Genomic DNA, 55039 nt, shown 5'->3' with positions numbered 1-55039 from the left:
ACGCTGTACGAGTTCTTCGACTTCAACTGCCCCTACTGCCGCAAGGCCGCCGCCGACGTGATCGCGCTGCACGCCGCCGACCCGGCGCTTCGGATCGGCCTGGTGCAGAACCCGATCCTGTCGCCGCAATCGGCGCAGGCCGCCAAGGTGGCGCTGGCCGTCCAGCGCAAGCTCGGCTCCGAGGCCGCCTGGGCCTTCTACGGCCAGCTGCTCGGCAAGCCCGGCAAGATCGACGGCCCCGGCGCGCTCGCCGCCGGCACCGCGCTCGGCATCGCCGGCCCGGATCTGGAGACGATCGCCGACAGCGACGAGGTCCGCGAGGCGCTCAAGAGCCAGATGCGGATCGCGGCCGATCTCGGCCTCTACGCGACCCCGTCCTACGTGCTCGGCAATGCCGGCATCCTCGGCCATCCGGGCGCGCGCGCGATGGCGAAGATGATCGCCGCCACGCGCCGGTGCGATCGCCTCGCCTGCTGATCGACACCTGCGGATCGCGGCTTTCGCGCAAGCTCGGCCGGAGCGCCGCCGCCGGCCGATCGCCTTGCGCGGCTCCGGTTGCCATGCTAGGCGGTCGCCGCGCCGGCCGAGGGATCTTCATGGTCCCCGACCGCCCGGCACAATCCCATTTCCCGACGGTCTCCGGCCCGGCGCCCTCAGTACGGCGCGGCCCGGTCGGAACCGAAGGGCCAAGGAACAAGAGAGAGCGACGGGTGGCGCAGAACGGTTCCGAGGGTTCCCTGGTCGGCGGCGTGTCGGGTCGATACGCCTCCGCCCTGTTCGATCTCGCCCGTGACGAGCGTCAGGTCGATGCGACGGCCGAGGGCCTGGAGCGCTTCGACGCCCTGCTCAAGGAGAGCGCCGATCTCCGCCGCCTCGTGCGCAGCCCGGTCTTCTCCGGCGAGGAGCAGGCCGCCGCGATCGGCGCGATCCTCGAGAAGGCCGGCATCACCGGCCTGGCCGCCAACTTCATCCGCCTCTCGGCCGCCAACCGCCGCCTGTTCGCGCTGCCCGGCATGATCTCCGCGTTCCGCAGCCTGGTGCGCGAGTCGAAGGGCATCGTCCGCGCCGAGGTCCGGGTGGCGGAGCGTCCCTCCGACGCGGTGCTGGAAGAGATCAAGGCGAGCTTGCGCGACGTCGCCAAGTCCGAGATCGACCTCGACCTGCACGTTGACCCCAGCCTGATCGGCGGCCTCATCGTCAAGATGGGCTCGCGCATGGTCGACGCCTCGCTCCGGACCAAGCTCAACGGCATCCGTCTCGCGATGCGGGAAGCGCGCTAGGCCGTCCGAGAGGACGCTCCGGCTCACGCCATCACACGTAAACACCTGATTCGAACGAACTGAAGGGCCCGACGATGGACATCCGCGCCGCCGAGATCTCCGCGATCCTGAAAGACCAGATCAAGAACTTCGGCGAGGAAGCCGAAGTCTCCGAGGTCGGCCAGGTCCTGTCCGTCGGCGACGGCATCGCCCGCGCCTACGGCCTCGACAACGTCCAGGCCGGCGAGATGGTCGAGTTCGAGTCGGGCGTGCGCGGCATGGCGCTCAACCTCGAGCAGGACAACGTCGGCATCGTGATCTTCGGCTCCGATCGCGACATCAAGGAAGGCCAGACCGTCAAGCGCACCGGCGCGATCGTGGACGTGCCGGTCGGCAAGGCCCTGCTCGGCCGCGTCGTGGACGGCCTCGGCAACCCGATCGACGGCAAGGGCCCGATCCAGTCGACCGAGCGTCGCCGCGTCGACGTGAAGGCGCCGGGCATCATCCCGCGCAAGTCGGTGCACGAGCCGATGGCGACCGGCCTCAAGGCCGTCGACGCCCTGATCCCGGTCGGCCGCGGCCAGCGCGAGCTGATCATCGGCGATCGCCAGACCGGCAAGACCGCGATCGTGCTCGACACGATCCTGAACCAGAAGCCCGGCCACGCCGCGGGCGGCGACGAGACCTCGAAGCTCTACTGCATCTACGTCGCGATCGGCCAGAAGCGCTCCACCGTCGCCCAGTTCGTGAAGGTCCTCGAGGACCAGGGCGCGATGGAGTACTCGATCGTCATCGCCGCCACCGCCTCGGACGCCGCGCCGATGCAGTTCATCGCGCCGTTCGCCGGCTGCGCCATGGGCGAGTACTTCCGCGACAACGGCATGCACGCCGTGATCTCGTACGACGATCTCTCCAAGCAGGCCGTGGCCTACCGCCAGATGTCGCTGCTGCTGCGCCGCCCGCCGGGCCGCGAGGCCTATCCCGGCGACGTGTTCTACCTGCACTCGCGCCTGCTCGAGCGCGCCGCCAAGATGGGCGATGCCGCCGGCAACGGCTCGCTGACCGCCCTTCCGGTCATCGAGACCCAGGCCAACGACGTCTCGGCCTACATCCCGACCAACGTGATCTCGATCACCGACGGCCAGATCTTCCTGGAGACCGACCTGTTCTACCAGGGCATCCGCCCGGCGGTGAACGTCGGCCTCTCGGTCTCGCGCGTCGGCTCCTCGGCCCAGACCAAGGCGATGAAGAAGGTCGCCGGCAAGATCAAGGGCGAGCTGGCGCAGTACCGCGAGATGGCGGCCTTCGCCCAGTTCGGCTCGGATCTCGACGCCTCGACCCAGCAGCTGCTCAACCGCGGCTCGCGCCTCACCGAGCTCCTGAAGCAGCCGCAATTCTCGCCGCTGAAGATGGAAGAGCAGGTCGCGGTGATCTACGCCGGCGTCAACGGCTACCTCGACAAGATGCCGGTGGCGAAGGTCCGCCCGTTCGAGGACGCGCTGCTCTCCGCGCTGCGCTCCAAGCACGCCGACCTGCTCTCCACCATCCGCGACTCGAAGGACCTGTCGGACGACAGCGCCGCCAAGCTGAAGAGCGTGGTCGAGGGCGTGGCCAAGTCGCTCGCGAACTGAGAACCCGCCGCATCGGGCGCCCGGCGACGGGCGCCCGGTCGTGAACAGGCCCTGAGAGACCGGACCACCCGATGGCGAGTTTGAAGGATCTGCGCAACCGCATCACTTCGGTGAAGGCGACGCAGAAGATCACCAAGGCGATGCAGATGGTCGCCGCCGCGAAGCTGCGGCGCGCCCAGACGGCCGCCGAGAGCGGCCGGCCCTACGCCGAGAAGATGGCGGCCGTGCTCGGCAACCTCGCCGGGAACCTCGTCGGCGGCGTCGGCGCCCCGAAGCTGCTGGCCGGCACCGGCAAGGACCAGACGCACCTGCTGATCGTCTGCACGGGCGACCGCGGCCTGTGCGGCGCCTTCAACTCGTCGATCGCGCGCCTGGCGCGGGCCCATGCCGACAAGCTCACGGCCGAGGGCAAGACCGTCAAGATGATGACGGTCGGCAAGAAGGGCCTCGACCAGCTGCGCCGCCAGTTCCGCGAGCAGATCGTCGAGAGCCAGGACATCCGCGGCAACCGCCCGGTGGACTACCCCTTCGCCGCCGAGATCGCCGACAAGATCCTGACCCGGTACGAGGCCGGCGAGTTCGACGTCGCGACGCTGTTCTTCTCCGAGTTCCGTTCGGTGATCTCGCAGATCCCGACGGCGCAGCGGCTGATCCCGGCGGAGCTGCCCGAGGGCGTGGCCAGCACCACCGGCGCGCCGGCCGACTCGGCCCTGGAGTTCGAGCCGTCCGAGGAAGCGATCCTCGAGACGCTGCTGCCGAAGAACCTCACGGTCCAGGTCTACCGGGCGCTCCTGGAGAACGCGGCCTCCGAGCAGGGCGCCCGCATGAGCGCCATGGATTCCGCGACCCGCAACGCGGGCGAGATGATCAAGAAGCAGACGCTGATCTACAACCGCACGCGTCAGGCGATGATCACCAAGGAACTCATCGAGATCATCTCGGGCGCCGAAGCCCTCTAAGCGCCCTCACCGGCGCACCGACCGCATACCTTTCAAGGGCACGCAATCATGGCAAACACCGCTCTCCCCGGCGCCGGCTCCAACAAGGTCGGCAAGATCACCCAGGTCATCGGCCCCGTCGTCGACGTCCAGTTCGACGGCCACCTGCCGGAGATCCTGAACGCGCTCGAGACCAAGAACAACGGCGCCCGCCTCGTTCTCGAAGTCGCCGCCCAGCTCGGCGAGAGCACCGTGCGCTGCATCGCGATGGACACTTCCGAGGGCCTGACCCGCGGGCAGGAATGCACCGACACGGGTTCGCCGATCATGGTGCCGGTCGGCCACAACACGCTCGGCCGCATCATGAACGTCATCGGCGAGCCGATCGACGAGGCCGGCCCGATCCAGTCCGACAGCCTGCGCGCCATCCACCAGCCGGCGCCGGACTACACCGACCAGTCGACCGAGTCGCAGATCCTCGTCACCGGCATCAAGGTGGTCGACCTGCTCGCTCCCTACGCCAAGGGCGGCAAGATCGGCCTGTTCGGCGGCGCCGGCGTCGGCAAGACCGTGCTGATCATGGAGCTGATCAACAACATCGCCAAGGTGCACTCGGGCTACTCGGTCTTCGCCGGCGTCGGCGAGCGCACCCGCGAGGGCAACGATCTCTACCACGAGATGATCGAGTCCAAGGTCAACATGGACCCGAAGGAGCATAACGGCTCGGCCGAGGGCTCCAAGTGCGCGCTGGTCTACGGCCAGATGAACGAGTCGCCCGGCGCCCGCTCGCGCGTCGCGCTCACCGGCCTCACCATCGCCGAGGACTTCCGCGACCAGGGCCAGGACGTGCTGTTCTTCGTGGACAACATCTTCCGCTTCACCCAGGCCGGCTCGGAAGTGTCGGCGCTGCTCGGCCGCATCCCGTCCGCGGTGGGCTACCAGCCGACGCTGGCCACCGACATGGGCGCCCTGCAGGAGCGCATCACCACCACCAACAAGGGCTCGATCACCTCGGTGCAGGCGATCTACGTGCCGGCCGACGATCTGACCGATCCGGCGCCTGCCGCCTCCTTCGCCCACTTGGACGCGACCACGACGCTGTCGCGCTCGATCGCCGAGAAGGGCATCTACCCGGCGGTGGACCCGCTCGACTCGACCTCGCGCATGCTCTCGCCGGCGATCCTCGGCGAGGAGCACTACGAGGTGGCCCGCAAGGTCCAGCAGACGCTGCAGCGCTACAAGTCGCTCCAGGACATCATCGCCATCCTCGGGATGGACGAGCTGTCGGAAGAGGACAAGCTGACCGTGGCCCGCGCCCGCAAGATCGAGCGCTTCTTCTCGCAGCCGTTCTCGGTGGCCGAGATCTTCACCGGCTCGCCGGGCATCCAGGTGCCGCTGGAAGACACCATCAAGGGCTTCAAGGGCCTCGTCGAGGGCAAGTACGACGACCTGCCGGAGGCGGCCTTCTACATGGTCGGCACCATCGAGGACGCCCAGGCCAAGGCCAAGAAGCTGAAGGCCGCCTGAGGTCTTGAACGGCAAGATCGTCCTTCTGCTCGTCGGCCTCCTGGCCGGCGGCCTCGTCGGCTACGTCACGCGGCCCGAGGCGGCCGAGCTCAAGATCGGGCCGCTCTCGGTCGAGGTGCAGGGCGACCGCCCGGCCGGTGCCCGGGGCGGCGAGCTGACCACCGGTCAGATGCAGCATATCGGCCTGTTCGCCGGCATCGGCGCTCTGGTCGGCTTCGGCCTCGGCTTCGCCACGGACCGGCGCAGGGCCTAACCTCTCAGGTCGGCACGCAGCCTTCAGCAGGCCGCGTGCCGGGAATGACAAACGTCGGGATTCCGAGCGCATGGCCACCTTCCACTTCGATTTCGTCGGCCCCGAGCGGTCGCTGTATTCCGGCGAGGTCGAGTCGGTGCAGCTTCCCGGCACCGAGGGCGAGATGACCGTCCTCGCCGGCCACGCTCCAGTGCTGACCTCGCTCCGCGTCGGCGTGATCGTGGTCACCGAGCGCGCCAACAGCGGCAAGCGCATCTACGTCCGCGGCGGCTTCGCCGACATCGGCCCGACCGGGGTGACGGTGCTGGCCGAGCGCGCGGCGCCGATCGAGGAGCTGACCCCGGAATCCCTCGACCGCGACATCGAGGCGGCCGAGCTGCAGCGCGACGCCACCGAGGACCTGCAGAAGCGCGAGGAGCTGAACGGCCAGATCGTCCAGCTCCAGGAGACCAAGAACCTCCTCAAGCTCTGAGCCGTTCGCCGCTCTCGGCCGAGGCTCCCGAAGCCCGCTCGAACCGCCGTCACCGGTGCGGTTCGGCGGGCTTTTCCATGTCGAGGACGTGCGCGATTAGCGCCTCGGCCGCTTCCGGGCCGACGGGACAGCCCTGGTCGAGCCAGCGCCGGCGCGCCGCCGCCAGGGCGAGCCCGATCCGCGGCCCGGCCGGGATGCCGCGGGCGACGAGGATCGCGCCGGTCACCGGCAGGACCGGGGCCGGGCCGTCCTTCATGTCCCGCCAGGCAGCCGCGGCGTCGGCCCCGATCACCGGCCGCGGCTCGCCGGCGACGACGGCCAGCGCCGCCCCCAGGGCCGCCGTTCCGTGCTCGGCCGCGAGCGCCCGCAGCGCCGGAATGTCGATCACGGCCCGGGTCTTCAAGGCGGCTAGGGCGCGGGCATAAGCCTCGAGGGCGACGTGCTCGGCCTTGGACAGGCGCAGGCTCTCGGCGAGGCGCTCGGCATCGGCCCGCGTCGTCACGGAAAGGGCGGCGAGCCGGTGGATCGTCGGAGCGCCGGCCGCGATCGCGCGCGACAGACGCCCCCTCTCGGCGACGCCCCCGGTGATGCGGGCCAGGAGGCCGGTCTCGGCGAGGACATCGACCGCCTCGAGCGCACGCGGCGCGGCCAGAAGCTTCAGGAATTCCGATCGCACGCGCTCCCGCGACAGGCCGTCGAGGGCCGCCCGCGCGGCGATGCAGGCGGCGAGCGCGTCCGCGTCCGGTCGGCCCTCGCCGAAGCGGGCATGGAAGCGGAAGAAACGGAGGATGCGCAGGGCGTCCTCGCGGATCCGGGTCGCGGGGTCCCCGATGAAGTGGACGCGGGCGGCCGCGAGGTCGGCGCGGCCGCCGGTGGTGTCGTGCAGCGTGCCGTCGGCCCCGAGCGAGAGCGCGTTGACCGTGAAGTCCCGCCGCTCGGCGTCGCGCACGAAGTCGCGGCCGAAGCGGACGACCGCGTGCCGCCCGTCGGTCTCGACGTCCTCGCGCAGGGTCGTGACCTCGACTGGTCGGCCGGCGACGACCAGCGTGACGGTGCCGTGCTCGATCCCGGTCGGAACCGCCTTGAGGCCCGTCGCCCGCGCGCGGGCGATCACGGCGTCGGGCAGCAGCGTCGTCGCCAGGTCGATGTCGGCGGCGTCGATCCCGAGGAACGCGTCGCGGACGCAGCCGCCGACGAGGCGGGTCTCCTCGCCGGCCTGGTCCAGGGCGCCGAGCGCCGCCCGCACCTCCGGCCTGGCGAGCAGCCGTGCCGGGCCCTCGGGGTCGAGGGTGCGCATCAGCGGAACTCGCCCGGCACCAAGCGGCCGTTCTCCATGTGGGTCGGCACGAAGCCGGCGGCATGGCGCTCGGAGAACAGGCCCGAGGCGACCATCGAGGCGATCACCACGGCCAAGCCGGCCAGGACGAGGCGGAAGGCCTGCGCGTCCCAGTGCGCCCGCTGCAGCGGGTTGCGGCCGACGAGCAGCAGGTAGGCGAAGAACAGCCCGAAGGGCAGCAGGAAGAGCCCGAACTCCTCCACGAAGCGACGCAGCATGGCACCCGATCGTTGGGCGCGGGCGATCCCCGCGCGGCTTAAGATTGGGCCTTCGGCCGCCCGAAATCGAGCCGTTCGGCGAGGTTGTGCAGGATGCCCGCTGTCACACCCCAGATCAGCCGCTCGCCGTAGGGGAGGGCGTAGAATCGCCGCTCGCGCCCCTGCCACACCCGCATCCGCAGCTCGTAGTGCGCGCGGTCGGCGAGCACCGCCAAGGGCACCTCGAAGATCGCGTCGACCTCGGCCGGGTTCGGCGCGAGGCGCGCCTGCGGGTCGATCAGACCGATCACCGGCGCCACCAGGAACCCAGTGCCGGACAGGTAGGGATCGAGGTAGCCCAGCATCCGCACGCGCTCCGGCGACAGGCCGATCTCCTCCTCGGCCTCGCGCAAGGCCGCCGCGTGCGGGCTCGCATCGGTCGGGTCGATCTTGCCGCCGGGCAGCGCGACCTGGCCGGAATGGTCGCGCAGGTGGGCGGCGCGCTGCGTCAGCACGATCGCGAGGCCGGTATCGCGCGCGACGACCGGCACCAGCACGGCCGCCCGGCGATGGGGCGGCGGCGGGATCACGGCGCTGCCGTCGGGCTCCAGGCTGTGGTCGCCGCGCGGGTTCGAGGTCGGGTCGTCCGGCCCGGGCGGGTCGCGCGCGAGACGCGCTTCGGCGCGCGCCAGGAAGTCGGCGAGGTCCGCGTCGTGGGTCGGGCTGCCCACGATGCTCACGCCGCATCGGCCGGGGCGATGCGGTGGAAGCGGCCGCCGGCGGCGATCCCGAGCCAGGGGGCGCCGTCGAGGTCGCGTTCCTCGGCCAGGGCGACGAGGTCGTAGGTGAGCGCCCGCGTCACCAGCGCCCAGAGGCCGCGGCGGACGTGGAGATAGGGCTTGAGCGCCCCGGCCTCGCCTTGCGCGAAGCGGAGCTCGTGCTCGGCGTCGACGGGCACGAGGTCGTCGACGTTGGTGCGGAAGCTGATGCGGCGCGCCTCGCCCGCGCCGTCGACCGCCATCTCGACGGCGACGAAGGCCGCATCCTCCACCACGATCGAGACCTTCTCCACCGGCGTGACCAGGACGGTGGTGCCGTCGGGCTCGCGCCGCAGGATCGAGGCGAAGAGCTTGACCATCTTCGGGCGGCGGATCGGCGTGCCCGCGTGGAACCACGTGCCGTCGGCGGCGATGCGCATGTCGATCGCCCCGCAATCGGGCGGGTTCCAGGTCTCGACCGGCGGCAGGCCGCGCCTGGGCAGGTCGGCCAGGGCCGCGCCGAGGCGGCTCAGGGTCGGATCGTCTGAGATGGTCATGGCGCTCTCAGATAGCGTCGCCGGTCGGTCCGGGAACGGGGGGCGCCTCCGGGCGCCGGCGCAGGATCTTCCAGACGCCGGAGGCGACGCCGACGACGCGCGCCGCGTGCCGAAGCTCGCAGCGCAGGAAGACGAGCGAGCCGGTGCGCTTGATCACCTCCGGCGCCACGGTGATCCAGTCGCCCAGCCGCGCGGTGTCGACGAACTGCATCTCCATCTGGATCGTCACGCAGTTCGCCCCGTCGGCCGCCCGCATCGCGGTCTCGCCCAGCGCCCGGTCGGCGAAGCTCATCAGCATCCCGCCGTGGACGACGCCGATCAGGTTGGCGTGCTTGTCGGCGGCCCGGAACGCGTAGGCGCCGTCGCGGACGTAGACCGGGCCGACATGGGCGATGAAGCCGGTGTCGTGGATCAGCGTCCAGCCGTCGCCCTCGGGCTGCCCGGCTTCGGGATTCTGCGGTTCTTCGGTCGGCATGCGGGCGGAGTCTCGATCTCGCGGCGGGCGGTGGCGCCCGGCTTCGTGTCACGGTCGCATCGCGCCCGCCGCCTGTCACCTGTCACCTGTTACCTGCCGTTCGCGCTCATGTGCCGCGCGGCTTGGCGCGGCGGGTCGGCGGCGCCTCCAGCGGGTTCTCCGGCCAGGGGTGGCGCGGATAGCGGCCGCGCATCTCGGTGCGCACGGCGCTCCAGGAGCCGCGCCAGAAGCCCGGGAGGTCGCGGGTGATCTGCACCGGACGGTGGCCGGGCGAGAGCAGGTGGAGCACGAGCGGCGCCCGGCCGATGGTCGGATGCGTCGCCAGCCCGAACAGCTCCTGCACCCGCACGGCCAGGACGGGGCCGCCCTCGGCCTCGTAGTCGATCGGGATCCGCGAGCCGGTCGGCACCTCGACATGGGTCGGTGCCTCGGCGTCGAGGCGGGCCCGGAGGGGCCAGGGCAGCAGTCCCTGCAGCGCCTCGCCGAGGTCGCTGGCGGTGACGGCGTCGAGGCCGAGGCGGCCGAGGAGGGCGGGCGCGAGCCAGTCCTCGACCGTCCCGGCGAGGGCGCCGTCCGCCAGATCGGGCCAGTCGTCGCCTTCCGCCGCACGCAGGAACGCGATGCGGGCGCGCCACTGCGTCAGCGCCGGGGTCCAGGGCAGGCGCTCGAGGCCGAGCCCGGCGATGCCGCGGGCGAGGACCTTGGCTGAGTCGAGATCCGGCGGAACCGGGCGCGTGCGCTCGCCGAGCGTGACGGCGCCGAGACGGCGCAGGCTGCGGGCCCGCAGCGCCCGTGCCGCCGCGTCGAAGGTCACCTGCGTGACGCCCTCGATCCGGTCGGCGAAGCCGGCCTCGATCGCGTCGAGGTCGATCGCGGCGGCGGCGAGGATGCGGGCGTTGCCGGCGGCGCCGACGATGTCGGCGATGACGAGGAACGGCTCGCGGGCGAGCGGGGAGGCGGAGTCGAGGCGCCCGGCCCGGCCGTTGGCCATCACGAACTCGCCCTCGCGCCCGCGCGCCTTCGCGACCCGGTCGGGATAGGCCAGCGCCAGCAACGATCCGGCGCTCGGCTCGGGAGCCTCGCGATCGCCGGATGCCGCGGCCGACCGTGCCCAGCCCTGCGCCATCCGGCGCATGTCGGCGGCGCGCTGGCCGCGGTCGCGGCGGAAGCGCTCGACCCGGTCGGCGAGGTCGACCGCGTCGCCGCCGAGGCCGCGCTCGACCAGGACGGCGGCGAGGTCGGCGGCGGCCGCCGCGGCGCCGAGGCCGGCGGCGGCGACCACCATGCGGGCGAGTCGCGGCGGCAGGGGGAGGGCGCGCAGGCGCCGCCCGGTCTCGGTGAGGCGCCCGTCCGCGTCGATCGCATCGAGGTCGCGCAGCATCGCGCGCGCCTCCTTCAGGGCGGGCGCCGGCGGCGGGTCGAGGAAGGCGAGGGTGCCGGGATCGGTCACGCCCCACTCGGCGCAATCGAGCACGAGGCCGGCCAGGTCCGCCGAGACGATCTCGGGGCGGGTGAACGGCTCGAGCGCGCTGGTTCCGGCCTCGGCCCAGAGCCGCCAGCACACGCCGGGCTCGGTCCGGCCCGCGCGGCCGCGGCGCTGGTCGACCGAGGCGCGGGAGGCGCGCGCGGTCACCAGCCGGGTCAGCCCGAGCCCGGGTTCGTAGACCGGCACCCGCGCGAGGCCGGAATCGACCACGATGCGCACGCCCTCGATCGTCAGCGAGGTCTCGGCGATGCTGGTGGCCAGCACCACCTTGCGCGCGCCGGGTGCGGCCGGCGACACCGCCCGGTCCTGCTCGGCCGGCATCAGCGCGCCGTAGAGCGGCGCGACCGCGACCTCGGGCCCGACGCGGCCTTCCAGCGCCGCGGCGACGCGGCGGATCTCGCCCTGGCCCGGCAAGAAGGCCAGGACCGAACCCGGATCGGCCCGCAGCGCACGTAGAATCGCGTCCGTCATCGCGTCCTCGATCCGGCGGTTCGGATCGCGGTCGGCGTAGCGGGTCTCCACCGGAAAGGCGCGTCCCTCGGACGCCACGACCGGCGCGTCGCCGAGCAGGCGCGCGACGCGGGCGCCGTCGAGCGTCGCCGACATGACCAGGATGCGCAGGTCGTCGCGCAAGCCGGCCTGCGCGTCGAGGGCGAGGGCGAGGCCGAAATCGGCATCGAGCGAGCGCTCGTGGAATTCGTCGAACAGCACCGCGCCGATGCCGGACAGTTCCGGGTCGTCGAGGATCATGCGGCCGAAGACCCCCTCGGTCACGACCTCGATCCGGGTGCGGCCCGAGATCTTCGAGCCGAGCCGGACGCGCAGGCCGACGGTGTCGCCGACGCGCTCGCCCAGGGTGCCGGCCATGCGATCGGCCGCGGCACGCGCAGCGAGACGGCGCGGTTCCAGCACGATGATCTTGCCGGAGCCGAGCCAGGGCGCGTCGAGGAGGTCGAGCGGCACCTGCGTCGTCTTGCCGGCACCCGGCGGAGCGACCAGCACGGCGGCGTTCGAGGATGCCAGCGCCGCGCGCAGGGCGGGAAGCGCCGCATCGATTGGCAGGGGGCTGAGCGGGGACAGAGCAGACGTCGGGGCGGATGGCATCGCGATCGTCCTACCGTGACGATCGGGCGGCGTTACGATTCAAGCCCGCGAACAATCCCGATTTAGCCAAGAAATTAATCCCCCTTCGACGGCACGATTCCACGGCCGATGCCTGGAACGACTTGAGACGCTTGAACTTATAGCCCGGCAGCGCATGAGCGCGGACTGGAGAATTCTTGATGACACGTCTTTCCTTGACCCTTGCGACCGGACTGCTTCTCGGCGGCCTCGGCCTGGGGTCGATCTCCGTCTCCGCCGCGCCCGCGATGCCGCAGGCCGGCATCGTCGCCGGCAGCACGACAGACGCGGTCGCCTATCGCCGCCACTACCGTCATCACCACTCCACCAAGGCCGAGCGCATGATGCGCCGCCGTAATACCATGCGCCACGGGAACCCGAATGCGCGCAACCCGGCGATGCGCGGCTACCAGCAGAACCTCGGCAACACGGTCGGCGGCCCGCGCTACTGATCGATCCGCCTCGAAGCGATGCGAGGAAGCCGGCGCCCCATGGCGCTGGCTTCCTTCGTTCGTCGCGTCGCCGGCAGCGTCCGGCCTTCTCCCCAGCGATCCGGCGGGCGGCCGCTGATCAAACCCGGACGCGTCTGCTAAGAGCCGTCTCATGGCCCGCAGCTCAGCCCGAAACCTCGCCGACGTCGCCGGATCAGGCACCGCGGAGGTCGCCGGCCCGACGCCGATGATGGCGCAGTACATCGAGATCAAGGCCGCCAACCCGGACTGCCTGCTGTTCTACCGGATGGGCGACTTCTACGAGCTGTTCTTCTCCGATGCCGAGACGGCCTCGCGGGCGCTCGGCATCGTCCTGACCAAGCGCGGCAAGCACGGCGGCGCCGACATCCCGATGTGCGGCGTGCCGGTGGAGCGCGCCGACGACTATCTGAGCCGGCTGATCGGGCTCGGGCACCGGGTCGCGGTCTGCGAGCAGACCGAGGATCCGGCCGAGGCCAAGCGCCGGGGCCCGAAATCGGTGGTCCGCCGCGAGGTCGTGCGCCTCGTCACCCCCGGCACCATCACCGAGGACCGTCTGCTCGATCCGGGCAGCGCCAACCTGCTTCTGGCGGTCGGCCGTCGCAAGGTCTCGGACACGGCCTTCGCCTACGGGCTCGCGGCGATCGACATCTCCACCGGGCGCTTCGCCCTGAGCGAGGTTGCGGGCGCCGACCTTGCCGGCGCGATCGCCCGCCACGATCCGCGCGAGATCGTCCTGTCAGAGGCCATCCACACCGATCCGGCGCTCGCCCGGCTCTGGGCCGAGACGCGGGCGGCGGTGGTGCCCCTGGCCCAGGCGGAGCTGGAGCCGGCCTCGGCCGAGCGCCGCATCCGCGAGCAGTACGGCGTCGCGACGCTCGACGGCTTCGGCGCCTTCACCCGGGCCGAGATCGCCGCCGCCGGAGCGGCGCTGCTCTACGTCGCGCGCACCCAGCTCGCCGCCCGCGCGCCCCTGAGCGTGCCGACCCGCGAGGAGGCCGGGACGACGCTGGCGATCGACGCGGCGACGCGCGCGAACCTCGAGCTCACGCGCACGCTCTCGGGCGAGCGGGCAGGCAGCCTCCTCGACGCGATCGACCGGACCGTCTCGGCCAACGGCGCGCGGCTCCTGGCCGAGCATCTGGCCGGGCCGCTCACCGACCTCGCCGCCATCGCGCGGCGACACGAGGCGGTGGCGCGGCTGGTGGAGGATCGCGCCCTGCGCGCGACGCTGCGCGACGCGCTCGCCCGCGCGCCCGACCTCGCCCGCGCGCTGGCCCGCACCGGCCTCGGCCGCGCCGGCCCGCGCGACCTCGCCGCGATCCGCGACGGGCTCGACGTGGCGCTGGCGCTCGGCGCGCGCCTGTCGGACGGACGCGACCTGCCGGAGGATCTGGCGCGGCTCTCCGGCATCCTCGCCCACGCCGACCGCGACCTGGTCGAGACGCTGCGCGCGAGCCTCGCCGACGAGCTGCCGCTCAACCGCCGCGACGGCGGATACGTCCGCGCCGGCTACCATCCCGACATCGACGAGGCCCGCCTGCTCGGGAGCGACTCGCGCAAGGTCGTGGCGGCCCTGCAGGCGCGCTACGCCGAGGAGACCGGGTGCCGCACGCTGCGGATCAAGCACAACGGCCTGCTCGGCTACTTCATCGAGGTGCCGCAATCGGTCGGCGAAGCCTGCCTGAAGGGCCTGATGCGCGACTTCGTGCATCGCCAGACCATGGTCGACGCCATGCGCTTCACCAGCGTCGAGCTCGGCGCGCTGGAGCAGAAGATCTCCGGGGCCGCCGAGCGGGCGCTCGCCCTGGAAGGTGCCGTGTTCGACGACCTCGCCGCCCGCATCGTCGCGCAGGCCGAGGCGATCGGCGGCATCGCCGAGGCCCTGGCCGCCCTCGACGTGGCCGCGAGCCACGCCGAGCTTGCGGTGGAGCTCGACTGGCGCCGGCCGCAGGTCGACGCGTCGCTGAGCTTCGTCATCGCGGGCGGCCGCCATCCGGTGGTCGAAGCGGCCCTGCGCAAATCCGGCGCGGCCTTCATCGCCAACGATTGCGACCTCTCGGGCGAGGGGCGCGGCCGCATCCGGCTGATCACCGGCCCGAACATGGGCGGCAAGTCGACCTACCTGCGCCAGAACGCCCTGATCGCCGTGCTCGCGCAGATCGGCGCCTTCGTGCCGGCGCTCCAGGCCCGGATCGGCCGCGTCGACCGCCTGTTCTCCCGGGTCGGCGCCGCCGACGACCTCGCGCGAGGGCAATCGACCTTCATGGTCGAGATGGTCGAGACGGCCGCGATCCTGAACCAGGCGACCCGGCACTCGCTGGTGATCCTGGACGAGATCGGGCGCGGAACCGCGACCTATGACGGGCTCTCGATCGCCTGGGCCTGCCTCGAGCACCTGCACGAGACGAACGCCTGCCGCGCGCTGTTCGCCACCCATTTCCACGAGCTGACCGCCCTGGGCCAGCGGCTGGCGCGGCTCGACAACGCCACCCTGAAGGTCGCCGAGCACCGGGACGGCGTGGTCTTCCTGCACGAGGTGGTGCCGGGGGTGGCGGAGCGCAGCTACGGGCTCCAGGTGGCGCGGATCGCGGGCCTTCCGGGCAGCGTCGTCGCGCGGGCCGGCGCGATCCTGAAGGGGCTGGAGAAGGCCGAGCGCGAGCGCCCCAGCCGTCCGCGCATCGACGACCTGCCGTTGTTCGCGAGCCTTGCCCCGCCCCCTCTGCCGGAACCGGCGGTCGAGGCGGACGACGCGCTCGGCCTGCTGCTGGACGCGATCGACCCGGACGCGCTGACGCCGCGCGAGGCGATGGAGGCGCTCTACCGGCTCAAGCGCGAGCGCGAGGCGGCCGCCGGCTGAGCCCGGCTCAACCGGGCGCGCGGAAGAACCCGTCCGGGCAGGGCGGGGCCGGGACGCGCCCGGCGCGGCAGCCGGCCACGTAGTCGAGGGTGCTTGCCACGACCCGCTCGGAATAGGGCTTGGAGATCACGCCGAAGGCGCCCGCGAAGTCGTCGGGGATGCGCTTGGCGTTGGCGGTCATGAACACCACCGTCGTGCGCGGGTCGGCGCTGAGCGCGCGGGCGACGTCGACGCCGGTCGGCCCGTCGACGAGGTGGATGTCGACGAGCGCGATGTCGGGTGCGGTGGACTGCCCGAGCGCGATCGCCTCGGTCGAGCTGGCGGCGATGCCGACCGTGACGTAGCCGAGGTCGTCGAGCAGGAACTCGAGCTCGAGGGCGATCAGCGCCTCGTCCTCGACCACGAGGATGCGCAGGGCCGGGGCGCTCACGCGTCCTCCGCCAGGGGAATGTCGATCTCGACGACGGTGCCCGGCGCCCGATCGCGCCACGTGATCGTGCCGCGCAGCTGCCGCACCACCATCTCGACGAGGTTCCGGCCGAAGCCCGCCGGGTTCACCGGCCCCGCATCGAGGCCGACGCCGTCGTCCTCGATCGTGAGGTGCATGCCGGCGTCGGTGCGCTGCGCGGTGATGCCGATGCGGCCGCTCCGGTTCTCGGGAAAGGCGTGGCGGACGGCGTTGGTCGCCAGCTCGTGGATCATAAGGGCGAGCGGCGCGGCCATCGCGGCGGAGACGGCGATCGAATCGATCCGCGCCTCGACCCGGGTCCGCTCCGCATCGAGCCCGGCGTTGAGATCGGACAGGAAGTCGTCGGTGAAGTCCGACAGGTTGAACTTGGTGACGTCGCCGGCCGAGTAGAGCATGCGGTGGGCGGTCGAGAGCGCGCCGATGCGCTCGGCCATGCTCGAGAGCGCATCGCGCGCCTCGCCCTCGGGCGTGCGCCGGGCCTTCAGCAGCATCAGCGACGAGATCACCTGGAGGTTGTTCTTGACCCGGTGATCGACCTCGTGGAGCAGGGCGGTCTTCTGCTCGAGGGCCGCCTGCAGGTCGGCGGTGCGCTGCCCGACCTGGCGCTCCAGCTCGTCGTTGGTGCCGCGCATCGCCTGCTCGACGGTGCGCTTGTCGGTCATGTCGGCCTGCGCGGCGAAGAAGAACGTCACCCGTCCGTCGGCGTTTCGCACCGGGTTGACGGTCATGCTGTTCCAGAAGGCGGTACCGTCCTTGCGGTAGTTCAGGAGCTCGCACTCGATCGGCTCGGCCGCCTCGAGCGCGGCGCGCAGGCGCGCGACCTCCGACGCGTCCGTGCCGGCGCCCTGCAGCATCCGGCAATTGCGCCCGAGAAGCTCGTCGCGGTCGTAGCCGGTCAACTTCAGGAAGGCCTCGTTCACCCAGACGATCGGGTTGTTGTCGTGCGTCGCCCCCGTGAGCAGCATCGGCGTCGGGCTCGAATCGAACGCCCGCGCGAATGTCGCCGGAGCGAGCGGATAATCCGCCTGATCGCTGGTCTCCATCATCCTGTAACCGATCGGTACGCGAGGAGCCTCGAGGCAGGGATGGCCGCCGCGCCGGGCCAGCGCGGCAGACCGTTGCGAGCGGAACGGCTACGCTCGCATCATCCGAACAGGTACGCAGGGGCAAGGTTCCCGCCCCGCCCCGCTTGTACCCAGGCAAATGTGCGATGTCGCGTTAAGCAGACATCGACCATGATCCGGCCGCCGCACCCCGCACGGATCGCCCCCGACGCGGGGGGGCGGCGCAAGGCTGCCACGATTCTCACGGATCAAGGCGGAAGGGCGTCAAGGAGTTCCACCGCATGGCCATGGACACCGCACCCGACAAGCCCGCACGACGGCTGCGGGCCCGCGACCTCGTCGAGGATCGGCGCATCGTCCTGATGCTGGCGCTCGGCTTCTCCTCGGGGCTGCCGCTGCTCCTGGTGCTCGGGACGTTCACCCTGCGGCTCGCCTTCTCGGACATCAACGTCAAGGCGATCGGCCTGTTCAGCTACGTGGCGCTACCGTACTCGCTGAAGTTCCTGTGGGCGCCGATGATCGACCGGATCGACGTTCCGGTGCTGAGCGCTCGTCTTGGGCGCCGCCGCGCCTGGATGGTGACGACGCAGGTCGCGGTGGCGCTCTGCCTGGTGCTGATGGCCTTCGCCGATCCGCAGACGAGCCTCGCGCTGCTCGGCCTCGGCGCCTTCCTCGTCGCCTTCTGCGCCGCGACCCAGGACGTGGTCGTCGACGGCTGGCGCATCGACGCCGCCGGCACCGACTTCCAGGGCATCCTCGCGGCGACTTCGAACCTCGGCTACCGCCTCGGCCTGATCACGGCGGGCGCCGGCGCGCTGTTCATCGCCTCCGACAAGGGCTGGACCTTCGCCTACCTGACGATGGCGGCCCTGATGCTCGTCGGCCTGATCGCGGCCCTGCTCGCGCCTGCCTTCGACACCCGGCGCCCCGAGCCGGCGGCCGCAGCCGCGCAGACGCCGAAGGCGGCCGGGACGCGGCTGTTGTCGATCCGCCAGGCCGTGCTGGAGCCCCTAGTCGAGTTGCACGGCCGGATGGGGCCGGCCCTGTGGGGCGTGCTGGTGCTGGTCGCGCTCTACCGCATGCCGGATTTCGTCTCCGGCGTGATGGCGAGCCCGCTGTACCGGACGCTGGGCTTCGACCTGAAGGAGATCGCCACCGTCACCAAGCTCTACGGCATCTGGGTCGGCATCGCGGGCGGGTTCGCGGGCGGCTGGGCGATGGCGCGATTCGGGATGTTCCCGACGCTGCTGGCCGGCGCCTTCCTCGCCGCCGCCTCGCACCTCTCCTTCGCCTGGCTGTCGACCGGCGGGCCGGAGGTCTGGCGGCTGACGGTGGCGATCTCGATCGAGAACTTCTGCGGCTCCTTCGCCGGCATCGCGCTGATCGCCTACATGTCGAGCCTGACCACCCCCGGCTACGCGGCGACGCAGTACGCCCTGTTCTCCTCGCTCTACGCGCTGCCGGGCAAGCTCGTCGCGGGCACCGCCGGCTACATCGTCGCCGCCTTCGGCTACCCGACCTTCTTCGTCCTGACCTCTGCGGTCGGCATCCCGGTGGTGCTGCTCTGCCTCGCCGTCGGCAGAACGCCGAGCCGCAGGCCCGTGCCGGCCTCGGGCGACGCGGGGATGGCCGCCGCGGGCGGGCACGGGAACCCTCCCGGGCCCGTCCCGCTTCCTACCGGTTCGCCGGGCGTGCCCCTGAGAACCCAGGCTTGAGGAGGAATGCATGAGCGATATCGCGCTGACCGGTGAGGTCCTTCCGGCCGCTACCGAGTCCATCGAGCGTCCCTTGAGCGAGGCGGACCTCGCGGCATTGCGCCGGTCCGTCCGCGCCCTGGAGCAGCCGGGCCTCGCCGCCCGGCTCTCGGCCGCCGCCGGCGCTCCCCTCGACATGATCGGCCGGTCCCTGCCGGCCCCGGTGACCGAGGTCGTCGGGCGCTCGACCGAGGCGGCGATGCGCGGGGCGCTGCGCGTCGCGCTCAAGACCCTGCCGAAGGTCGCGGTCGCGCCGGCCGCCGGCACCGAGATCGAGAGCGTCGCCGTCAAGCCGGAGGGACGCCTCGGCGCGCTGCTCGGCAGCCTGACCGGATCGAGCACCTTCAACCACAAGGCCATGGCCGCGCTGTCGGGGGCGTTCGGAGGCGCCTTCGGCCTCGCGACGCTGGCCGTCGAGCTGCCGGTCTCGACCACCCTGATGCTGCGCTCGATCGCCGAGATCGCGCGGGAGGAGGGCGAGGACCTCGACGACCCGGAGGGTGCGCTCGCCTGCGTCCAGGTCTTCGCGCTGGGCGGAAAGGGCGATGCGGCGGGCGCGGCCGAGGGCACCGGCCTGACCGAGAGCGGCTACTTCGCGGTGCGCGCAGCCCTCGCCAAGACGATGGCGGAGGCCGCCCGCTACGCCGGGAGCAAGACGCTGCTCGACCAGTCGGCGCCGGCGCTGATCCGCTTCACCGCGCAGATCGCGGCGCGCTTCGGCATCGTGGTCTCGCAGAAGGTCGCCGCGCAGGCGGTGCCGGTGCTGGGCGCGTTCGGCGGCGCGGCGGTCAACACCGCCTTCATGAGCCACTTCCAGTCGATGGCCCGCGCCCACTTCACCGTCCGGCGCCTGGAGCGCACCTACGGGCAGGCGACCGTGCGTGCGGCCTACGAGGTGGAGAAGGCCGCGCTCGGCGTCGCATGACGGGCTGAACCGGCCTATCGTCCCCAGAGGATCGCGGGACAGAACGGAGACCGGCCCTGCTCGGCAACGGAGAGATGATCGGCCGGCTCGCGCTGGCGGCCCTGCTCGGCAGCGTGATCGGGCTCGAGCGCGAGCGCCTGCTCTGGGCGGCCGGCCTGCGCACGCACATGCTGGTCTGCGTCGGCTCGTGCCTGATCATGCTGGTCTCGACCTACGGCTTCGCCGACGCGCTGGGCGCCCGGAACGTCGTCCTCGACCCGTCGCGCGTCGCGGCGCAGGTGGTCTCCGGGATCGGCTTCCTCGGCGCGGGCACGATCCTGCTGCGCGGCGAGGTCGTGAAGGGGCTGACCACCGCCGCGAGCCTGTGGGCGGTGGCGGCGATCGGGCTCGCCATCGGCGGCGGGCTCTACGTCCCGGCGGTGGCGACCACGACCTTCGTCGTCGCGATCCTCGCGGGCGTGAAGCCGCTGGAGGAGCGCTGGCGCGACCGGATGCAGACGCGGACCCTCCGCCTCGTCGCCAAGCGCGGGACACTGTCGATCGACACCCTGCACGCGGCGACCGGCGAACGGGCCTCGCGGGTGCGCCAGTTCGTGGCGCGCACCGCCGAGGACCCCGCCCTCGACGAGATCGAGGTAGCGTTCGTGCGCCTGTCGGCGACCAGCGTCGAGGCGATCGCCGAGACCCTGCGGGCGAACCCCGACGTCGTCAGCGTCGAGACGGCGCAGCGCTAGAGCACCCTCTTCACGCGAGCCGGGAGCCACCTCGCTCGAAAATGCTCATCTTGCGAAGTCGCATTTTCTTCACGCGAGCTGGGAGCCACCTCGCTCGAAAATGCTCGGGGCGCGCCGGACCCGAGGTCGCTCAGGCCTTCCTGAGCCCGAACCAGCTGGCGATGCCGGTCTTGGCCGCCGCGGGCTCGCCGTCCAGGAACATCCGGTAGGCCGGGTTCTCGGTCTCGTCGAAGCACGGGAAGCCGAGAGCTTCGACAGCCCGGTCGAAACGGCCTTTGGCGTCGGGGGGCACGGCGATGCCGGCGAGCACCCGGCCGTAATCGGCACCGTGGTTGCGGTAGTGGAACAGGGTGATGTTGAAGTCCTCGCCGAGCGCGTCGAGGAACTTCAGCAGCGCGCCCGGCCGCTCCGGGAACTGGAAGCGGTAGAGCCGCTCGTGGGCCAGGCCCGAGACGCGGCCGCCGACCATGTAGCGGACATGGACCTTGGCCATCTCGTTGTCGCTCATGTCGTGGACGTCGTAGCCCCCGGCGACGAGGCCCGCGACGAGGTCGCGCTTCTCGGGCCGGCCGCCGGGCAGGTTGATGCCGACGAAGATCCTGGCCTGCGCGCCCGGCGCGTAGCGGTAGTTGAACTCGGTGATCGCGCGCGGGCCCAGGGCCCTTATGAAGGCCCGGTAGGCGCCGGGCTTCTCCGGGATGGTGACGCCGAGCAGGACCTCCCGCTCCTCGCCGAGCTCGGCCCGCTCGGCGATGTGGCGCAGGCGGTCGAAGTTGAGGTTCGCCCCGGAGGAGATCGCGACGAGCGTGCCGGCGCCGCCCTCGCGCTCGGCGTAGAGCTTAGCGCCGGCGAGCGCGAGCGCGCCGGACGGCTCGGACACCGCGCGGGTGTCGTCGAAGATGTCCTTCACCGCCGCGCACATCGCGTCGGTGTCGACGGTGATGACCTCGTCGAGGTGCTGGCGGCACAGCCGGAACGTCTCGGCCCCGGCCTGGCGGACGGCGACGCCGTCGGCGAACAGCCCGACGCTCGGCAGCAGCACGAGCTCGCCGGCCTTCAGGGCCTCGGCCATGCAGGCGGCGTCGTCCGGCTCCACGCCGATCACCTTGGTCTCCGGCCGCAGGTACTTGACGTAGGTCGCGATTCCCGCCGCGAGCCCGCCGCCGCCGACGGGCACGAAGATCGCCTCGATCGGGCCGGTATGCTGCTGCAGGATCTCCATGCCGATCGTGCCCTGGCCGGCGATCACGTCGGGATCGTCGAAGGGGTGGAGGAAGGTGAGGTCCTGCTCGGCCTCCAGGCGCCGCGCCTCGCTCAGCGCCTCGTCGAAGGCGTCGCCGTGCAGGATCACCTCTGCGCCTCGGGCGCGACAGGCGTCGACCTTGATCGCGGGCGTCGTGCGCGGCATCACGATGACCGCCCGCACCTGCAGGCGCGCGGCCGCCAAGGCCACGCCCTGCGCGTGGTTGCCGGCCGAGGCGCAGATCACGCCGCGGGCGAGCTGCTCGGGCGAGAGCCCCGACATCTTGTTGTAGGCGCCGCGCAGCTTGAACGAGAAGACCGGTTGCAGGTCCTCGCGCTTCAGAAGCACCGGCCGCCCGAGCCGGACGGTCAGGCGCGGCATCGGATCGAGCGGGCTCTCGATCGCCACGTCGTAGACCCGCGCGGTGAGGATCTTGCGGATGTAGTCGGGTGCCGGTTCGGCCGGAGGACTTGCGGGTTTCACGGTGTCGGACATGCGGCCGGCAATAGCCGCTTGCCGCGCAAGATGCGAGCGCGCGCCCCCGCTCGGCCCCGCATGCCTGCCCGGCCCCGGATGCCGGAGACCGCCGGACGTGCGGCAGGGACGATGGTCCGCACCGCCGCCCGGGCGGGACGTCGGAGCGCGAAGGGCGTCGTGACGATCCGGACGCCGGCACCGGCGTTCCGCGAGCGTCCGCTCGACGGCGTCACGGTGAAGGCCCGCTTGGAAGTCCGCACGGTCCCGGCTCCGGAGCGACGATGGCGCGAACGCCGCGGCGTCAGAGCCGGTCGATCAGCGCAGCGACCCAGACCAGGGCGGCGATCGCCTGCGCCGAGAACGTCCCGGCCGAGGCGAGGTCCTTCACCGTGCCGATCCGCGGGTGGCGGCCGGGATGGAGGTGATCGCACAGCTTCTCGATCGCGGTGTTGAGGAACTCCGCGGCGAGCATCAGCAGGAGCGTCGCCATCAGCGCGACGCGGACCCAGAGGCTCGCGCCGAGCACGAGGGCCGCCGGCACGCCGACGACGAGCAGCACCAGCTCGAGCCGCACGGCGCGCTCGGTGCGGGCGCCGTGGACGAGGCCGCGCCAGGAATTCAGGAAGGCGAGCCAGAGCGCGTGCATTCACGCCGCCTCGTCCATTCACGCCGACTCCTGCGGCACCGCGCGGGCGATCCACTTGGCCAGCACCGGGCCGGTGATCAGGACCACGAACAGCCGGAGCGTCTGCACCGCGAGCACGAACGACACGTCGACCTTCGAGCCGACCGCGATGATCGCCACCGAGTCGAGGCCGCCGGGGCTGGTCGCGAGGAAGGCGGTGAGGAAGTCGATCGCGAGCAGGTGCGTCAGCCCGAGCGCCCAGCCGGCGCAGAGCAGGATCACGGCGAGCGTCGCGACGAGGATGCCGGGCAGCGCGTGCAGCGTCGCGCGCAGGGTCTCGCGGGTGAAGCGCAGGCCGACGTACCAGCCGATCGTCGCGTAGGCGAGCTCGAGGATCGGCAGCGGCAGGGTGATGCTGGCGACGCCGGTCGCGTGAAGCGCCGCGCCGAGCAGCATCGGCCCGATCAGCGCGCCGGCGGGCAGGCGGAGCCACAGCGCGATGCCGGCGCCGGCGGCCGCGACCGCGAGCGTAACCAGCACCGGCAGCACGGTCGCCGCCTCGGCGACCGCCGGCGGCGGGCCGGCCGCCACGGAATCGGTCAGCAGCCGCGCCACCAGCGAGGCCGAGAGCACCACGGCGGCGACGCGCACGTATTGCATGAAGGCGACGAGGCGGGGATCGGAGCCGTATTCCTCGGCCATCGCCACCATCGCCGCCGCCCCGCCCGGCGAGGAGCCCCAGGCGGCGGTCGTGCCGGGCAGCACCCGCAGGCGCGTGAGCACCAGCCCGACGAGGGCGCCGGCGAGCACCGTGACGCCGACCACGAGCAGGATCAGCGGGCCGTCCGCGATCAGGGTCTTGGTGATCTCTGCGGTGATGGCGTGGGCCACCATGCAGCCGATCATCGCCTGCGAGGCCTGGAAGGCCGGCCGCGGCATCCGGAGCGGCGCCCCCCGCACCCCGAACGCGATCGCCGCGATCATCGGCCCGAGCAGGAACGCGGCCGGGAACTGCCCGAGCTTCAGGCCGAAGCCGAGCAGGCCCGAGGCGGCGATCAGCGCCGCCCAGAGGGCGATGGTCCGTGCGGGAAAAGGCAAGGCGACGCGCCAGGTTCGATCGATCGCATGGCGGTCCGCGATCCTGGCGCCGCGCTACACCCTGTCGCCCGGCCTGTCACGCGCACGGGCGCACAACCCAGCCCTGTGCGACCCGTTCGTCACCCGGCGGCGATCGTCGCCTCGCGGCAGGCGGCGGTGCCGGCCGGCGCCTGGGCGCGGAAGAAGGCGGCCAGCGCGGCGAGGCCCGGCGCCCGCGGGTCGCTCGCCCGCCAGGCCAGCGCGATGGTCCGGCCCGGCCCGTCGGTGTCGAAGCCGCGGATCACGGTGAGCCCGCTCGGATCGGGGCCGGACGGGACGGCGAGGGCGGGAAGCAGGGTGTAGCCGGCCCCGGCCGCCACCATCGAGCGCAGGGTCTCCAGGCTGGTGGCATGTCGCCCGGCGGCGCTGCCCGCCCCGCAGGCGGCGATCGCCTGGTCGCGCAGGCAGTTGCCCTCGTCGAGAAGCAGCAGGTCCGGCCCGGCGATGTCGGCGGCGCGCAGGGCCCCGCCCTGCGCGAGCGCATGGTCGGCCGGGCAGGCGAGGCGGAACGGCTCGACGAAGAGCGGCGAGACGGTGAGCCCCGAGGCGGGCAGGGGCAGCGACACCAGGGCGGCGTCGACCCGCCCGTCGCGCAGGGAGGCGAGGATGTCGGCGGTGCGGCCCTCGCTGAGGGCCAGCGCCAGCATCGGGAATTCCTGGCGCATCGTCCGCAGCACCAGGGGGAAGAAGTACGGCCCGAGCGTCTGGATCGCCGCGAGCACGAGCCTACCGGTGAGCGGCGCGCCGCGGCCCTCGCTGGCCAGCGCGAGCAGGCGCTGCGCCTCGGCCAGCACCGCGCGGGCCTGGCGCACGATGATCTGGCCCGGCGCCGTCATCAGCACGCGCCGGTTGGAGCGCTCGAACAGCACGAGCCCGAGCGCGCCCTCGAGCTTGCGCACCTGGACGCTGAGCGTCGGCTGGCTGACGTTGCAGCGTTCGGCCGCCCGGCCGAAATGCCCCTCGTCGGCGATGGCGACCACGTATTCGAGGTCGCGGAGCGACAGGCCGGCGAGGTTCATAGTTTTTGTCTATCATACCCTTTGCGACGATGCATTGGCCAATGGGTTCAGAGTGGCGCATAAGGGGAGCCCGGAACGATTCCAGGAAACGGCGTCCCCTCGTTCGCGGGCGCAGGCGCCGATCCTCGAGCCTCGTCACCACCACGGAGAGATTCTTCGCATGAGCGATCAACGCCCGATCCTGACGACCCGCCAGGGCCACCCGGTCCGCGACAACCAGAGCATGCGCACGGTGGGCGAGCGGGGTCCCGCGACGCTCGAGAACTACCAGTTCATCGAGAAGATCACGCATTTCGACCGCGAGCGCATCCCCGAGCGCGTCGTGCATGCCCGCGGCGCCGGCGCCCACGGCTACTTCGAGGCCTACGGCAAGATCGGCAACGAGCCGGCGTCCAAGTACACCCGCGCCCGCGTCCTCAACGAGACCGGCGTGAAGACGCCGATGTTCGTGCGCTTCTCCACCGTGGCCGGCGCCAAGGAGAGCCCGGAGACCGAGCGCGACCCCCGCGGCTTCGCGGTCAAGTTCAAGACCGTCGACGGCAACTGGGACCTGGTGGGCAACAACCTCAAGGTCTTCTTCATCCGCGACGCGATCAAGTTCCCCGACATGATCCACGCGTTCAAGCCGGACCCGGTGACGAACCGCCAGGAGGCGTGGCGCTTCTTCGACTTCGTGGCGCAGCACCCCGAAGCGATCCACATGGTGACGCACCTGAAGTCGCCGTGGGGCATCCCCGCCAACTATCGCGAGATGGAAGGCTCCGGCGTCAACACCTACAAGCTGGTCAACGACCAGGGCGAGGCGGTGCTCTGCAAGTTCCACTGGGAGCCCAAGCAGGGCATCCGCAACCTGACCTCGGCCCAGGCGGCCGAGATCCAGGGCAAGGATGTCGGCCACGCCACGCGTGACCTCTACGACAACATCAAGGCCGGCAACTTCCCCGAGTGGGAGTTCTGCGTGCAGATCATGCCGGACGGCCCGAACGACCACCTGTCGTTCGATCCCCTCGACGACACCAAGCTGTGGCCGGTCGAGGACTTCCCGCTGCTGCCCGTCGGCCGCATGGTGCTCGACCGCGTGCCGGACAACTTCTTCGCCGAGGTCGAGCAGTCGGCCTTCGGCACGGGCGTGCTCGTGGACGGCATCGACTTCTCGGACGACAAGATGCTCCAGGGCCGGACGCTGTCCTACTCGGACACGCAGCGCTACCGCGTCGGCGCCAACTACCTGCAGCTGCCGATCAACGCGCCGCAGCCGGGCGTGAAGGTCTACTCGAACCAGCGCGACGGGCAGATGACCTACGGCGTCGACGGGACCGGCCCGAACAAGCACATCAACTACGAGCCCTCGACGCTGGCCGAGGGCCTGCGCGAGGCGCCGAAGCCCGCGAAGGACTACCACCAGCCGGTGCAGGGCAACCTCGGCCGCTACCAGACCTCCCGCACCGAGGACGACTACACCCAGGCCGGCGTGCGCTACCGCTCGTTCCAGGATTGGGAGCGCGACGACCTGATCGCCAACCTCGTCGGCGACATGAAGCAGTGCCCCGAGGCGATCCAGCTGCGGATGGTCTGGCACTTCTCGCATGCCGACGCCGATTACGGCCGCCGGGTCGCGGAAGGGGCCGGGATCGACCTCGCCAAGGCGCTGGCGCTGCCGCCGCTGCCGGGGCGCGCCGCGCCGGGCAAGCGCCTGACGCCCGAGACCTACACGGACGGCTCGCAGGCGCACCAGATCGCCGCCGAGTAGCCCGCTTCGCGCTACGCGCGGACGACGACATCAGCCCCGCGCGGTCGAAGGACCGCGCGGGGTTCTTTCTTTGGCGCCAGCCCCGCCGCCGCGCGGCGCGGCGTTTCCTCCCGCCCGGAAACGGTCTAAACGGCCGCTCCCGCGCCCCGCGCGGGGACCGACCCTCGTTTGCGCTTACCTGCCGCGTACGCAGGAGTGAGCCCGGAGACACCGCGACGATGCCCATCCTGACATTCCCCGACGGCAACACCCGCGCCTACGACGAGGCCGTGACCGGACGGAGCGTGGTCGAAGGCATCGCGAAATCGCTGGCCAAGCGCACCGTCGCGATGGCGCTCGACGGCGTCGTCGCCGACCTGTCCGACACGATCGAGCGCGACGCCCGCATCGAGTTCCTCGACCGCACCGACCCGCGGGCGCTGGAGCTGATCCGCCACGACTGCGCCCACGTGCTAGCGGAAGCCGTTCAGGCGCTGTGGCCGGGCACGCAGGTGACGATCGGCCCGGTGATCGAGAACGGCTTCTACTACGACTTCGCGCGCGACACCCCGTTCACGCCGGACGACTTCCCGGCGATCGAGGCGAAGATGCGCGAGATCATGGCCCGCGATGCGGCCTTCACCAAGGAGGTCTGGAAGCGCGACGACATCCGCAAGGTGTTCGCCGACCGGGGCGAGGCCTACAAGGTCGAGCTGGTCGACGCGATCCCGCCGGGCGAGGACCTGAAGGTCTACCGCCAGGGCGACTGGTTCGACCTGTGCCGCGGCCCGCACATGACCTCGACCGGCAAGGTCGGGCCGGCCTTCAAGCTGATGAAGGTCGCCGGCGCCTACTGGCGGGGCGATTCGAGCAACCCGATGCTGACCCGCATCTACGGCACCGCCTGGGCCACGAAGGAGGAGCTCGACGCCTATCTCCACCGCCTGGAGGAGGCCGAGCGCCGCGACCACCGCCGGCTCGGCCGGGAGATGGACCTGTTCCACTTCCAGGAGGAGGGGCCGGGCGTCGTGTTCTGGCACGCCAAGGGCTGGACGATCTTCCAGGAGCTGATCGCCTACATGCGCCGCCGCCTGAAGGGCGACTACGCCGAGGTCAACGCGCCGCAGATCCTCGACAAGGCCCTGTGGGAGACCTCCGGCCATTGGGGTTGGTACCGCGAGAACATGTTCGCGGCCCAAAGCGCCGGCGACGAGGCCGAGGACAAGCGCTGGTTCGCCTTGAAGCCGATGAACTGCCCGGGCCACGTTCAGATCTTCAAGCATGGTCTCAAGAGCTACCGCGACCTGCCTCTGCGCATGGCGGAATTCGGCGTCGTGCATCGCTACGAGCCGTCGGGCGCGATGCATGGGCTGATGCGCGTGCGCGGCTTCACGCAGGACGACGCGCACATCTTCTGCACCGAGGACCAGCTCGCCGACGAGTGCCTCACGATCAACGACCTGATCCTCTCGACCTACGCCGATTTCGGCTTCGACCAGATCGTGGTGAAGCTCTCGACCCGGCCCGAGAAGCGGGTCGGCTCGGACGCCCTGTGGGACCATGCCGAGGAGGTGATGACCCGCGTGCTGGCGCAGATCGAGGCGCAGTCGGGCGGCCGCATCCGCACCGAGGTGAACCCGGGCGAGGGCGCCTTCTACGGGCCGAAGTTCGAGTACGTGCTGCGCGACGCGATCGGGCGCGACTGGCAGTGCGGCACCACGCAGGTGGACTTCAACCTGCCGGAGCGGTTCGGCGCGTTCTACGTCGATGCCGAGAGCCAGAAGGTGCCGCCGGTGATGGTGCACCGGGCGATCTGCGGCTCGATGGAGCGGTTCACCGGCATCCTGATCGAGCACTTCGCCGGCCACTTCCCGCTCTGGCTCGCCCCCGTCCAGGTGGTGGTCGCGACCATCACCGGGGAGGCCGACGCCTATGCGGCGGAGGTCGTCCGGGCGCTGACGCGGGCCGGCCTGCGGGTCGAGGCGGACCTGCGCAACGAGAAGATCAACTACAAGGTCCGCGAGCACTCGCTGGCCAAGGTGCCGGTGATCCTGGCGCTCGGCCGGCGCGAGGCCGAGGAGCGCACGGTCTCGATCCGGCGGCTGGGCAGCCAGCAGACCCGGACGCTGCCGCTCGCGGAGGCGGTGGCGAGCTTCGTCGCCGAGGCGACCTCGCCCGACCTGCGCCGGGCCGAGGCCGTTGCCGAGAGCGTGCCGAGCACAGGCACGGTGCTCGACGGGCAGCATGGCGAGAGCCCGACGCCGTAAGGCGCCGGCGCCCGCTCACCCCGCCTTGGCCAGGACCTCGATGTCGCGGTCGAGCCCGCTCTCGACCTTGAACTCGCGGGTGTAGACCTGCCCGTCGTGGCGGGCGATCAGCACGTAGTCGCCCTCCGCCAGGGTGACCTGCGGGAACGCGCCGATCGCCTCGCGGATGGTGTCGCCGCCGGGCGTCAGCACCGAGAAGGCCGTGCCGGCGAAGGCCTCGGCGCCGGGGCTGGTGACGAGCTTCAGCGTCACCGTGGCGGCCCGGTGGTTGAGGGTGGCGTCGGTGACCTTGCCGTTCTCGACCTTCAGGTCGGCGCGCTGGATCGCGTTCGATTCCCCGTAGGTCGAGACCACGTGGTAGGTGCCCTCGGGCAGGCGCAGCAGCTCGCCGGCCTTGACGCCGCTGCGCACCAGCCGCCCCTCCGAGTTGGTGCCGATCGGCACGAAGACCGAGAAGGAGAGCTGCGCCGGCGCGATCCGCGTGTCGCCGATCGCGCCCGACAGCTTGAGCGCGCCGGCGGCCACCCGCAGGGTGTCGGTCGCCGGCTGGCCGGACATCGCGATCTTCTTCGTCGCGCTGGCGAAGCCGTAGGTCACGGAGGCGACGTAGGCGCCCGGCGCGAGCTTGAACGTCGGCGCCGGGTCGGTGGAGCGCGCGACGATCGCGGGCCGGACGCCGTCGGTGCGGTCCTCGTAGATCCGCCAGACCAGGCCGGACCGCAGCGGCTGGCCGATCCCCGACAGCAGCGCGGAGAGCGACAGGGTCGCCTCGCCCTCGGGCTGGCTCGGGGGCAGGTCCGGCGTCGTGATCGAGGGCGAGGGAAGGCCGCCGCCGAGGCGGTTGCCGAAGGGGTCCGGCGACTGCGCCGCGGCTGCGAGCGGCGCGACCGCAGCCAGCAGCGCCAATCCGGGCCCGAGCCTTCGTCCGCGCATGTCGCAAGCCTTCTCCCCAAAGGCCGAACCGGCCGAACGTCACCGTCTCGCCCGTGTGATCCCGGACCGTGGCGAGCGCAAGGCCGCCGAGGGTCCTCGCGCTTCCCGCGCCAAGCTGCCCGACTTCCCAGCCGGTCCCACCCGTGCGAAATCCCGACGCGATCGCGGGACCGCCCCGCACCGGCCAGCCGAGACGCCCCGATGAACGCCACCCTCGACATGCTGCGCACCCGCCGCTCGGTGCCGCCCGTGCGGATGACGGACCCGGGACCGAGCCCAGAGCAGATCGACACGATCCTGACGCTGGCCTCGCGGGTGCCCGACCACGGCAAGCTCGCGCCGTGGCGCTTCATCGTGATCGCGGGCGCGGCGCGCGAGCGGATCGGGGCCGTGATCGCGAAGACCTACGCCGCCGACAACCCGGAGGCCGACGCCGCGCGGCTCGACCTCGAGGCCAAGCGCCTCGCGCACGCGCCGGTCGTCGTCGCGGTCGTGTCGCGGGCCGGGCCGCACGTGAAGATCCCGGAATGGGAGCAGGTCCTGTCGGCGGGCGCCGCCTGCATGAACCTCGTGGTGGCGGCCAACGCCCAGGGCTTCGCCACCGCCTGGCTGACCGAATGGTACGCCTACGATCGCCGCGTGCTCGAAGCCCTCGGCCTCGACCCGCGCGAGAAGCTCGCGGGCTTCATCCATATCGGTGCCCCCGAGGAGATCCCGTCGGACCGGCCGCGGCCGGACCTCGCCGAGATCGTCACGCGCCTGTAAGGCTCGCACCCATGCATTACGCCCCCGACGACCGCACCCTGCCGCACAACCCGCTGAAGGCGATCGTCGCGCCGCGGCCGATCGGCTGGATCAGTGCCATGAGCCGGGAGGGGAAGCTCAACCTCGCGCCGTACTCGTTCTTCAACGCGGTCGGCGACGACATGGTCGCGTTCTCCTCCACCGGTCGCAAGGACGCGCTGACCTTCGCGGAGGAGGGCGGCGATTTCGTCTGCAACCTCGCCACCTACGATCTGCGCGAGCCGATGAACGCCTCCTCGGCCCCATTGCCGCGCGGCGAGAGCGAGTTCGACTTTGCGGGGCTGACCACGGCCCCGTCGCGCAAAGTGCGCGCGCCCCGGGTGGCGGAAGCCGCCGCCGCCCTCGAATGCCGGTGGCTGCAGACCGTGCCGCTGGTTCCGCTCGGAGGGGGCGAGGCCGCCAACTTCCTGGTGATCGGGCAGGTGGTCTCGATCTACATCGACGACCGCTTCGTGAAGGACGGCCTCGTCGACACGGCCGCGATGCAGCCGATCATGCGCGGCGGCTACTTCGACTATTTCAAGATCGGGCCGGACGCGAAGTTCGCCATGCAGCGCCCCAAGGGCGCCGGCGACTACACCGCGCGCTGACGCGACGGGAAGCGGAACAGGCGCGCGCTCGGGCTCTGCAGCCCGGCGCCCTTCGACGGATCTCCGCCCGCGCAGGGTCGTGCGCGCAAGACCCGTGCGCGGTCGAAGAAAGCTTAGACCCTCATCGCCGGCACGCGACCCTGCATCCCCGTGCGGTGGCGACGCGCCCTGAGGCGGAGCACGGGCCCGAACCCCGGTCTTGCCGGCGCTTCGTTAACCTTCGCCGAGCGCGAATGCCGGCACGGAATCTCCCCCTGGGGTCCGCTTCGCCACGGAACCTTCGGAACGATCGCCCAGCTTCAGCGTTGAGCTTGTGAATTCGATGGATCATCGAGAAAGGATCATCATGCGCAAGTTCGCTCTCGTCACCGCCGCGATCATCTCGGCTGGTGTCCTCTCCGCCACCACGGCCGATGCGCGTCCCGGCTTCCGCGGCGGCTACGGCCATGGTTACGGCGGCGGCTACGGCCGGGGTTACGGCTACCGCGGCGGTCGCGGCATCGGCACGGGCGCCGCTGTCGGCCTCGGCATCGCCGGACTCGCAGCCGGTGCGATCGCCGCCGGCGCGGCACGCGATGCCTACGGCTACAACCGCGGCTACGGTGCGTACGGCGGCTACGGCGCCCCGGCCTACGGCGGCTACTACGGCTCGCCCTACTAAGGGCTCGCCATCCAGCACGTGAATTTGGGGCGACCGGGCATTCCGGTCGCCCTTTTCGTTCGTACGGCTTCCCTCAGCGGGCGCGGTAGGGCGGGACGCCGGGATCGGGCAGCCAGACGGAGGCGGGCGGCGCACCGGTCTGCCAAAACACGTCGATCGGGATGCCGCCGCGCGGGTACCAGAAGCCGCCGATCCGCAGGTAGCGCGGCCCGAGCAGGTCGACGAGCGTCTTGGCGATGCCCACCGTGCAATCCTCGTGGAACGCGCCGTGGTTGCGGAATGCGCCGAGGTAGAGCTTGAGCGACTTCGACTCCACGAGCCAGCGATCCGGGACGTAGTCGATCACTAGGATCGCGAAGTCGGGCTGGCCGGTCACCGGGCAGAGCGAGGTGAATTCCGGGACGGTGAAGCGGGCAAGGTAGTCCGTATCCGGGTGCGGGTTCGGCACCCGGTCGAGGCGGGCCTCGTGCGGGCCGGCGGGGAGGGGCGTCGGCTGCCCCAGCTGCAAGGATTCATCGGTCATGGCCCTCCTTACCGCAGGCCTCGCCGCGGTGCATCCGACCCGCGTGCATGGTTCGGCCGCGCGTCGCTCGCGGCATCGCCGCTGGGGCTCGAAACCGGAACGGGCGGCGGCGGCTTTTGCATTCACTTTGCCGGTCGCATCGCGCGATCGCGCACCGCCTTGCCCGAGGCCGCGCCTTGACGGATAAGCCGCAGCGACGAGACCGAATCCGGGCCCGCCGCCGATCGCGTGCGCCCTTGGGGAGGAGCCTTCATGACCGCGATCACCAACATCGCCGCCCGCGAAATTCTGGACAGCCGCGGCAACCCCACCGTCGAGGTCGACGTGCTGCTGGAGGACGGTTCCTTCGGCCGCGCGGCCGTGCCGTCGGGCGCCTCCACCGGCGCGCATGAAGCGGTGGAGCTGCGCGACGGCGACAAGGGCCGCTACGCCGGCAAGGGCGTGCGCAACGCCGTGCACGCGGTCCAGACCGAGATCCTCGACGCGATCGGCGGCATGGACGCCGAGGACCAGGTCGCGGTCGACGAGGCGATGATCGAGCTCGACGGCACCCCCAACAAGGCCCGCCTCGGCGCCAACGCCATCCTCGGCGTGTCGCTCGCCGTGGCCAAGGCCGCCGCGGAAGCCTCCGGCCTGCCGCTCTACCGCTACGTCGGCGGCGTCCAGGGCCGGGTCCTGCCGGTGCCGATGATGAACATCATCAACGGCGGCGCGCATGCCGACAACCCGATCGACTTTCAGGAATTCATGATCATGCCGGTGGGGGCCACCTCCATCGCCGAGGCGGTGCGCATGGGCGCCGAGGTGTTCCACACCCTCAAGAGCGCGCTCAAGAAGGCCGGGCACAACACCAACGTCGGCGACGAGGGCGGCTTCGCCCCGAACCTGCCGACGGCGGAAGCCGGCCTCGACTTCGTCATGGAGTCGATCCAGGCGGCGGGCTTCAAGCCGGGCACCGACATGGTGCTCGCGCTCGACTGCGCGGTCACCGACTGGTTCAAGGACGGCGCCTACCACTACGAGGGCGAGGGCACCGTCCGCTCGATCGAGAGCCAAGTCGACTACCTGGCCAAGCTCGTCGACGCCTATCCGATCCTGTCGATCGAGGACGGCATGGCCGAGGACGACTGGGAGGGCTGGCGCCTGCTCAACCAGCGCATCGGCGACCGCTGCCAGCTCGTCGGTGACGACCTGTTCGTGACCAACGTCGAACGCCTCGCCCGCGGCATCGCGGAGGGCTCTGCGAACGCGATCCTGATCAAGGTCAACCAGATCGGCTCGCTCACCGAGACGCTGGCCGCCGTCGATATGGCTCATCGAGCCGGCTACACTGCGGTGATGTCGCACCGCTCCGGCGAGACCGAGGACGCGACCATCGCCGATCTCGCGGTCGCGACCAATTGCGGGCAGATCAAGACCGGCTCGCTCGCCCGCTCGGACAGACTGGCCAAGTACAACCAGCTGATCCGGATCGAGGAGGGCCTCGGCGCGCAGGGGCGCTACGCCGGGCGCGGCGCGCTGCGCCAATCCGCGCGCGCCTGAGGCGGAACCTCCGTACCCGCACCCGCGTCATCCCGGCCTGCAGCCCAGCGCAGGCCGGAGCCGACGATGACGAAGCCGGACGCGACGCCCACCGCCCAGCCCGACCTTGACCTGCGGCCGACGCCCCGCCGCACGACCTGCCTCCGGCGCTGGCCGCCCTGTGGTGGGCGGCGAAGGGTCCGACGCATTGGGACCGCGCCCACGCGCTCGTCCAGGACGCGGCGGGTGCGGATGCCGCCTGGGTCCACGCCCATCTCCACCGTCTCGAGGGCGACCCGGCCAACGCGGCCTACTGGTACGCCCGCGCCTCACGCCCCGTCGCCACCGGCGATCTCGCCGCCGAGCGGGACGTCATCGCCGCCGCCCTCCGGTCGGTCGCCTGATCCTCCACGATCGCCGGATGGATCCGCCGCCGCGCCTTCGAGGCGCACGAGCAACGGGGCGGCGGCCTCTGCAGCCAGGCGCTCGACCGCGCGGTACTGCGCCACCACCTCCGCGCCGAAGGCGGACAGCCGCGCCCCGCCACCGCTCCGTCCGCCGATCTGCGCCTCGACCACCGGCTGCCGGAACCCGGCATTGATCGCCTCGACCAGCATCCAGGCCCGCCGGTAGGACATGCCGAGCGCCCGGCCCGCCGCCGAGATCGAACCGTGCGCGGCGATCATCTCCAGCAGTTGCACCTTACCGGGTCCGAGCCGGTTGCCCGGCCCGAGATCGATGCGGATGCTCAGCGTCGCCATCGGTTCCCCTCGTCCGGCATCCTAACCCGGACGGCGACGGCACGGCGAGCGGCATCGACCCCGCGATCGGCCCTGGCCATCGCTATACTTGCTGGGATATAGCGATGCGGCCGGCTCGACCCCTGCGAGGCGGCCGTTTCGGAGGTCGTCTTGATCGGTATCACGCGCGCCGTCTTCGTCGCCGCCCTGCTGCTCGGGACCGCCGCGCAGGCCGCCGAGACGGTCACGGTGTTCGGTGCCGCGAGCCTGAAGAACGCCCTGGACGACGCCGGCAAGGCCTTCACCGCGCAGACCGGGATCGCGGTCAAGGCGAGCTACGCCGCCTCCTCGGCGCTCGCCCGCCAGATCGAGGCGGGCGCGCCGGCCGACCTCTTCGCCTCAGCCGATCTCGAATGGATGGACTACCTCGACAAGAAGACGCTCATCCGGGCCGAGAGCCGGGTGAACCTGCTCAAAAACCGCCTCGTCGTCGTCGCACCGAAGGACGCCAAGGAGAGCGAGGTCCCGTTCACCGTAGAGGGCTTCGCCAAGGCGCTCGGCTTGGACGGGCGGCTCGCCACCGGCGAGGTCAGCTCGGTGCCGGTGGGCAAGTACGCCAAGGCGGCCTTCGAGACGCTCGGGCTGTGGGCGACGATCCAGCCGCGGCTGGCGCAGGCCGACAACGTGCGCGCGGCGCTCGCCCTGGTCTCGCGCGGCGAGGCGCCCCTCGGCGTGGTCTACGAGAGCGACGCGAAGTCCGATCCGGGCGTGAAGGTGGTCGGCGTGTTTCCGGCGGGCAGCCATCCGCCGGTGGTGTACCCGTTCGCCGTCACGTCCGAGGCTAAGGGCGACGGCGCGGCCCGTTTCCTCGCCTTCCTGAAGAGCGCGTCGGCCAAACCGTTCTTCGAAGCCCAAGGCTTCTCCGTGATCCCGGCCGGGCAGGGCGCCGAGATCCCGGCCGAGCCCGGCACCAAGTGACTTTTCTTTCATCCACAGAGGCTGTTCGATGAAGATCTCCGCACGCAACGTCATTAAGGGCAAGGTCGTCGCCGTCGAGAAGGGCGCGACCACCGCGCACGTCAAGATCGAGATCGCCGCCGGCCAGATCGTCACCGCGGCGATTACCAACGAGGCGGTCGACAGCCTCAAGCTCACGGTCGGCGGCGAGGCCTACGCCGTGGTCAAGGCCTCTGACGTGATGGTCGCCGTCGACTGACCGGCTGCGATCATGGGGCCAGGGGCATCCGCCGGCCTCGTGGGCGACCGACCCCTTGGGGGATGCCCCCGCGAGGCTCGGGATCACGCCAGGATCGGCGTGCAGACCGAGCGCCCGTGCCCCGGCAGGGGCACCACCGCCACCTCCACCCCGTAGACGCGGCGCAGGCTCTCGGGCGTGATCGTCGCCTCAGGGTCTCCGAGCGCGACGAGGCGGCCGCCGTGCAGCAGCGCGACGCGGTCGGCGCAGAGGAAGGCGTGGCCGGGGTCGTGCGTCGAAAGCACCACGGCGATGCCGGTGGCCGAGAGACGACGGACCTGCTCGAGCACGCGGGTCTGGTTGCCGAAATCGAGGCTCGCGGTCGGCTCATCCATCACCAGGATGCGCGGCTCGCCGGCGAGCGCCCTCGCGATCAGCACCATCTGCCGCTCGCCGCCGCTGATCTCGGTGTAGATGCGCTCGCCGAGATGCGCGATCCCGAGCCTCTCGAGCGCCGCGTCCGCCGCCTCGCGGTCCTTGCGGCCGGGGCTGGCGAAGGGCGCGAGCCGGGCCGCGCGCCCCATCAGCACCACCGCGCGCACGGTGAACGGGAAGAACGCCGCATGCGCCTGCGGCACGTAGGCGATCGCGCGCGCAATCCTGCGCCGCGACCAGCGCGACAGGTCCTCGCCGTCGAGCCGGACGCGGCCCGCGCGGGCCGGCAGCAGGCCGAGCAGGGTCTTGAACAGGGTGGTCTTGCCGCCGCCGTTCGGCCCGAGCAGGCACAGCACCTCGCCGGCCCCGAGCGAGAAGCTGACGCCGGCGCCGACCTCGCGCGCGCCGTATCCGAAGGCCAGCGCCTCGACGGACAGCATCAGGACCAGCCCCGCTTGCCCGCCGCCAGCAGCCAGAGGAAGAACGGCGCGCCGGCGAGCGCCGTGAGGATGCCGAGTGGCACCTCGATCGGCGCCAGGGTGCGGGCGGCGAGGTCCACCGCCACGAGATAGCCGGCGCCCAGCAGCGCGGAGGCCGGCAGCAGGCGGCGGAAATCCGGGCCGACGAGGCCGCGCGCGACGTGCGGCACGACCAGGCCGATCCAGCCGATCACCCCCGTCACCGAGACCGCCGCCGCGGTGACGAGCGTCGCTGCCGCGACGAGGAGCGGGCGCAGCCAGCGGGTCTCGATGCCGAGCGCCCGCGCCTCCTCCTCGCCGAGGCTCATCAGGTTCATGCGCCAGCGCAGCAGGACGAGGGGCAGGAGCCCGAGCCCGATCGCCGGCAGGATCGCCAGGACGTCGCTGAGGGTGACGGAGGACAGGCTGCCGAGCAGCCAGTAGGTGATGGCGGGCAGCTGGTTGTAGGGGTCGGCCAGCACCTTGAGCAGCGAGATGCCTGAGCCGAGCACGGCGCCGACCGCGACGCCGGCCAGCACCAGCGTCAGCACCGGATCGTGCCGGCCGACCAGCGCGCCGACCGCGTAGACGATCGCCACGGCGCCGAGGCCCCCGGCGAAGGCCAGCCCCTGGATCGCGAGGACCGGCAGCGCGAGGGTGATGCCGAGCACCGCCCCGAGACCGGCGCCGGCCGAGACCCCGAGGATGTCGGGCGAGACCAGGGGATTGCGGAACAGGCCCTGGTAGGTCGCGCCGGCCGACGACAAAGCCGCGCCGACGACGAGCGCGGCGGCCACCCGCGGCAGGCGGACCTGAAGCACCACCACCTGCGCGGTCGCCTCGCCCGGCGCGGTCCCGAACAGCTTGGAGGCCAGGATCGCGAACACCTCGGCGACCGGCACCGGGAATTTCCCCGCGGCGAGGGCGACGAGGACGAGCGCGCCGAGGCCGCACAGCGCGAGGCAGGCTCGCACGGCCGCCGGGGCACGCCGTCCCGCGCCGTGGACGGCCTGCGCCGCCGCGGGCGCGTCGGTCGTCGCGGTGCCCTGGGTCATCGCCCGGCGTCGCGTCATCGGCGCGCCGGCACCGCATCGGCGAGCAGCGCGTCGACCGCCTCGGGGGCGAGGGCGACGTGGTAGAACCGCTGGTAGAAGTCGGCGACGATCGCCGGCAGGGGCTCGGGGAACTGCGCCGGGTAGAGCAGGTGCGCGAGCCAGCGCACGCCGATCAGGCGGTTCACGCCCGGCGGCGCGTCGAACCAGGCGAAGGGCAGCGTCGGCGTCCGGTAGACGCGCCCCTCGCGCACCGCCTTCACCCCCAGCCAGAGCGGATCGTCGGCGGGCCGGAAGGCGGGATCGAGGGCGACGATCACGTCCGGGTTCCAGCCCAGGACCTGCTCCGGCGACACGTTGGCGAGGCCGTTGCCGCCGACGGCCACGTTCCGGGCGCCGACCACCTCGAGGATCTCGGTGTTGATCGAGCCGGAAAAACCCGTCTCCAGGCCGCGCGGGCCGCGGGCATAGTACACGCGCGGACGCTCCGCCTCCGGGATCTGCGCGACGCGGGCGGCGACCTCCGCCACGGTGCGGTCGGCATAGGCCGCGAGCCCGTCGGCAGCCTGATCCAGTCCGAGGACGGCGCCGAGCCGACGGTAGGTCTCGGCGGTCCTGGCGAAGGCGCCGTCGAGCAGGATGTAGGGGATGCCGATCTGGGCCTGGACCCGGTCGGCGAGCGAGGCGTAGGTCGGCCCCGTCGAGCCGACGTCGACGATGAGGTCCGGCTTGAGGGCGAGCACCGCCTCGACGTTGGCCGTGCCGCCGCGCCCGGTCAGGCGGCCGCTGGCCGGAAGTCCCCAGGTCGCCGGGGCGAGGTAGGGCCGCTCCGCGGGGGAGGGCGACCGGACCCAGGCCGCCATCCGCTCGGGGGCGAGCGTGTAGAGCAGCACGGACGCGGGCGGGCCGGCGGCGACGACCCGGGCGGCCCGCTCCGGAACCTCGACCACGCGGCCGGCCGCATCGGTGAACGGGCGGGCCCGGGCCGGCCCCGCCGGGAGCGCCAAGAGCGCCAGCAGGGCGAGGCCGAGGGTCGTGCGTGCGAGGCGTCGCGGATGCGGCATGCTGCAGCTTCGATCGGAGGATGTCCGCTCACCCTAGGGGCAGCGCGCCGCGAGGGCCACCGGGGACGCTCGGATCCCGCCCGAACACCGCGGCGAGGACGGCCGCCGCCGCGGCGGTCTCGGCGAAGCCCCCCCGGAACCCGTCGCGGCAGGCCGCCTCCACCGTCGCGCGATCGGGCGACGGGCCGGGCATGTCGAAGGCCGGGACGCGCAAGGCGGCGGCGGCCAGCACCAGGAGCCCGCGCGCCTGTGCCAGCGGAGCAGGCTGCGGCGCCCGCGGCGAGGCCGAGACCCCGAGGTCGCGCGCCAGCGTGTCGAACGCGCAGAACAGGCCGGCGAGGCGCGCGAACCTTTCCGAGCCGCCGCCGAAGCGGAGCAGGCCGCCGGGGCCGTCGAGGCCGGCGACGATCCGCGTCGCACCGTCCGGGATGCCGGTCTCGGCCTCGTGCACGGACAGGCGCACGCCGAGCCGGGCGAAGTCGCCGACATCGGCGACCCCCGGCAGGACGATGCCGTCGGGCCGCAGCGCCAGCGCCGCGGCGAGGTCGGCCGCGCTCGGTGCGACCCGGACGTAGAGCGGCAATGCGCCGGGCCTCCGCCGCAGGGGCGGGAGCCAGGCGGGCTCGGCGGCCGGGCCATGGTCCAGCACGAGGGCATCGGCGTGGGCGAGGTCGGGCGGCGCGCCCGCGGGCGAGGCGATCAGCAGGACGCGCATGAGGGCCGAGTCATCAGGCATTTAGGCTTTCTTTACCATGATGGCCAAAGGTCCCCGCATCCGGGGCGCACCGTGCGGCGCCTCACGCGACGCCCGTCCGGCGCGTGCGGCTCGAAGCGGCGATCGATGTTCCTGTTCACCACGCCTTCGAACCCCCAGCCAGCCGCGGCGCCGCCGCGGGCCGCGGGTCCGCAGGGCGCGGTCGTCGACGCGATCCGCGACGGGGCCCAGAGCAGCGGCGTCGGCTTCGACTACCTGCTCGCCACGGCGCAGCGCGAATCCGCCCTCGATCCCTCGGCCAAGGCCGGCACCTCGACCGCCACCGGCCTGTTCCAGTTCATCGAGCAGACCTGGCTCGGGGTGATGAAGTCCGCCGGGCCGAAGCTCGGCCTCCAGGCCTACGCCGACGCCATCGTCGCGCGGCCGGACGGCAGCTACACCGTCGCGGATGCCGGCCAGCGCCAGGCGATCCTCGACCTCCGGCGCGACCCGAAGATCGCCGCCTCGCTCGCGGGCGCCTTCACCCAGAAGAACGGCGAGGCGCTGTCGGCGGCGCTCGGGCGCGAGCCGACCGCGGGCGACCTCTACGCCGCCCACGTGCTCGGGGCGAAGGGCGCGACGACGCTGATCGCCGCCGCGCGGGCGACCCCGGACCGGGCGGCCGCCCTCGACATGCCGGAGGCCGCCGCCGCCAACCGCGGCCTGTTCTACGATCGCACCGGCCGGCCGCGCACCACCGCCGAGCTCTATGCCAGCCTCTCCGCGGCGGGCGCCGGCCGCACCGCCGCCAGCGACGTGACCCTGCTGACGCAGGGCGCCGCCGTCGCCCCGCCGGCGGCGGCGAGCGCCTACGCCGCGGTCGGGGGCGACCTGCGCACCCTGTTCCAGACCGACCGGCGCCAGGGCGCCCTCTCGGAGGGCGTCGCCAAGCTGTTCCAGGGCCGCGCGGCGGCGGCCGCCCGGCCGGCCCCGAGCTACTTCCCGCGCTCCGACCCGAGCCTCGATTCCACCGTGCCGGTCGCGGCGGTCGCCTCGGCCGACCCCGAGACCACCGGCGCCATCGCCGCGGCGATTCCGGCAGGCCGCGCGCTCGTCGATCCGCCGCTGCCGCCGCGCCGGCCGGCCGAATTCGCGGCGTCGCTTGCCGCCGCCCCCAACGCGTCGTTGTTCACGAACCGGAGCGGCCCATGAACATCCGCCAGTTCCTCGCCTGCACCCAGTCCACCTCGGCGGGGCGCCGGGCCGAGGCCGCCTCCGCGCTGACGCGGGCCTACCTGTACGGCAACCTCGAGGCGGATGCCGCCTGGGAGGCCAAGACCGCGATCCTGGCGCTGCTCGACGACCCGGCCCCGGTGGTGCGCCGCGCCATGGCCGAGGCCTGCGCCGCCTCGGCGCGTGCGCCGCGCCCCCTCGTCGTGGCCCTGGCCTCCGACCAGACCGAGGTCGCCTGCCTGGTGCTCGCCGCATCGCCGGTCCTGACCGATGCCGACCTCGTGGACGCCGCCGCGATGGGCTGCGAGACGATCCGCGCGACGATCGCCGCGCGCCATCACCTCTCGCACGCCGTGGCCGGGGCCCTGGCCGAGATCGGCGGCGCCGACACCCTCGCGGTGCTGGCCCGCAACCCGACGGCGCGCATCACCACGGGCCGCATGCTGCGCATGGTCGAGCGCCACGGCGGCGACGCTGGCGTGCGCGAGGCGCTGCTGGCGCGGGCGGACCTGCCGATCGAGGTGCGCCACGCCGTCGGCGCCCGGCTCGCCCGGACCCTGTCGGACTTCGTGACCGCGTGCGGCTGGCTCTCGCCCGACCGCAGCGCCCGGATGAACCGCGAGGCCGGCGAGCGCACGGTGCTCGAGCTCTGCGACGGCGCGGGCGCCGCCGCCACCGCGCGGATCGTCAAGCACCTGCGCATCACGGGCCAGCTCAATGCCGGCCTGATCCTGCGGGCGATCCTCTCGGGGCAGATGGCCTTTGCGGAGACCGCGTTCGCCGACCTCACCGGCCTGGAGCACGCCCGCGTCGGCACGCTGCTGCGCGAGCCGCGCGGGATCGCCGACCTGCATCGCCGCGCCGGCCTCGCCGAAGCGCTGCTGCCCGCAGTGGTGGCCGCGCTCTCGGCCTGGCGCGAGGCCGCCGACGGCACCAGCACGTTGCGCGGCGTCGGCCTGTCGCGGCGGATGATCGAGCGGGCGATCACCGCCTGCGAGGACATGCCGTTCTCCGAGATGCAGGGGGTGATGGCGCTGCTGACGCGCTACGAGGCCGAGGCCGCCCGCGACGAGGCCCGCGCGGTCGCCCGCGCCATCGCCGAGGAGGCCCTGGCGCGCGAGGCCGCCCGCCGCGAGGCCGACGAGGCCGCCGCGGAATGGCGCGCGGCGCAGGAGGCGGCCACGCGCCGGCTCGCGGCCGACGACATTCCCGAGCCGACGGCTTTGGACCGCATCGCGCTCGACCCTCGCGACCGCATCGGCGACCGGCGCTTCACGGACGTGGCGTCGCCCGAGGCCGACATCGTCGCCGAGCGGGAGCCGCGCACCGACCCGGTCGGCGCCATCCTCGACGCGTTGCCCGAAGCGATCCTGGCGAGCTTTCGCGAGGAGCAGGAGCGGGTGCGCCTCGCCGCGGAGACCGAAGCCGCGTCGGATGCCCAGGACGCCCCGGAGCGCCGGCGTCTGGCGGCCTGACCGCCGGGGTTGCGAAGCGCCGGCTCCCGCCGACAGGGTCCGGGATCCAGAGCCGCCGAGGGTGCCAAGCCGAATTCCGACCTGCGGTTCTTGATTCGAGGCTCGCCTTCGGCGCCTCGGGCTGACGGGAAAGATTTCGGCGGAGGGCGTCACGAGACGCATCATCTCGATGCCCTGACCGGAAGCAGGCCGGGCGGTGTCCACCACGGACGCGCGTGCCCGCCATCGCCCGCCGCAGCCTTGTCGCGCGCGGACCGATGCTGCAAAGCGTGCCCGTCCGCACGACCCGAGCCAGCCCATGCACGACATCCGCGCCATCCGGGACAACCCGGAAGCCTTCGACCGCGACCTTTCCCGTCGCGGCCTCAGCCCACTTTCGGCCGAGCTGATCGCGCTGGACGACGCCCGCAAGGCGGCCGTCTCGGCGGCGCAGGAGAACCAGGAGCGCCGCAACGCGCGGGCCAAGGAAATCGGCGCCGCCAAGAAGGCGAAGGACGAGGCCCGCGCCGCCGCGCTGATGGACGAGGTCGCCGGCCTCAAGGAGGCCGCGCCCGCTCTGGAGACGGCGCAGTCCGAGGCCGCCAAGGCCCTCGACGACCGGCTCGCCGCGATCCCGAACCGGCCCAAGGCCGACGTGCCCGAGGGCGCCGACGAGCACGGCAACGTCGAATACCGGCGCTTCGCGTCCGCGCGTGAAACGCTCACCGAGGGCCGCCAGCATTTCGAGCTCGGCGAGGCCTTGGGCCTGATGGATTTCGAGACCGCGACCAAGATCTCCGGCTCGCGCTTCGTCGTGCTCAAGGGCCAGATCGCCCGGCTGGAGCGGGCGCTCGGGCAGTTCATGCTCGATCTTCACACGCAGGAGCACGGCTATCTCGAGGTCGCGCCGCCGATCCTGGTGCGCGACGAGGCGATGTTCGGCACGGCGCAGCTGCCGAAGTTCGAAGAGGACCAATTTTTTGTAGGCAATGGCGTCTCTGCACGAACCCTGCAGAAACGAATGCACAATTACGCATTCGAATCGAAGAATAAATCTTTGTCTAGTTATTTCGAGCCGAGCACTGTTTTCGACGAGATAATCGAAGAAAATTTCCAGATTTCAACTGAGTTACTGGCCATTGAGCTTACGCGCCGCTGGCTCATCCCGACCGCCGAAGTCCCGCTCACCAACCTCGTCCGCGAATCCATCCTCTCGGAAGACGAACTGCCCTTGCGCTTCACGGCGCTCACCCCCTGCTTCCGCGCGGAAGCGGGTTCGGCCGGGCGCGACACCCGCGGGATGCTGCGGCAGCACCAGTTCAACAAGGTCGAGCTGGTCTCGATCACCGCCCCGGAGAAGTCGGCGGACGAGCACGAGCGCATGCTGGCCTGCGCCGAGACGGTCTTGAAGAAGCTCGACCTGCCGTTCCGGACGATGACCCTGTGCACCGGCGACATGGGCTTCGCCAGCCAGAAGACCTACGACATCGAGGTCTGGATGCCGGGCCAGAAGACCTTCCGCGAGATCTCGTCCTGCTCGGTCTGCGGCGATTTTCAGGCGCGACGGATGAATGCCCGGTACCGTAAGGACGGCAAGCCCGCCTTCGTGCATACCCTGAACGGCTCGGGCGTCGCGGTCGGCCGTGCGCTGATCGCGGTGATGGAGAACTATCAGAACCCGGACGGCAGCGTCACGATCCCGTCCGTGCTCGCGCCCTACATGGGCGGCCTCAACCGGATCGAAGGACCACGCCCGTAATGCGCATTCTCGTCACCAACGACGACGGCATCCACGCGCCGGGCCTGGAGACGCTGGAGGGCATCGCCCGGACGCTCTCCGACGACGTCTGGGTGGTGGCGCCCGAGACCGACCAATCCGGCGTCTCGCACTCGCTGTCGCTGAACGACCCCCTGCGCCTGCGCCACATCGCGGAGAAGCGCTTCGCGGTGAAGGGCACGCCCTCCGATTGCGTCATCCTCGGCGTGCGCCACATCCTGGCCGACCACGGCCCGGACCTCGTGCTGTCGGGGGTCAACCGCGGCCAGAACGTCGCCGAGGACGTGACCTATTCCGGCACCATCGCCGCCGCGATGGAGGGCACGATCCTCAACGTGCGCTCGATCGCGATGTCGCAGGCCTACGGGATCGGCGGCCGCGGCAACCTGAAATGGCAATGCGCCGCCCATCACGGGCCGATCGTGGTGAAGAAGATCCTCGAGACCGGGATCGAGCCGGGCATCGTGATCAACGTCAACTTCCCCGATTGCGAGCCGGAGGAGGTCGCCGGCATCGCCGTGGCGGCGCAGGGGCAGCGCAATCAGGCGCTGCTCGCCATCGACGCGCGCACCGACGGGCGCGGCAATCCGTATTTCTGGCTCGCCTTCGCCAAGGCCCGGTTCGAGCCGGGCAACGGCTCCGACCTGAAGGCGATCGCCGAGAAGCGCATCTCGGTGACGCCGCTGCGCCTCGACCTCACCGACGAGCCGACGCTGACGCGCTTCGCCCAGGCCTTCGCGGAGTAGGCGGATCCCGCAGCCGCGGCGGTTCTGAATTCCGGGCTCGCCTGCGGCGCCCCGCAACGACGGGGCCGAAAGCGGACATCCTCTCGGGGGCGACCGCATCCCGAACCGGAGACTCGCCCGATGAGCCTCGTCCTGATCCCCGGATACATGGCCGATGCCAGCCTGTGGGACGACATGGCCGAGGCGCTGGCGCCCGCAGGCCCGATCCACCATGCGAGCCTCGCCCACGACGACACGATCCCGGCGATGGCGCAGCGGCTGCTCGCCGAGGCGCCGGCGCGCTTCGTGCTCGTCGGGTTCTCGATGGGCGGCTACGTCGCCCGCGAGGCGGCGCGGCTCGCGCCGGAGCGGGTGCGGGGGCTGGTGCTGATCGCGACCTCGTCGCGATCCGACTCGCGCAAGCAGGCGGTCGCCAAGCGCCTCGCCATCGAGGGCGTCGAGGCCGGCCACTTCGGCGGCCTGAGCCGGGCGGCGGCGGCCGCCTCGGTGCATCCGGACCGGGCCGGGGACGCGGCCCTGATCGAGCGCATCCGTGCGATGGGGCAGCGCCTCGGGCGCGAGGCCTTCCTGCGCCAATCCCGGCTCGAGCGGGTCGGCGACGCGGATCGGCTCGGCGCGCTCGGCTGCCCGACGCTGGTGATCGCCGCCGGCCGGGACCGCCTGCGCAGCATCGCGGAATCGGAGGAGCTGCGCGACGGCATCCCCGGCGCGACGATGGCGGTGGTCGCGGATGCCGGCCACATGCTGCCGCTCGAGGCGCCGGACGCGCTGGCGGCGCTCATCCTCGCCTGGATCGGCGACCTGCCGCCATGACCGGAGGCGACGAGGACGCGATCGACGACCAGGCCGGCGCGAGCTTGAGCGGCCATGCCGGCCTCGGCGGGGCGATCGAGAACGCCGCCTTCGTGCTGGCCCTGCGCGGGCGCGGCACCCGCGACACGGCGGTGCTGCGGGCGATGGAGCAGGTGCCGCGCGCCGCGTTCGCCCCCGCCGCGTATCGCCACCTCGCCCGGCGCGACCTTTTTCTGCCGCTGCCCTGCGGCGCGGCGATGACCGCACCGAGCACGGTGGCGACGATGCTGACGCTGCTGAAGGTCGAGCCCGGAATGCGGATCCTCGAGATCGGCACCGGGTCCGGCTACGTCACGGCGCTGCTGCTGCAACTCGGCGCCGGCGCGGTGACGAGCCTGGAGCGCTACGCGACGCTGGCCGGGCAGGCGAGCGCGAACCTCGCAGGGCGCGCCCGCGTGCTCCAGGGCGACGGCCTCGCCGACACCGCGGGGGGCGGCTACGACCGCATCCTGGTCCACGGTGCGGTCGCGGAGCCGCCCGCATCCTGGGCCGCGGCGCTGAAGCCCGGCGGCCGCCTCGTCGCCGGATCGGAGGGCGGGCTGATGGCGGCCACGCATGGCGGGCAGGGCCTCGTCGTCGAGCCGGGACCGCGCCTGCGCCTCGCGCCGCTGGTGCCCGGACGAGCCGCCGCGCTTTAACCAATCGCGCTCGCCGCTCCGCCTGCGGTAAGCATTCCTAAGGAGCGATCCCGAGAGCGAAATGGTGCTCGCGCGGCCGTGAACGTGGTGAACGGGAACGGTTGTTTAACCTGAATCCGGCTTTCATGGGCTCATCAAGTTGCGTCAGGCAAACGGGTGCGTCGATGCGGGTTCGCGGGACTGGTCGGAGGATGAAGACGCTGTCGCGCTTCGCTCTCATCGGAGTTATCGGCAGCGGTGCCGCCGCCTGCTCGTCGGACGCATCGCGTCTCGACAGCCCCTTCACCAACCCGTTCGCGTCGAACATGGCGAGCGAGCCGGCGGCGACGGGCAGCCTGCCGGACATGCCGTCGGCGCCGCCGATCCGCACCGGCCGGATCCAGTCCGAGGCGCTCGGCGCGCCGACGGCGATCTCGCCCCGGCCCGGCCCGGTGGCGGCCCGCGTGCCGACCCAGCCGATGGCGCAGACCACCCGCGTCGCCTCCACCGGCACGCCCGGCTGGAACGCGCAAGGGGGCACCACCATCACCGTCGCCCCGAACGACAGCCTCAACCAGATGTCGACCCGCTTCGGCGTGCCGGCCTCGGCGATCCTGTCGGCCAACGGCCTGACCAGCGCCGGCCAGGTGACGCCCGGCCGCCAGCTGATCATCCCGGTCTACAGCGCCTCGGGCATGAACCCGGCAGCCGCCCCGATGACGGCGCGGGCCGTTCCCGCCGCCCCCTCGGAGCGGATCAAGGCCGCGGAGGCCAAGCGCCAGGACGACACGAAGGCGGAGGCCAAGCGCAAGGAGGCGGCCAAGGAGGCGGCCAAGGAAGCCGCCAAGGAGGCCCAGAAGGAGGCCGAGGCCAGGAAGCTCGCCGACAAGCGCGCCGAGGAGAAGGCCCGCAAGGACGTCGCCGCCAAGGAGGCCGACGCCAAGAAGCATCACGTGCGCCCCGGCCAGGTCGCCAAGGCCGATACGAAGCCCGACACCAAGGCCGAGGCGACGCGCAAGGTTGAGGCGGAGGCCAAGCAGGCCAAGGTCGACGCCGCCAAGGCCGACGCCGCCAAGGACGCGGCGAAGAAGGTCGCCGAGGCGAAGGCCGCCAAGGCCGCTTCGGAGAAGGCGGCCTCGGAGAAGGTCGCGGCCGAGAAGGTCGCCGCCGCCAAGCCGGAGCCGGTCAAGACCGCCGCCGTGGCGAAGGTCGAGCCCGCCAGCACCGGCTCGGTCGCCGCCGCGGCCCCAAGCGCCCCGGCCGCGCCGGACCAGACCTTCCGCTGGCCCGCCAAGGGCCGGGTGATCTCCGGCTACGGCTCCTCGGGCAACGAAGGCATCAACATCGCGGTGCCCGAGGGCACCGCGGTGAAGGCCGCCGAGGACGGCACTGTCGCCTATGCCGGCTCGGACGTGAAGGGCTACGGCAAGCTCGTGCTGGTGCGGCACTCGAACGGGTACGTGTCGGCCTACGCCCACAACGGCGAGCTCGACGTGAAGCCCGGCGAGAAGGTGAAGCGCGGCCAGACGATCGCCAAGTCGGGCGCGTCGGGCAACGTCACCTCGCCCCAGCTGCACTTCGAGATCCGCAAGAGCGGCGCGCCGATCGACCCGATGTCGCAGCTCGCCAGCAACTGAGCGATTTCCCGAGACCCACGATCGAGGGCGGTCCGCGAGGGCCGCCCTTTCGCGTTTCGGCGCGTCGTCAGGTGCCGGGCGTGCGCAGCGTCCCGTCGGGGCTGTGCTGGTCGACCGCCGCGGGCAGCACCTTCGCCAGGACCGCGAGGACCTGGTCGGTCGGGATCCCGAGCTTGTCGGCGATCTGCCGGACCTGCTCGTTGTCCAGGACCTTGCGCAGGTCCTCGGTGGTGATCGGCGCGTTCGGGCCTCGGCCGAGCCAGGAATTCACCTGCGCGGCGTAGCCCAAATTCTGGAGCTGGTTCAGCAGCCCCTGAAGCCCGCCCGGCAGCACCCGCTCGACGATGCCGGGAAGGGCCTCGACGGCGGCCTGGCCCAGGCTGCCGCCGAGCGCCGACTTGAGGGTATCGAACAGGCTCATCGCTGGGTTCCTCGCCGTGATCCGCGCTTCACTCTAGCCGCCGGCCGGCGTCAGGCCACCTGCGTCGAGAATTGCCGCTGCGGCGCGAGCGTCCCGTCCCGGCTCTGGCGGTCGACCGCCCCGGGCAGGAACTCGGCGAGCGCCGTCGGCACGCGCGCTTCCGGGATGCCGAGGTCGGCGGCGAAGCGCGTCAGCGCCTCGGGCGAGAGCAGGGCGGCGTAGGCGCCCGCGGGGAGGGCGACGTTCGCCTCGGATCCGAGCCACGAGGCGACGGCCGAGCCGTGGCCCGCCGCGCGCAGGGCATCGAGGAAGGCCGGCAGGCCGCCGGGATAGATCTTGGCGAAGGACATCGGCAGGCCGTCGCCGCCGATCGCGTCGATGCGGGCTTCCGCGCGGGCGAGCGCGGATCGGATCGCGTCGAAGAGTCCCATGATGTCAGCCCCGTCCCGCCTGCTCGTCCGCCGGGAGGCGGATCGCTCGAGGTGCAAGCTCGGGCGTAGCGGACGCAAAGCAAGCGCCTGCGGCGTCGAGAAATGCGCCTGCGGCGTCGACAACGCGCCTGCGGCGTCGACAACGCGCCCGCAACCGATCGGCCGACGGGATTTCGATCAGTCGAGGGTCCGGCCGAGCCGCCCGGCCAGATCTTGGATGAACTGGAAGGCGGTGCGGCCGGAACGCGAGCCGCGGGTGGTCGCCCATTCCAGCGCCTCGGCCCGGAGCGCGTCGGGCTCGACCGGAAGGGCGTGGCGCTCGGCATAGGCGCGGATCATCGCCAGGTACTCGTCCTGGCTGCACTTGTGGAACCCGAGCCACAGGCCGAACCGGTCCGAGAGCGAGACCTTCTCCTCCACCGCCTCGCCGGGGTTGATCGCGGTGGAGCGCTCGTTCTCCACCATCTCGCGGGCGAGCAGGTGCCGGCGGTTCGAGGTGGCGTAGAACAGCACGTTGCCCGGCCGTCCCTCGATGCCGCCGTCGAGCGCCGTCTTCAGCGACTTGTACGAGGTGTCGTCGCCATCGAACGAGAGGTCGTCGCAGAACACCACCCAGCGATGCGGGTCGGAGCGGAGCGTCGCCATCAGGTCGGGCAGCGCCTCGATGTCCTCGCGGTGAATCTCCACGAGCTTCATCGGCAGGGCGCCGGCCGCGCGGCGCGCGTTGATCTCGGCATGCACCGCCTTCACGAGCGACGACTTGCCCATGCCGCGCGCGCCCCAGAGCAGCGCGTTGTTGGCCGGCAGCCCGCGCGCAAAGCGCTCGGTATTCTCGGCCAGGGTATCGCGCGCCCGGTCGATGCCGGTGAGCAGGCCCATCTCGACGCGGTTGACGGTGCGCACCGGGATCAGCCGGCGCTCGGGCCCCCACAGGAAGGCGTCGGCGGAGGTGATGTCCGTCACCGGTCGCGCGGGCGGGGCGGCCCGCTCCAGCGCCGTGGCGATGCGCTCCAGCAGCGGCATCAGGGTCTCGAGGGTGGTCGCTTGCGTCATGGCGGATCGGTTCGGATGGCTCTTCGAGGACCGCACGGGCCTACGCGCGCTCGGCACGACTCGCAACACGAGCTGCGACACGGCCTGCAACGTCCGGAGCCCGCTCGCGTTGGTCGGCGCATCGCAACGCCGGAGACCCGCCTTGATCTTCCCCGCCACCACCGCCCTCTTCGCCGCCCTGTTCGCCTTGATCTACATCGGCCTGTCCGGCTGGGTGGTGGGGGCCCGGGTCAGCGGCAACGTCCTCGTCGGGGATGGCGGCCGGGACGGATTGCAGCGTCGCATCCGCTCGCACGGCAACTTCTCGGAATACGTGCCGCTGACGCTCGGCCTGATCGCCCTGCTCGAAGCGGGCGGGACCCGGCACTGGATCGTGCTGACGCTGCTCTCGCTGCTCCTGATCGCGCGCCTGCTGCATCCGGTCGGCATGTTCGCGCCGGTCAACTCGCCGCGCCAGTTCGCCTGCCGCGGCGGCGGCATCCTCGTCACGCTGCTCGTCATGACGGTGGCGGCGGTGCTGCTCCTCGTCCGGGCGATATGAGGGGGTCGCGCCGCCCGGCGTTGCTTTCGGAACGCCCCTGGCTATAGTCCGCGCGCTTTCAGACAGGCCCGGCGACGCTTCCGACAGGCGCGCACGGGCCCGACGTCACATGAGGAGACGCGCTTGATCACCCCCGCCTTCGCGCAAGGGGCCGGCACTGCTGCCGGCGGAGCCGAGATCGCCTTGCAGGTGGTTCCCTTCGTCCTCATCTTCGTGATCATGTACTTCCTGATCCTGCGGCCGCAGCAGAAGCGGGTCAAGGAGCATCAGGCCCTGGTCAAGAACGTCCGCCGCGACGACACGATCGTCACCAACGGCGGCCTCGTCGGCCGGGTGGTGAAGGTGCTGGACGACGCCACCGAGATCGAGGTGGAGATCGCGCCGAACGTCCGGGTCAAGGTAGTGCGCACCATGATCTCCGAGGTCCGCGTCAAGGGTGGGCCGGTCAAGGCCGTCTAGGGCGCTCTCCGCCGAAGTTGGGGCCGGTTCGGCTCGAGAGCGCGTGGGACGGCAAGAGCCCGGAACCGGTTCCCAACGCGACGCGATCGGGAACGGCTCCGGACCCGCCGGATCAGGATGCCGGGGCAAGCCCTCGGCAGGACTGCAGAAAACAGAGTCGGCGGATGCTGCGCTTTTCCCGTACCAAAATCGTCGTGACGCTCGTCGCGATCCTGATCGGCCTCAGCCTTGCGGTGCCGAGCTTCTTCTCGCCCGAGCAGCGCAAGGGCTTCATGGCCGCGCTGCCGGGCTGGTTCCCCGCCTGGATCGTGCCGACCCGCGCGATCGTGCTCGGACTCGACCTGCAGGGCGGCTCGCAGCTCCTGCTGGAGGTCGACCAGACCGAGCTCGTCGCCTCCCAGGCCAAGGCCCTGCGCGACGAGGTCCGCGGCGTGCTCCAGCGCGAAAGCGTGCGGGCCGACGGCGGCATCGGCATCCTCCAGCGCGGCGTCCAGGTCCGCGTCGCGGACGCGGCCGCCCGCGCCAAGGTGATGCCCAAGCTGCAGGAGCTGGCGCAGCCCATCTCGAACCCGCTCGTCGGCCAGACAGGCGGACGGACGCTCGACATCACCGAGCAGCCCGATGGCCTGATCCGCCTCGCGCTCACCGATGCCGGCATCAACGAGCGCACGCGGCGCGCCGTGACGCAGGGTATCGAGGTCATCCGCCGCCGCCTCGACTCGACCGGGACGCTGGAGCCGTCGATCCAGCAGCAGGGCGCCGACCGCATCCTGATCCAGGTCCCCGGCCTGCAGGACCCGGAGCGCCTCGAGGCGCTCCTCGGCAAGACCGCCAAGCTCGAGTTCCGGATGATCTCCGACAATCCGGCCGGCGACGTCGACATGCTGCCCTCGCGCGACGAGCGCGGCGCCAAGGTGGCGGTGGAGCGCCGGGTGATGGCCGACGGCGGCGACCTGACCGACGCGCAGCCGGCCTTCGACCAGCAGACCCACGAGCCGATGGTGAGCTTCAAGTTCAACCTGAAGGGCGCCCAGCGCTTCGGCCAGGCGACCTCGGAGAACGTCGGCCGCCGCATGGCGATCGTGCTCGACAACGAGGTGGTCTCTGCCCCGGTGATCCGCACCGCGATCACCGGCGGCTCCGGTCAGATCACCGGGAACTTCTCAGTGCAGCAGGCCAACGACCTGTCGATCCTGCTGCGGGCCGGCGCGCTGCCGGCGAAGTTCACCGTGGTCGAGCGCCGCGTCGTCGGGCCGGGGCTGGGCAGCGACTCGATCCGCGCCGGCAAGATCGCCACCGGCGTCGCCGGGCTCCTCGTCGTCGGCTTCATGTTCCTGACCTACGGCACCTTCGGCTTCATCGCGAACATCGCCCTCATCGTCCACGTCGGGCTCATCCTCGGCCTGATGTCGGTGCTGGAAGCCACCATGACGCTGCCCGGCATCGCCGGCATCGTGCTCACCATCGGCACGGCGGTGGATTCCAACGTGCTGATCTACGAGCGCATGCGCGAGGAGCACCGCGCCGGCCGCTCCCTGGTCTCGGCGCTGCAGGCGGGCTTCGACCGGGCCTTCGCCACCATCATCGACTCGAACTCGACCATGGCGATCGCCGCGCTGATCCTGTTCTTCCTCGGCTCCGGCCCGGTGAAGGGTTTCGCGGTCGTGTTCATCCTCGGCATCCTCACCACCGTCATCACCGCGGTGACGCTGACGCGGATGATGATCGCCGTGTGGTACAAGTCCTTCCGGCCCAAAGCCCTTCCGTTCTGAACGTCTCCCGTTTCGGGAGGCCGCTTCCCGATCGCAAGGTCCCAAAAGAATGCGCCTGCTTCGCCTCTGGCCCGACGAGTCGCACTTCGACTTCATGCGCTTCCGCCGCCTGAGCTTCCCGCTCTCGGCGATCCTGTCGGTCGTGACCGTGGTGCTGTTCCTCACCGTCGGCCTGAACTACGGCATCGACTTCAAGGGCGGCACGCTGGTCGAGCTGCAGGCGAAGTCGGGCACCGCCGACGTCGGCGAGATCCGCCACACGGCCGCTGGCTTCGGCTTCGGCGAGCCCGAGGTGCAGGAGCTCGGCAACCAGGGCACCGTGCTGGTGCGCCTGCCGCTTCAACCCGGCGAGCAGGGCCAGACGGCGGTGATGAACAAGGCGCACGGCGCCTTCGACAAGGATTACGAGTTCCGCCGCACCGAGACCGTCGGCCCCCGCGTCTCGGGCGAGCTGGTGCAGTCGGGCACGCTCGGCGTCGTGCTCTCGGTCGTCGCGGTGCTGCTCTACCTGTGGTTCCGCTTCGAGCGCGAGCTGGCGCTCGGCGCCATCGTCGGCACGCTCCACGACATCGTGCTGACCATGGGCGTGTTCATCGTCACCCGGATCGAGTTCAACATGACCTCGATCGCGGCGATCCTCACCATCGTCGGCTACTCGCTGAACGAGACCGTGGTGGTGTTCGACCGGACCCGCGAGCTGATGCGCCGCTACAAGACGATTCCCACCGACGAGCTGCTCAACCTCTCGATCAACTCGACGATGTCGCGAACCGTGATGACCTCGATCTCGGCCTTCCTGTCGCTGCTGGCGCTGGTGCTGTTCGGCGGCGAGGCGATCCGCGGGTTCGCGGTGGTGATGCTCTGCGGGGTGGTGATCTGCACCTACTCGGCGATCTTCGTCTCGACGCCGGCGCTGATCTATCTCGGGCTGATGCTCTCGGGCACCAAGGCCCAGGCCGCCCGCGGGCGCCTGCCGCAGGCCGCGGAGTAGGGCGGAGAGACGGGGGACGCACAGCGCATGGCCGAGCTCGACGGCTTCCTGCCCGGGCGCCACCTGATCGACGCCTACGGCAACGGCGGCTTCCGCTTCGGCGAGATGTCGCACCGCGGCTCGATCCTGGCGCTGCCGTCGGGCATCCGCGCCTGGGCCACGACCGAGGGGAGGGCGATCGACCGCACCGCGTTGCGCCCGGTCCAGGCGGAATCGGCGGAGATCGAGCTACTGCTCGTCGGCACGGGCCTCGACATCGTGCCGCTGCCACCCGATCTTCGGGCATGGCTCAAGGACAACCGGATCGGTCTCGACGTGATGCAGACGGGCGCGGCGGCGCGCACGTACAACATCCTGGTGGCGGAGAACCGCAAGGTGGCGGCGGCCCTGATCGCGGTCGCGTGAGCGCAGAGCCGGGGCAGGGGGACAGCCAAGCAGAGGGTAAAGGCGGCCTCGCCTTCGCCTTCCGCCACTGCGAGGACCTCGTCCGCGCGGGCGACCCCGACCGCTACTTCGCCACGCTGTTCGCGCCGCAGGCCTTCCGCCCGCACCTGTTCGCGCTCTACGCCTTCAGCCTGACGGTCGCCCGCGTGCGCGAGGCCGCCTCGAACCCGATGGCCGGCGAGATCCGCCTGCAATGGTGGCGCGACGCGCTCCAGGGCGAGGCCCGCGGCGACGTGAAGGCCAATCCCGTCGCCGCCGCGCTCCTCGACGTGATCGTCGCGCGCCGCCTCGGGCGCCAGTCCTTCGTCGACCTGATCGACGCCCGCGTCTTCGACCTCTACGACGACCCGATGCCGCGGCTGAACGACCTGGAAGGCTATTGCGGCGAGACCGCCTCGGCCCTGTTCCGGCTGGCGAGCCTGATCCTGTGCGACGGCACCGAGCCGGGCGGGGCGGCCGCCGCCGGTCATGCCGGCGTCGCCTACGGCATCACCGGCCTGCTGCGGGCGATGCCGTGGCACGCGCGGGCGGGCCAGGTCTACCTGCCGGCCGACGTGTTCCGCAGCCACGGCGTCACCCGCGAGGACATCGTCACCGGCCGCGGCGGCCCGGGCCTGCGCGGCGCCTGCGCGGACCTGCGCGCCGACGCCCGACGGCACCTGGCCGCCTACGCCGCGGCGAAGGACACGATCGCGCCGGCCGCGCGCGCCGCCTTCCTGCCGCTCGCCCTGGTCGACGGCTACCTCGCCGCGATGGAGCGCCCGGGCTACGACCCGCTCAACACCCCGATCGAGACCGCCCGCTGGCGCCGCCTGTGGCGGCTGTGGCGCGGGTCGCGGGCGGCGGGGTAGGGACGCGAATCTTCCCTCCGCCGCACCCAAGTCGGGCTTGCCCGACTTGGGCACACGGGGTGCGGATCTCGGGCAAGCCCGAGATCCGTCGGGGGGAGGGAAGACGCCCGGCACGCATGAGCCATCCTACGATGTAACCCCCGGCTCCGGCCGGCGCGTTGGCGCCCGCGCCGTCCTCGTCTACGCTCGCCTCCGAGACGCTCCAGGGAAGAGACCAGACCCTCATGGCCGACAGCTACGACGTGCTCATCATCGGCGCCGGCCCTGGCGGCTACGTCACCGCGATCCGTGCGGCGCAGCTCGGGT

At 71.9% G+C, this 55039-nt stretch carries 55 protein-coding genes (1 of these 55 cut by a window edge); 33 read left to right on the top strand and 22 right to left on the bottom strand.

All coding sequences use genetic code 11. The features are described 5' to 3' along the window. The 7 genes from MKK68_RS04270 to MKK68_RS04240 form a co-directional block, all read left to right on the top strand. Positions 1 to 477 carry the 3' portion of a DsbA family protein gene (locus MKK68_RS04270; protein WP_244028939.1) on the top strand. It extends 216 nt beyond the left edge of the window, so 477 of the gene's 693 nt are visible here — the last part of the coding sequence; its start codon lies off the left edge, out of view; the stop codon is at positions 475 to 477. Positions 478 to 710: 233 nt separating this feature from the next. Beyond that, on the top strand, positions 711 to 1280 hold the full coding sequence (locus MKK68_RS04265; protein WP_147728193.1) for a F0F1 ATP synthase subunit delta: 570 nt from the start codon (positions 711 to 713) through the stop codon (positions 1278 to 1280). 74 nt (positions 1281 to 1354) lie between these two features. Then, a complete protein-coding gene (gene atpA / locus MKK68_RS04260; RefSeq protein WP_147728192.1) occupies positions 1355 to 2890 on the top strand; it encodes a F0F1 ATP synthase subunit alpha in 1536 nt (511 codons plus the stop codon). Positions 2891 to 2961: 71 nt separating this feature from the next. Then, the gene (locus tag MKK68_RS04255; RefSeq protein ID WP_147728191.1) at positions 2962 to 3849 is read left to right on the top strand and encodes a F0F1 ATP synthase subunit gamma; all 888 of its coding nucleotides are present in this window, start codon (positions 2962 to 2964) and stop codon (positions 3847 to 3849) included. A 48-nt stretch (positions 3850 to 3897) separates the two neighbouring features. After that, the gene (gene atpD, locus MKK68_RS04250; RefSeq protein ID WP_147728190.1) at positions 3898 to 5355 is read left to right on the top strand and encodes a F0F1 ATP synthase subunit beta; all 1458 of its coding nucleotides are present in this window, start codon (positions 3898 to 3900) and stop codon (positions 5353 to 5355) included. 4 nt (positions 5356 to 5359) lie between these two features. Beyond that, complete coding sequence (locus MKK68_RS04245) at positions 5360 to 5608, top strand: hypothetical protein (protein ID WP_244028937.1); 249 nt, start codon at positions 5360 to 5362, stop codon at positions 5606 to 5608. A 70-nt stretch (positions 5609 to 5678) separates the two neighbouring features. Next, the gene (locus tag MKK68_RS04240; RefSeq protein WP_147728188.1) at positions 5679 to 6080 is read left to right on the top strand and encodes a F0F1 ATP synthase subunit epsilon; all 402 of its coding nucleotides are present in this window, start codon (positions 5679 to 5681) and stop codon (positions 6078 to 6080) included. Between the two features lie 49 nt (positions 6081 to 6129). Here MKK68_RS04240 and MKK68_RS04235 read toward each other — a convergent pair whose 3' ends face one another. From MKK68_RS04235 to hrpB, 6 genes are all read right to left on the bottom strand, one after another. Beyond that, complete coding sequence (locus MKK68_RS04235) at positions 6130 to 7377, bottom strand: CCA tRNA nucleotidyltransferase (RefSeq protein WP_244028935.1); 1248 nt, start codon at positions 7375 to 7377, stop codon at positions 6130 to 6132. Beyond that, on the bottom strand, positions 7377 to 7634 hold the full coding sequence (locus MKK68_RS04230; protein ID WP_147843531.1) for a DUF6111 family protein: 258 nt from the start codon (positions 7632 to 7634) through the stop codon (positions 7377 to 7379). The genes MKK68_RS04235 and MKK68_RS04230 overlap by 1 nt, the downstream gene beginning before the upstream one ends. Positions 7635 to 7672: 38 nt before the next feature. Further along, positions 7673 to 8347 carry a CoA pyrophosphatase gene (locus MKK68_RS04225; RefSeq protein ID WP_409567163.1) on the bottom strand — a complete coding sequence of 225 codons (675 nt, stop codon included), beginning with the start codon at positions 8345 to 8347 and terminating at the stop codon, positions 7673 to 7675. 2 nt (positions 8348 to 8349) lie between these two features. Further along, positions 8350 to 8928: a DUF1285 domain-containing protein gene (locus MKK68_RS04220; protein ID WP_147844602.1), complete on the bottom strand. Its 579-nt coding sequence runs from the start codon at positions 8926 to 8928 to the stop codon at positions 8350 to 8352. A 7-nt stretch (positions 8929 to 8935) separates the two neighbouring features. Continuing rightward, the gene (locus MKK68_RS04215; RefSeq protein ID WP_244028931.1) at positions 8936 to 9403 is read right to left on the bottom strand and encodes a PaaI family thioesterase; all 468 of its coding nucleotides are present in this window, start codon (positions 9401 to 9403) and stop codon (positions 8936 to 8938) included. Positions 9404 to 9509: 106 nt separating this feature from the next. After that, the gene (hrpB, locus tag MKK68_RS04210) at positions 9510 to 11993 is read right to left on the bottom strand and encodes an ATP-dependent helicase HrpB (protein WP_244028929.1); all 2484 of its coding nucleotides are present in this window, start codon (positions 11991 to 11993) and stop codon (positions 9510 to 9512) included. 179 nt (positions 11994 to 12172) lie between these two features. On the opposite strand from hrpB, the gene MKK68_RS04205 reads away from it, so the two are divergent. Together MKK68_RS04205 and mutS are read left to right on the top strand one after the other, a co-directional pair. Beyond that, positions 12173 to 12463: a hypothetical protein gene (locus MKK68_RS04205; RefSeq protein ID WP_147729502.1), complete on the top strand. Its 291-nt coding sequence runs from the start codon at positions 12173 to 12175 to the stop codon at positions 12461 to 12463. A gap of 226 nt (positions 12464 to 12689) precedes the next feature. Further along, positions 12690 to 15341 (top strand): DNA mismatch repair protein MutS, encoded by a 2652-nt coding sequence (gene mutS, locus MKK68_RS04200; RefSeq protein ID WP_409567162.1) that lies wholly within the window; start codon positions 12690 to 12692, stop codon positions 15339 to 15341. Between the two features lie 7 nt (positions 15342 to 15348). Here the strand turns inward: mutS and MKK68_RS04195 are convergent, their stop codons facing one another. After that, positions 15349 to 15771, bottom strand: a complete 423-nt coding sequence (locus MKK68_RS04195; RefSeq protein ID WP_243946688.1) for a response regulator — start codon at positions 15769 to 15771, stop codon at positions 15349 to 15351. Continuing rightward, entirely contained in the window at positions 15768 to 16856 is a 1089-nt protein-coding gene (locus MKK68_RS04190) for a PAS domain-containing protein (protein ID WP_147842084.1), read from the bottom strand. The genes MKK68_RS04195 and MKK68_RS04190 overlap by 4 nt, the downstream gene beginning before the upstream one ends. Positions 16857 to 17155: 299 nt before the next feature. Between MKK68_RS04190 and MKK68_RS04185 the strand changes: the two genes are divergently transcribed. From MKK68_RS04185 to MKK68_RS04175, 3 genes are all read left to right on the top strand, one after another. After that, positions 17156 to 18589: an AmpG family muropeptide MFS transporter gene (locus tag MKK68_RS04185; RefSeq protein ID WP_187275448.1), complete on the top strand. Its 1434-nt coding sequence runs from the start codon at positions 17156 to 17158 to the stop codon at positions 18587 to 18589. A 10-nt stretch (positions 18590 to 18599) separates the two neighbouring features. Beyond that, positions 18600 to 19553: an EcsC family protein gene (locus MKK68_RS04180; RefSeq protein ID WP_147842085.1), complete on the top strand. Its 954-nt coding sequence runs from the start codon at positions 18600 to 18602 to the stop codon at positions 19551 to 19553. A 74-nt stretch (positions 19554 to 19627) separates the two neighbouring features. Further along, complete coding sequence (locus tag MKK68_RS04175; protein ID WP_243938015.1) at positions 19628 to 20287, top strand: MgtC/SapB family protein; 660 nt, start codon at positions 19628 to 19630, stop codon at positions 20285 to 20287. Positions 20288 to 20417: 130 nt separating this feature from the next. Here the strand turns inward: MKK68_RS04175 and ilvA are convergent, their stop codons facing one another. The 4 genes from ilvA to MKK68_RS04155 form a co-directional block, all read right to left on the bottom strand. After that, positions 20418 to 22025 carry a threonine ammonia-lyase, biosynthetic gene (ilvA, locus tag MKK68_RS04170; protein WP_244028925.1) on the bottom strand — a complete coding sequence of 536 codons (1608 nt, stop codon included), beginning with the start codon at positions 22023 to 22025 and terminating at the stop codon, positions 20418 to 20420. A gap of 283 nt (positions 22026 to 22308) precedes the next feature. Then, positions 22309 to 22653: a diacylglycerol kinase gene (locus MKK68_RS04165; protein ID WP_147727848.1), complete on the bottom strand. Its 345-nt coding sequence runs from the start codon at positions 22651 to 22653 to the stop codon at positions 22309 to 22311. An 18-nt stretch (positions 22654 to 22671) separates the two neighbouring features. Continuing rightward, positions 22672 to 23730 carry an AbrB family transcriptional regulator gene (locus tag MKK68_RS04160; protein WP_147842089.1) on the bottom strand — a complete coding sequence of 353 codons (1059 nt, stop codon included), beginning with the start codon at positions 23728 to 23730 and terminating at the stop codon, positions 22672 to 22674. 119 nt (positions 23731 to 23849) lie between these two features. Continuing rightward, entirely contained in the window at positions 23850 to 24788 is a 939-nt protein-coding gene (locus MKK68_RS04155; protein ID WP_147842090.1) for a LysR substrate-binding domain-containing protein, read from the bottom strand. Positions 24789 to 24948: 160 nt separating this feature from the next. On the opposite strand from MKK68_RS04155, the gene MKK68_RS04150 reads away from it, so the two are divergent. Both MKK68_RS04150 and thrS read left to right on the top strand, forming a co-directional pair. Next, on the top strand, positions 24949 to 26538 hold the full coding sequence (locus tag MKK68_RS04150) for a catalase (protein ID WP_244028923.1): 1590 nt from the start codon (positions 24949 to 24951) through the stop codon (positions 26536 to 26538). A gap of 218 nt (positions 26539 to 26756) precedes the next feature. After that, positions 26757 to 28784, top strand: coding sequence for a threonine--tRNA ligase (thrS, locus tag MKK68_RS04145; protein ID WP_243946677.1), 2028 nt, complete (start codon positions 26757 to 26759; stop codon positions 28782 to 28784). Between the two features lie 15 nt (positions 28785 to 28799). Here the strand turns inward: thrS and MKK68_RS04140 are convergent, their stop codons facing one another. After that, positions 28800 to 29717: a hypothetical protein gene (locus tag MKK68_RS04140; protein WP_243932170.1), complete on the bottom strand. Its 918-nt coding sequence runs from the start codon at positions 29715 to 29717 to the stop codon at positions 28800 to 28802. 201 nt (positions 29718 to 29918) lie between these two features. Between MKK68_RS04140 and MKK68_RS04135 the strand changes: the two genes are divergently transcribed. The 3 genes from MKK68_RS04135 (at position 29919) to MKK68_RS04125 (ending at position 31772) form a co-directional block, all read left to right on the top strand. Continuing rightward, a complete protein-coding gene (locus MKK68_RS04135) occupies positions 29919 to 30482 on the top strand; it encodes a nitroreductase (RefSeq protein ID WP_147726245.1) in 564 nt (187 codons plus the stop codon). Between the two features lie 11 nt (positions 30483 to 30493). After that, a complete protein-coding gene (locus MKK68_RS04130; protein ID WP_243946675.1) occupies positions 30494 to 31111 on the top strand; it encodes a flavin reductase family protein in 618 nt (205 codons plus the stop codon). A gap of 346 nt (positions 31112 to 31457) precedes the next feature. Then, positions 31458 to 31772, top strand: coding sequence for a hypothetical protein (locus MKK68_RS04125; RefSeq protein ID WP_147726243.1), 315 nt, complete (start codon positions 31458 to 31460; stop codon positions 31770 to 31772). Positions 31773 to 31845: 73 nt separating this feature from the next. Here the strand turns inward: MKK68_RS04125 and queF are convergent, their stop codons facing one another. Further along, the gene (gene queF / locus MKK68_RS04120; protein ID WP_147726242.1) at positions 31846 to 32295 is read right to left on the bottom strand and encodes a preQ(1) synthase; all 450 of its coding nucleotides are present in this window, start codon (positions 32293 to 32295) and stop codon (positions 31846 to 31848) included. Between the two features lie 252 nt (positions 32296 to 32547). Between queF and eno the strand changes: the two genes are divergently transcribed. Next, entirely contained in the window at positions 32548 to 33837 is a 1290-nt protein-coding gene (gene eno / locus MKK68_RS04115; RefSeq protein WP_147726241.1) for a phosphopyruvate hydratase, read from the top strand. Between the two features lie 308 nt (positions 33838 to 34145). Here the strand turns inward: eno and MKK68_RS04105 are convergent, their stop codons facing one another. Next, a complete protein-coding gene (locus tag MKK68_RS04105; protein ID WP_147842094.1) occupies positions 34146 to 34577 on the bottom strand; it encodes a winged helix-turn-helix domain-containing protein in 432 nt (143 codons plus the stop codon). Positions 34578 to 34727: 150 nt separating this feature from the next. Here MKK68_RS04105 and modA point away from each other — a divergent pair, with 150 nt between their 5' ends. Together modA and MKK68_RS04095 are read left to right on the top strand one after the other, a co-directional pair. Then, on the top strand, positions 34728 to 35534 hold the full coding sequence (gene modA, locus MKK68_RS04100; RefSeq protein WP_147842095.1) for a molybdate ABC transporter substrate-binding protein: 807 nt from the start codon (positions 34728 to 34730) through the stop codon (positions 35532 to 35534). 28 nt (positions 35535 to 35562) lie between these two features. Next, on the top strand, positions 35563 to 35772 hold the full coding sequence (locus MKK68_RS04095) for a molybdopterin-binding protein (protein ID WP_147726238.1): 210 nt from the start codon (positions 35563 to 35565) through the stop codon (positions 35770 to 35772). Between the two features lie 83 nt (positions 35773 to 35855). Here the strand turns inward: MKK68_RS04095 and MKK68_RS04090 are convergent, their stop codons facing one another. The 4 genes from MKK68_RS04090 to MKK68_RS04075 are packed head-to-tail and all read right to left on the bottom strand — an operon-like array spanning position 35856 to position 39496. Continuing rightward, positions 35856 to 36626: an ABC transporter ATP-binding protein gene (locus MKK68_RS04090; protein WP_409566119.1), complete on the bottom strand. Its 771-nt coding sequence runs from the start codon at positions 36624 to 36626 to the stop codon at positions 35856 to 35858. Next, positions 36626 to 37699, bottom strand: coding sequence for a FecCD family ABC transporter permease (locus tag MKK68_RS04085; protein WP_244028921.1), 1074 nt, complete (start codon positions 37697 to 37699; stop codon positions 36626 to 36628). Before MKK68_RS04085 ends, MKK68_RS04090 begins: the two co-directional genes overlap by 1 nt. A 14-nt stretch (positions 37700 to 37713) precedes the next feature. Further along, positions 37714 to 38760, bottom strand: a complete 1047-nt coding sequence (locus MKK68_RS04080) for an iron ABC transporter substrate-binding protein (RefSeq protein ID WP_244028919.1) — start codon at positions 38758 to 38760, stop codon at positions 37714 to 37716. 28 nt (positions 38761 to 38788) lie between these two features. After that, positions 38789 to 39496 carry a hypothetical protein gene (locus MKK68_RS04075; protein WP_244028917.1) on the bottom strand — a complete coding sequence of 236 codons (708 nt, stop codon included), beginning with the start codon at positions 39494 to 39496 and terminating at the stop codon, positions 38789 to 38791. Between the two features lie 105 nt (positions 39497 to 39601). Between MKK68_RS04075 and MKK68_RS04070 the strand changes: the two genes are divergently transcribed. From MKK68_RS04070 to MKK68_RS04040, 7 genes are all read left to right on the top strand, one after another. Beyond that, the gene (locus MKK68_RS04070; RefSeq protein WP_243946667.1) at positions 39602 to 40666 is read left to right on the top strand and encodes a transglycosylase SLT domain-containing protein; all 1065 of its coding nucleotides are present in this window, start codon (positions 39602 to 39604) and stop codon (positions 40664 to 40666) included. After that, positions 40663 to 42162 (top strand): DUF2336 domain-containing protein, encoded by a 1500-nt coding sequence (locus tag MKK68_RS04065; protein ID WP_244028915.1) that lies wholly within the window; start codon positions 40663 to 40665, stop codon positions 42160 to 42162. Before MKK68_RS04070 ends, MKK68_RS04065 begins: the two co-directional genes overlap by 4 nt. Positions 42163 to 42460: 298 nt before the next feature. Next, on the top strand, positions 42461 to 43900 hold the full coding sequence (serS, locus tag MKK68_RS04060) for a serine--tRNA ligase (RefSeq protein ID WP_244028913.1): 1440 nt from the start codon (positions 42461 to 42463) through the stop codon (positions 43898 to 43900). Beyond that, positions 43900 to 44664, top strand: coding sequence for a 5'/3'-nucleotidase SurE (surE, locus tag MKK68_RS04055; RefSeq protein ID WP_147728726.1), 765 nt, complete (start codon positions 43900 to 43902; stop codon positions 44662 to 44664). Before serS ends, surE begins: the two co-directional genes overlap by 1 nt. A gap of 120 nt (positions 44665 to 44784) precedes the next feature. Continuing rightward, positions 44785 to 45477 carry an alpha/beta fold hydrolase gene (locus MKK68_RS04050; protein WP_243932181.1) on the top strand — a complete coding sequence of 231 codons (693 nt, stop codon included), beginning with the start codon at positions 44785 to 44787 and terminating at the stop codon, positions 45475 to 45477. Beyond that, positions 45474 to 46154, top strand: coding sequence for a protein-L-isoaspartate O-methyltransferase family protein (locus MKK68_RS04045; protein ID WP_244028911.1), 681 nt, complete (start codon positions 45474 to 45476; stop codon positions 46152 to 46154). The genes MKK68_RS04050 and MKK68_RS04045 overlap by 4 nt, the downstream gene beginning before the upstream one ends. A 191-nt stretch (positions 46155 to 46345) precedes the next feature. After that, positions 46346 to 47770: a peptidoglycan DD-metalloendopeptidase family protein gene (locus tag MKK68_RS04040; protein WP_243987420.1), complete on the top strand. Its 1425-nt coding sequence runs from the start codon at positions 46346 to 46348 to the stop codon at positions 47768 to 47770. A 67-nt stretch (positions 47771 to 47837) separates the two neighbouring features. On the opposite strand, the gene MKK68_RS04035 is transcribed toward MKK68_RS04040, so the two are convergent. The 3 genes from MKK68_RS04035 to MKK68_RS04025 all read right to left on the bottom strand — a co-directional run bounded on the left by MKK68_RS04035 (position 47838) and on the right by MKK68_RS04025 (position 49675). Continuing rightward, positions 47838 to 48191 (bottom strand): YidB family protein, encoded by a 354-nt coding sequence (locus tag MKK68_RS04035; RefSeq protein ID WP_244028909.1) that lies wholly within the window; start codon positions 48189 to 48191, stop codon positions 47838 to 47840. A 50-nt stretch (positions 48192 to 48241) separates the two neighbouring features. Beyond that, positions 48242 to 48622 carry a YidB family protein gene (locus tag MKK68_RS04030; protein ID WP_147727780.1) on the bottom strand — a complete coding sequence of 127 codons (381 nt, stop codon included), beginning with the start codon at positions 48620 to 48622 and terminating at the stop codon, positions 48242 to 48244. A 177-nt stretch (positions 48623 to 48799) separates the two neighbouring features. After that, positions 48800 to 49675: an ATP-binding protein gene (locus tag MKK68_RS04025; protein WP_147727779.1), complete on the bottom strand. Its 876-nt coding sequence runs from the start codon at positions 49673 to 49675 to the stop codon at positions 48800 to 48802. 142 nt (positions 49676 to 49817) lie between these two features. Between MKK68_RS04025 and MKK68_RS04020 the strand changes: the two genes are divergently transcribed. The 6 genes from MKK68_RS04020 to MKK68_RS03995 all read left to right on the top strand — a co-directional run bounded on the left by MKK68_RS04020 (position 49818) and on the right by MKK68_RS03995 (position 54733). Further along, positions 49818 to 50216, top strand: coding sequence for an MAPEG family protein (locus MKK68_RS04020; RefSeq protein WP_244028907.1), 399 nt, complete (start codon positions 49818 to 49820; stop codon positions 50214 to 50216). Positions 50217 to 50339: 123 nt separating this feature from the next. Further along, a complete protein-coding gene (gene yajC, locus MKK68_RS04015; RefSeq protein WP_243946653.1) occupies positions 50340 to 50675 on the top strand; it encodes a preprotein translocase subunit YajC in 336 nt (111 codons plus the stop codon). A gap of 164 nt (positions 50676 to 50839) precedes the next feature. Next, the gene (secD, locus tag MKK68_RS04010; protein WP_243937975.1) at positions 50840 to 52447 is read left to right on the top strand and encodes a protein translocase subunit SecD; all 1608 of its coding nucleotides are present in this window, start codon (positions 50840 to 50842) and stop codon (positions 52445 to 52447) included. A gap of 49 nt (positions 52448 to 52496) precedes the next feature. Beyond that, positions 52497 to 53438 (top strand): protein translocase subunit SecF, encoded by a 942-nt coding sequence (gene secF, locus MKK68_RS04005; RefSeq protein WP_147727775.1) that lies wholly within the window; start codon positions 52497 to 52499, stop codon positions 53436 to 53438. Between the two features lie 27 nt (positions 53439 to 53465). After that, positions 53466 to 53843, top strand: a complete 378-nt coding sequence (locus MKK68_RS04000) for an Mth938-like domain-containing protein (protein WP_147727774.1) — start codon at positions 53466 to 53468, stop codon at positions 53841 to 53843. Beyond that, the gene (locus MKK68_RS03995; protein WP_244028904.1) at positions 53840 to 54733 is read left to right on the top strand and encodes a phytoene/squalene synthase family protein; all 894 of its coding nucleotides are present in this window, start codon (positions 53840 to 53842) and stop codon (positions 54731 to 54733) included. Before MKK68_RS04000 ends, MKK68_RS03995 begins: the two co-directional genes overlap by 4 nt. Positions 54734 to 55039 lie beyond the last annotated feature (306 nt).

It is taken from the genome of Methylobacterium sp. E-016 (assembly GCF_022829745.1).
Taxonomy (GTDB): Bacteria; Pseudomonadota; Alphaproteobacteria; order Rhizobiales; family Beijerinckiaceae; genus Methylobacterium.
This window is presented reverse-complemented; position numbering and strand designations above follow the sequence as displayed.

Excerpts from the sequence above, each read along its gene's own strand:
- ilvA (WP_244028925.1), bottom strand. The coding sequence starts at position 22,025 with ATGTCCGACACCGTGAAACCCGCAAGTCCTCCGGCCGAACCGGCACCC.
- MKK68_RS04070 (WP_243946667.1), top strand. The coding sequence starts at position 39,602 with ATGTTCCTGTTCACCACGCCTTCGAACCCCCAGCCAGCCGCGGCGCCG.
- surE (WP_147728726.1), top strand. The coding sequence starts at position 43,900 with ATGCGCATTCTCGTCACCAACGACGACGGCATCCACGCGCCGGGCCTG.
- hrpB (WP_244028929.1), bottom strand. The coding sequence starts at position 11,993 with ATGCCATCCGCCCCGACGTCTGCTCTGTCCCCGCTCAGCCCCCTGCCA.
- MKK68_RS04050 (WP_243932181.1), top strand. The coding sequence starts at position 44,785 with ATGAGCCTCGTCCTGATCCCCGGATACATGGCCGATGCCAGCCTGTGG.
- MKK68_RS04240 (WP_147728188.1), top strand. The coding sequence starts at position 5,679 with ATGGCCACCTTCCACTTCGATTTCGTCGGCCCCGAGCGGTCGCTGTAT.
- MKK68_RS04175 (WP_243938015.1), top strand. The coding sequence starts at position 19,628 with ATGATCGGCCGGCTCGCGCTGGCGGCCCTGCTCGGCAGCGTGATCGGG.
- MKK68_RS04000 (WP_147727774.1), top strand. The coding sequence starts at position 53,466 with ATGGCCGAGCTCGACGGCTTCCTGCCCGGGCGCCACCTGATCGACGCC.
- MKK68_RS04220 (WP_147844602.1), bottom strand. The coding sequence starts at position 8,928 with ATGACCATCTCAGACGATCCGACCCTGAGCCGCCTCGGCGCGGCCCTG.
- MKK68_RS04230 (WP_147843531.1), bottom strand. The coding sequence starts at position 7,634 with ATGCTGCGTCGCTTCGTGGAGGAGTTCGGGCTCTTCCTGCTGCCCTTC.
- MKK68_RS04190 (WP_147842084.1), bottom strand. The coding sequence starts at position 16,856 with ATGATGGAGACCAGCGATCAGGCGGATTATCCGCTCGCTCCGGCGACA.
- queF (WP_147726242.1), bottom strand. The coding sequence starts at position 32,295 with ATGACCGATGAATCCTTGCAGCTGGGGCAGCCGACGCCCCTCCCCGCC.
- MKK68_RS04165 (WP_147727848.1), bottom strand. The coding sequence starts at position 22,653 with ATGCACGCGCTCTGGCTCGCCTTCCTGAATTCCTGGCGCGGCCTCGTC.
- MKK68_RS04155 (WP_147842090.1), bottom strand. The coding sequence starts at position 24,788 with ATGAACCTCGCCGGCCTGTCGCTCCGCGACCTCGAATACGTGGTCGCC.
- MKK68_RS04085 (WP_244028921.1), bottom strand. The coding sequence starts at position 37,699 with ATGACCCAGGGCACCGCGACGACCGACGCGCCCGCGGCGGCGCAGGCC.
- MKK68_RS04135 (WP_147726245.1), top strand. The coding sequence starts at position 29,919 with ATGAACGCCACCCTCGACATGCTGCGCACCCGCCGCTCGGTGCCGCCC.
- MKK68_RS04075 (WP_244028917.1), bottom strand. The coding sequence starts at position 39,496 with ATGCCTGATGACTCGGCCCTCATGCGCGTCCTGCTGATCGCCTCGCCC.
- MKK68_RS04185 (WP_187275448.1), top strand. The coding sequence starts at position 17,156 with ATGGCCATGGACACCGCACCCGACAAGCCCGCACGACGGCTGCGGGCC.
- MKK68_RS04065 (WP_244028915.1), top strand. The coding sequence starts at position 40,663 with ATGAACATCCGCCAGTTCCTCGCCTGCACCCAGTCCACCTCGGCGGGG.
- MKK68_RS04125 (WP_147726243.1), top strand. The coding sequence starts at position 31,458 with ATGCGCAAGTTCGCTCTCGTCACCGCCGCGATCATCTCGGCTGGTGTC.
- MKK68_RS04030 (WP_147727780.1), bottom strand. The coding sequence starts at position 48,622 with ATGGGACTCTTCGACGCGATCCGATCCGCGCTCGCCCGCGCGGAAGCC.
- MKK68_RS04040 (WP_243987420.1), top strand. The coding sequence starts at position 46,346 with ATGAAGACGCTGTCGCGCTTCGCTCTCATCGGAGTTATCGGCAGCGGT.
- MKK68_RS04140 (WP_243932170.1), bottom strand. The coding sequence starts at position 29,717 with ATGCGCGGACGAAGGCTCGGGCCCGGATTGGCGCTGCTGGCTGCGGTC.
- MKK68_RS04095 (WP_147726238.1), top strand. The coding sequence starts at position 35,563 with ATGAAGATCTCCGCACGCAACGTCATTAAGGGCAAGGTCGTCGCCGTC.
- MKK68_RS04255 (WP_147728191.1), top strand. The coding sequence starts at position 2,962 with ATGGCGAGTTTGAAGGATCTGCGCAACCGCATCACTTCGGTGAAGGCG.
- atpA (WP_147728192.1), top strand. The coding sequence starts at position 1,355 with ATGGACATCCGCGCCGCCGAGATCTCCGCGATCCTGAAAGACCAGATC.
- secD (WP_243937975.1), top strand. The coding sequence starts at position 50,840 with ATGCTGCGCTTTTCCCGTACCAAAATCGTCGTGACGCTCGTCGCGATC.
- MKK68_RS04105 (WP_147842094.1), bottom strand. The coding sequence starts at position 34,577 with ATGGCGACGCTGAGCATCCGCATCGATCTCGGGCCGGGCAACCGGCTC.
- MKK68_RS04080 (WP_244028919.1), bottom strand. The coding sequence starts at position 38,760 with ATGCCGCATCCGCGACGCCTCGCACGCACGACCCTCGGCCTCGCCCTG.
- serS (WP_244028913.1), top strand. The coding sequence starts at position 42,461 with ATGCACGACATCCGCGCCATCCGGGACAACCCGGAAGCCTTCGACCGC.
- MKK68_RS04035 (WP_244028909.1), bottom strand. The coding sequence starts at position 48,191 with ATGAGCCTGTTCGATACCCTCAAGTCGGCGCTCGGCGGCAGCCTGGGC.
- MKK68_RS04180 (WP_147842085.1), top strand. The coding sequence starts at position 18,600 with ATGAGCGATATCGCGCTGACCGGTGAGGTCCTTCCGGCCGCTACCGAG.
- eno (WP_147726241.1), top strand. The coding sequence starts at position 32,548 with ATGACCGCGATCACCAACATCGCCGCCCGCGAAATTCTGGACAGCCGC.
- MKK68_RS04205 (WP_147729502.1), top strand. The coding sequence starts at position 12,173 with ATGACACGTCTTTCCTTGACCCTTGCGACCGGACTGCTTCTCGGCGGC.
- atpD (WP_147728190.1), top strand. The coding sequence starts at position 3,898 with ATGGCAAACACCGCTCTCCCCGGCGCCGGCTCCAACAAGGTCGGCAAG.
- MKK68_RS04090 (WP_409566119.1), bottom strand. The coding sequence starts at position 36,626 with ATGCTGTCCGTCGAGGCGCTGGCCTTCGGATACGGCGCGCGCGAGGTC.
- secF (WP_147727775.1), top strand. The coding sequence starts at position 52,497 with ATGCGCCTGCTTCGCCTCTGGCCCGACGAGTCGCACTTCGACTTCATG.
- MKK68_RS04150 (WP_244028923.1), top strand. The coding sequence starts at position 24,949 with ATGAGCGATCAACGCCCGATCCTGACGACCCGCCAGGGCCACCCGGTC.
- mutS (WP_409567162.1), top strand. The coding sequence starts at position 12,690 with ATGATGGCGCAGTACATCGAGATCAAGGCCGCCAACCCGGACTGCCTG.
- MKK68_RS04130 (WP_243946675.1), top strand. The coding sequence starts at position 30,494 with ATGCATTACGCCCCCGACGACCGCACCCTGCCGCACAACCCGCTGAAG.
- MKK68_RS04235 (WP_244028935.1), bottom strand. The coding sequence starts at position 7,377 with ATGCGCACCCTCGACCCCGAGGGCCCGGCACGGCTGCTCGCCAGGCCG.
- MKK68_RS04025 (WP_147727779.1), bottom strand. The coding sequence starts at position 49,675 with ATGACGCAAGCGACCACCCTCGAGACCCTGATGCCGCTGCTGGAGCGC.
- MKK68_RS04215 (WP_244028931.1), bottom strand. The coding sequence starts at position 9,403 with ATGCCGACCGAAGAACCGCAGAATCCCGAAGCCGGGCAGCCCGAGGGC.
- MKK68_RS04045 (WP_244028911.1), top strand. The coding sequence starts at position 45,474 with ATGACCGGAGGCGACGAGGACGCGATCGACGACCAGGCCGGCGCGAGC.
- thrS (WP_243946677.1), top strand. The coding sequence starts at position 26,757 with ATGCCCATCCTGACATTCCCCGACGGCAACACCCGCGCCTACGACGAG.